The organism is Pseudomonas sp. Xaverov 83, from assembly GCF_019352905.1.
GTDB classification, from domain to species: domain Bacteria; phylum Pseudomonadota; class Gammaproteobacteria; order Pseudomonadales; family Pseudomonadaceae; genus Aquipseudomonas; species Aquipseudomonas yamanorum.
On the sequence record NZ_JAAAFU010000049.1, the window covers coordinates 1 to 55,485 of the forward strand.

The 55,485-nt window shown below is 58.5% G+C and carries 56 protein-coding genes, 1 tRNA gene and 1 pseudogene (1 of these 58 only partly in view); 25 read left to right on the top strand and 33 right to left on the bottom strand.

Features of this window, described 5'->3' with window-relative positions:
• Positions 1–181: 181 nt before the first annotated feature.
• The 9 genes from aceA to K0H47_RS15530 form a co-directional block, all read right to left on the bottom strand.
• Positions 182–1,507 carry an isocitrate lyase gene (gene aceA, locus K0H47_RS15490; protein ID WP_003219577.1) on the bottom strand — a complete coding sequence of 442 codons (1,326 nt, stop codon included), beginning with the start codon at positions 1,505–1,507 and terminating at the stop codon, positions 182–184.
• Positions 1,508–2,001: 494 nt separating this feature from the next.
• Positions 2,002–2,739: a secretin N-terminal domain-containing protein gene (locus tag K0H47_RS15495; RefSeq protein ID WP_219273149.1), complete on the bottom strand. Its 738-nt coding sequence runs from the start codon at positions 2,737–2,739 to the stop codon at positions 2,002–2,004.
• Between the two features lie 221 nt (positions 2,740–2,960).
• Positions 2,961–3,383, bottom strand: coding sequence for a GNAT family N-acetyltransferase (locus tag K0H47_RS15500; protein ID WP_219273151.1), 423 nt, complete (start codon positions 3,381–3,383; stop codon positions 2,961–2,963).
• Complete coding sequence (locus K0H47_RS15505) at positions 3,376–4,542, bottom strand: cupin domain-containing protein (protein ID WP_093198701.1); 1,167 nt, start codon at positions 4,540–4,542, stop codon at positions 3,376–3,378. The genes K0H47_RS15500 and K0H47_RS15505 overlap by 8 nt, the downstream gene beginning before the upstream one ends.
• 84 nt (positions 4,543–4,626) lie before the next feature.
• Entirely contained in the window at positions 4,627–5,997 is a 1,371-nt protein-coding gene (purB, locus tag K0H47_RS15510; protein WP_017479511.1) for an adenylosuccinate lyase, read from the bottom strand.
• A 124-nt stretch (positions 5,998–6,121) separates the two neighbouring features.
• Positions 6,122–6,745, bottom strand: coding sequence for a high frequency lysogenization protein HflD (hflD, locus tag K0H47_RS15515; protein ID WP_010172715.1), 624 nt, complete (start codon positions 6,743–6,745; stop codon positions 6,122–6,124).
• Positions 6,742–7,866, bottom strand: a complete 1,125-nt coding sequence (gene mnmA / locus K0H47_RS15520) for a tRNA 2-thiouridine(34) synthase MnmA (protein ID WP_003219588.1) — start codon at positions 7,864–7,866, stop codon at positions 6,742–6,744. The genes hflD and mnmA overlap by 4 nt, the downstream gene beginning before the upstream one ends.
• 59 nt (positions 7,867–7,925) lie before the next feature.
• Positions 7,926–8,372, bottom strand: coding sequence for an NUDIX hydrolase (locus K0H47_RS15525; RefSeq protein WP_177026322.1), 447 nt, complete (start codon positions 8,370–8,372; stop codon positions 7,926–7,928).
• Positions 8,373–8,600: 228 nt separating this feature from the next.
• Positions 8,601–10,826, bottom strand: a complete 2,226-nt coding sequence (locus K0H47_RS15530) for an NADP-dependent isocitrate dehydrogenase (protein WP_219273153.1) — start codon at positions 10,824–10,826, stop codon at positions 8,601–8,603.
• Between the two features lie 494 nt (positions 10,827–11,320).
• On the opposite strand from K0H47_RS15530, the gene icd reads away from it, so the two are divergent.
• Positions 11,321–12,577, top strand: coding sequence for an NADP-dependent isocitrate dehydrogenase (gene icd, locus K0H47_RS15535; RefSeq protein ID WP_003219599.1), 1,257 nt, complete (start codon positions 11,321–11,323; stop codon positions 12,575–12,577).
• Positions 12,578–12,648: 71 nt separating this feature from the next.
• Here icd and cspD read toward each other — a convergent pair whose 3' ends face one another.
• The gene (gene cspD / locus K0H47_RS15540; protein ID WP_063031411.1) at positions 12,649–12,915 is read right to left on the bottom strand and encodes a cold shock domain-containing protein CspD; all 267 of its coding nucleotides are present in this window, start codon (positions 12,913–12,915) and stop codon (positions 12,649–12,651) included.
• 218 nt (positions 12,916–13,133) lie between these two features.
• On the opposite strand from cspD, the gene clpS reads away from it, so the two are divergent.
• Both clpS and clpA read left to right on the top strand, forming a co-directional pair.
• Complete coding sequence (gene clpS / locus K0H47_RS15545) at positions 13,134–13,502, top strand: ATP-dependent Clp protease adapter ClpS (protein WP_003219604.1); 369 nt, start codon at positions 13,134–13,136, stop codon at positions 13,500–13,502.
• Between the two features lie 29 nt (positions 13,503–13,531).
• Complete coding sequence (gene clpA, locus K0H47_RS15550; RefSeq protein ID WP_010172706.1) at positions 13,532–15,802, top strand: ATP-dependent Clp protease ATP-binding subunit ClpA; 2,271 nt, start codon at positions 13,532–13,534, stop codon at positions 15,800–15,802.
• Positions 15,803–16,038: 236 nt separating this feature from the next.
• Here the strand turns inward: clpA and infA are convergent, their stop codons facing one another.
• From infA to aat, 3 genes are all read right to left on the bottom strand, one after another.
• Positions 16,039–16,257 carry a translation initiation factor IF-1 gene (gene infA / locus K0H47_RS15555; RefSeq protein WP_002553999.1) on the bottom strand — a complete coding sequence of 73 codons (219 nt, stop codon included), beginning with the start codon at positions 16,255–16,257 and terminating at the stop codon, positions 16,039–16,041.
• Positions 16,258–16,357: 100 nt separating this feature from the next.
• The gene (locus K0H47_RS15560; RefSeq protein WP_017479517.1) at positions 16,358–17,065 is read right to left on the bottom strand and encodes an arginyltransferase; all 708 of its coding nucleotides are present in this window, start codon (positions 17,063–17,065) and stop codon (positions 16,358–16,360) included.
• 55 nt (positions 17,066–17,120) lie between these two features.
• On the bottom strand, positions 17,121–17,801 hold the full coding sequence (aat, locus tag K0H47_RS15565) for a leucyl/phenylalanyl-tRNA--protein transferase (RefSeq protein WP_076016782.1): 681 nt from the start codon (positions 17,799–17,801) through the stop codon (positions 17,121–17,123).
• A gap of 487 nt (positions 17,802–18,288) precedes the next feature.
• On the opposite strand from aat, the gene K0H47_RS15570 reads away from it, so the two are divergent.
• Genes K0H47_RS15570 through cysG form a run of 6 tightly spaced genes read left to right on the top strand, consistent with a single transcriptional unit; the run spans position 18,289 to position 25,794 of the window.
• Positions 18,289–20,697 (top strand): DNA translocase FtsK, encoded by a 2,409-nt coding sequence (locus K0H47_RS15570; RefSeq protein ID WP_063031405.1) that lies wholly within the window; start codon positions 18,289–18,291, stop codon positions 20,695–20,697.
• Between the two features lie 57 nt (positions 20,698–20,754).
• Positions 20,755–21,378 (top strand): outer membrane lipoprotein chaperone LolA, encoded by a 624-nt coding sequence (lolA, locus tag K0H47_RS15575; protein WP_026078226.1) that lies wholly within the window; start codon positions 20,755–20,757, stop codon positions 21,376–21,378.
• A gap of 27 nt (positions 21,379–21,405) precedes the next feature.
• On the top strand, positions 21,406–22,728 hold the full coding sequence (locus K0H47_RS15580; protein ID WP_219273155.1) for a replication-associated recombination protein A: 1,323 nt from the start codon (positions 21,406–21,408) through the stop codon (positions 22,726–22,728).
• Positions 22,728–23,102 carry a fluoride efflux transporter CrcB gene (gene crcB, locus K0H47_RS15585; RefSeq protein WP_201139857.1) on the top strand — a complete coding sequence of 125 codons (375 nt, stop codon included), beginning with the start codon at positions 22,728–22,730 and terminating at the stop codon, positions 23,100–23,102. The genes K0H47_RS15580 and crcB overlap by 1 nt, the downstream gene beginning before the upstream one ends.
• Positions 23,103–23,118: 16 nt before the next feature.
• Entirely contained in the window at positions 23,119–24,399 is a 1,281-nt protein-coding gene (serS, locus tag K0H47_RS15590) for a serine--tRNA ligase (protein ID WP_177026318.1), read from the top strand.
• Positions 24,400–25,794: a siroheme synthase CysG gene (cysG, locus tag K0H47_RS15595; RefSeq protein WP_063031399.1), complete on the top strand. Its 1,395-nt coding sequence runs from the start codon at positions 24,400–24,402 to the stop codon at positions 25,792–25,794.
• Between the two features lie 129 nt (positions 25,795–25,923).
• Here cysG and K0H47_RS15600 read toward each other — a convergent pair whose 3' ends face one another.
• The 7 genes from K0H47_RS15600 to K0H47_RS15630 form a co-directional block, all read right to left on the bottom strand.
• Positions 25,924–26,919, bottom strand: coding sequence for a glutathione S-transferase family protein (locus K0H47_RS15600; RefSeq protein WP_219273157.1), 996 nt, complete (start codon positions 26,917–26,919; stop codon positions 25,924–25,926).
• Positions 26,920–27,007: 88 nt separating this feature from the next.
• Complete coding sequence (locus K0H47_RS15605) at positions 27,008–28,009, bottom strand: glycosyl transferase family protein (protein ID WP_063031395.1); 1,002 nt, start codon at positions 28,007–28,009, stop codon at positions 27,008–27,010.
• A complete protein-coding gene (locus K0H47_RS15610) occupies positions 28,006–28,341 on the bottom strand; it encodes a TusE/DsrC/DsvC family sulfur relay protein (protein WP_063031393.1) in 336 nt (111 codons plus the stop codon). Before K0H47_RS15610 ends, K0H47_RS15605 begins: the two co-directional genes overlap by 4 nt.
• On the bottom strand, positions 28,338–28,631 hold the full coding sequence (tusB, locus tag K0H47_RS15615; RefSeq protein ID WP_063031391.1) for a sulfurtransferase complex subunit TusB: 294 nt from the start codon (positions 28,629–28,631) through the stop codon (positions 28,338–28,340). Before tusB ends, K0H47_RS15610 begins: the two co-directional genes overlap by 4 nt.
• Positions 28,631–28,981, bottom strand: coding sequence for a sulfurtransferase complex subunit TusC (gene tusC / locus K0H47_RS15620; protein WP_177026315.1), 351 nt, complete (start codon positions 28,979–28,981; stop codon positions 28,631–28,633). Before tusC ends, tusB begins: the two co-directional genes overlap by 1 nt.
• Position 28,982: 1 nt before the next feature.
• Positions 28,983–29,375, bottom strand: coding sequence for a sulfurtransferase complex subunit TusD (tusD, locus tag K0H47_RS15625; RefSeq protein ID WP_017479530.1), 393 nt, complete (start codon positions 29,373–29,375; stop codon positions 28,983–28,985).
• 89 nt (positions 29,376–29,464) lie between these two features.
• Complete coding sequence (locus K0H47_RS15630) at positions 29,465–30,136, bottom strand: Bax inhibitor-1/YccA family protein (protein WP_003219636.1); 672 nt, start codon at positions 30,134–30,136, stop codon at positions 29,465–29,467.
• A 152-nt stretch (positions 30,137–30,288) separates the two neighbouring features.
• Between K0H47_RS15630 and K0H47_RS15635 the strand changes: the two genes are divergently transcribed.
• The 4 genes and pseudogenes from K0H47_RS15635 to K0H47_RS15650 all read left to right on the top strand — a co-directional run bounded on the left by K0H47_RS15635 (position 30,289) and on the right by K0H47_RS15650 (position 32,199).
• Positions 30,289–30,379 (top strand) — tRNA-Ser (locus tag K0H47_RS15635).
• A 496-nt stretch (positions 30,380–30,875) separates the two neighbouring features.
• Positions 30,876–31,385: pseudogene (locus K0H47_RS15640) on the top strand (helix-turn-helix transcriptional regulator); the annotation flags it as partial.
• Positions 31,386–31,683: 298 nt separating this feature from the next.
• Positions 31,684–31,872, top strand: coding sequence for a Com family DNA-binding transcriptional regulator (locus K0H47_RS15645; protein WP_081253178.1), 189 nt, complete (start codon positions 31,684–31,686; stop codon positions 31,870–31,872).
• A 6-nt stretch (positions 31,873–31,878) separates the two neighbouring features.
• Complete coding sequence (locus K0H47_RS15650; RefSeq protein ID WP_063031389.1) at positions 31,879–32,199, top strand: hypothetical protein; 321 nt, start codon at positions 31,879–31,881, stop codon at positions 32,197–32,199.
• A 465-nt stretch (positions 32,200–32,664) separates the two neighbouring features.
• Here K0H47_RS15650 and K0H47_RS15655 read toward each other — a convergent pair whose 3' ends face one another.
• Complete coding sequence (locus tag K0H47_RS15655) at positions 32,665–33,576, bottom strand: bifunctional GNAT family N-acetyltransferase/nucleoside diphosphate kinase regulator (RefSeq protein ID WP_063034005.1); 912 nt, start codon at positions 33,574–33,576, stop codon at positions 32,665–32,667.
• A gap of 439 nt (positions 33,577–34,015) precedes the next feature.
• On the opposite strand from K0H47_RS15655, the gene K0H47_RS15660 reads away from it, so the two are divergent.
• The 3 genes from K0H47_RS15660 to K0H47_RS15670 all read left to right on the top strand — a co-directional run bounded on the left by K0H47_RS15660 (position 34,016) and on the right by K0H47_RS15670 (position 35,583).
• A complete protein-coding gene (locus K0H47_RS15660; protein WP_063031387.1) occupies positions 34,016–34,444 on the top strand; it encodes an N-acetyltransferase in 429 nt (142 codons plus the stop codon).
• Positions 34,445–34,642: 198 nt separating this feature from the next.
• The gene (locus K0H47_RS15665; protein ID WP_003219642.1) at positions 34,643–35,101 is read left to right on the top strand and encodes an Hsp20 family protein; all 459 of its coding nucleotides are present in this window, start codon (positions 34,643–34,645) and stop codon (positions 35,099–35,101) included.
• 146 nt (positions 35,102–35,247) lie between these two features.
• On the top strand, positions 35,248–35,583 hold the full coding sequence (locus K0H47_RS15670; RefSeq protein ID WP_063031385.1) for a hypothetical protein: 336 nt from the start codon (positions 35,248–35,250) through the stop codon (positions 35,581–35,583).
• Between the two features lie 39 nt (positions 35,584–35,622).
• Here the strand turns inward: K0H47_RS15670 and K0H47_RS15675 are convergent, their stop codons facing one another.
• The gene (locus tag K0H47_RS15675) at positions 35,623–36,036 is read right to left on the bottom strand and encodes a hypothetical protein (RefSeq protein WP_063031383.1); all 414 of its coding nucleotides are present in this window, start codon (positions 36,034–36,036) and stop codon (positions 35,623–35,625) included.
• A gap of 203 nt (positions 36,037–36,239) precedes the next feature.
• On the opposite strand from K0H47_RS15675, the gene K0H47_RS15680 reads away from it, so the two are divergent.
• Positions 36,240–36,695, top strand: coding sequence for a hypothetical protein (locus K0H47_RS15680; protein ID WP_093198641.1), 456 nt, complete (start codon positions 36,240–36,242; stop codon positions 36,693–36,695).
• Positions 36,696–37,007: 312 nt separating this feature from the next.
• Here K0H47_RS15680 and K0H47_RS15685 read toward each other — a convergent pair whose 3' ends face one another.
• The 5 genes from K0H47_RS15685 to K0H47_RS15705 all read right to left on the bottom strand — a co-directional run bounded on the left by K0H47_RS15685 (position 37,008) and on the right by K0H47_RS15705 (position 40,642).
• Positions 37,008–38,336, bottom strand: coding sequence for an OprD family porin (locus K0H47_RS15685; protein ID WP_063031379.1), 1,329 nt, complete (start codon positions 38,334–38,336; stop codon positions 37,008–37,010).
• Positions 38,337–38,570: 234 nt separating this feature from the next.
• Positions 38,571–38,825, bottom strand: a complete 255-nt coding sequence (locus K0H47_RS15690) for a hypothetical protein (protein WP_017477095.1) — start codon at positions 38,823–38,825, stop codon at positions 38,571–38,573.
• Between the two features lie 39 nt (positions 38,826–38,864).
• Positions 38,865–39,857: a zinc-dependent alcohol dehydrogenase family protein gene (locus K0H47_RS15695; RefSeq protein WP_201139849.1), complete on the bottom strand. Its 993-nt coding sequence runs from the start codon at positions 39,855–39,857 to the stop codon at positions 38,865–38,867.
• 61 nt (positions 39,858–39,918) lie between these two features.
• Positions 39,919–40,221, bottom strand: coding sequence for a helix-turn-helix transcriptional regulator (locus K0H47_RS15700; RefSeq protein WP_017477097.1), 303 nt, complete (start codon positions 40,219–40,221; stop codon positions 39,919–39,921).
• A 52-nt stretch (positions 40,222–40,273) separates the two neighbouring features.
• Positions 40,274–40,642 (bottom strand): hypothetical protein, encoded by a 369-nt coding sequence (locus K0H47_RS15705; RefSeq protein ID WP_177026313.1) that lies wholly within the window; start codon positions 40,640–40,642, stop codon positions 40,274–40,276.
• 203 nt (positions 40,643–40,845) lie between these two features.
• Between K0H47_RS15705 and K0H47_RS31135 the strand changes: the two genes are divergently transcribed.
• Entirely contained in the window at positions 40,846–41,043 is a 198-nt protein-coding gene (locus tag K0H47_RS31135; protein ID WP_063031373.1) for a hypothetical protein, read from the top strand.
• A 56-nt stretch (positions 41,044–41,099) separates the two neighbouring features.
• On the opposite strand, the gene K0H47_RS15710 is transcribed toward K0H47_RS31135, so the two are convergent.
• Entirely contained in the window at positions 41,100–41,660 is a 561-nt protein-coding gene (locus tag K0H47_RS15710; protein ID WP_177070077.1) for a fasciclin domain-containing protein, read from the bottom strand.
• A 190-nt stretch (positions 41,661–41,850) separates the two neighbouring features.
• Here K0H47_RS15710 and K0H47_RS15715 point away from each other — a divergent pair, with 190 nt between their 5' ends.
• Positions 41,851–42,600 (top strand): hypothetical protein, encoded by a 750-nt coding sequence (locus tag K0H47_RS15715; protein WP_218264349.1) that lies wholly within the window; start codon positions 41,851–41,853, stop codon positions 42,598–42,600.
• Positions 42,601–42,613: 13 nt separating this feature from the next.
• Here K0H47_RS15715 and K0H47_RS15720 read toward each other — a convergent pair whose 3' ends face one another.
• The 4 genes from K0H47_RS15720 to xylA all read right to left on the bottom strand — a co-directional run bounded on the left by K0H47_RS15720 (position 42,614) and on the right by xylA (position 47,754).
• A complete protein-coding gene (locus tag K0H47_RS15720; RefSeq protein WP_063031366.1) occupies positions 42,614–43,750 on the bottom strand; it encodes a sugar ABC transporter permease in 1,137 nt (378 codons plus the stop codon).
• On the bottom strand, positions 43,751–45,310 hold the full coding sequence (gene xylG, locus K0H47_RS15725; protein ID WP_063031364.1) for a D-xylose ABC transporter ATP-binding protein: 1,560 nt from the start codon (positions 45,308–45,310) through the stop codon (positions 43,751–43,753). It abuts the gene before it with no gap.
• A gap of 68 nt (positions 45,311–45,378) precedes the next feature.
• Entirely contained in the window at positions 45,379–46,380 is a 1,002-nt protein-coding gene (gene xylF / locus K0H47_RS15730; protein WP_063031363.1) for a D-xylose ABC transporter substrate-binding protein, read from the bottom strand.
• A gap of 57 nt (positions 46,381–46,437) precedes the next feature.
• Positions 46,438–47,754 (bottom strand): xylose isomerase, encoded by a 1,317-nt coding sequence (xylA, locus tag K0H47_RS15735; protein WP_017477105.1) that lies wholly within the window; start codon positions 47,752–47,754, stop codon positions 46,438–46,440.
• Between the two features lie 153 nt (positions 47,755–47,907).
• On the opposite strand from xylA, the gene K0H47_RS15740 reads away from it, so the two are divergent.
• From K0H47_RS15740 to K0H47_RS15765, 6 genes are all read left to right on the top strand, one after another.
• Positions 47,908–49,119, top strand: coding sequence for a DNA-binding transcriptional regulator (locus tag K0H47_RS15740; RefSeq protein WP_063031361.1), 1,212 nt, complete (start codon positions 47,908–47,910; stop codon positions 49,117–49,119).
• 54 nt (positions 49,120–49,173) lie between these two features.
• The gene (locus K0H47_RS15745; protein WP_219273159.1) at positions 49,174–51,324 is read left to right on the top strand and encodes a phosphocholine-specific phospholipase C; all 2,151 of its coding nucleotides are present in this window, start codon (positions 49,174–49,176) and stop codon (positions 51,322–51,324) included.
• Between the two features lie 120 nt (positions 51,325–51,444).
• Complete coding sequence (locus K0H47_RS15750) at positions 51,445–51,813, top strand: hypothetical protein (protein WP_177070085.1); 369 nt, start codon at positions 51,445–51,447, stop codon at positions 51,811–51,813.
• 84 nt (positions 51,814–51,897) lie between these two features.
• Positions 51,898–52,464, top strand: a complete 567-nt coding sequence (locus tag K0H47_RS15755; protein ID WP_177070087.1) for a hypothetical protein — start codon at positions 51,898–51,900, stop codon at positions 52,462–52,464.
• Positions 52,464–53,024 (top strand): hypothetical protein, encoded by a 561-nt coding sequence (locus K0H47_RS15760; protein ID WP_177070089.1) that lies wholly within the window; start codon positions 52,464–52,466, stop codon positions 53,022–53,024. The genes K0H47_RS15755 and K0H47_RS15760 overlap by 1 nt, the downstream gene beginning before the upstream one ends.
• Before the next feature lie 76 nt (positions 53,025–53,100).
• Positions 53,101–53,646, top strand: a complete 546-nt coding sequence (locus tag K0H47_RS15765; protein WP_219273161.1) for a hypothetical protein — start codon at positions 53,101–53,103, stop codon at positions 53,644–53,646.
• 103 nt (positions 53,647–53,749) lie between these two features.
• On the opposite strand, the gene K0H47_RS15770 is transcribed toward K0H47_RS15765, so the two are convergent.
• Positions 53,750–55,485, bottom strand: the 3' portion of a protein-coding gene (locus K0H47_RS15770; protein WP_219273162.1) for an avidin/streptavidin family protein. 223 nt of this gene lie beyond the right edge of the window; 1,736 of the gene's 1,959 nt are visible here — the last part of the coding sequence; its start codon lies off the right edge, out of view; its stop codon occupies positions 53,750–53,752.

The following is a 55,485-nucleotide window of genomic DNA, read 5'->3' on the forward strand; positions in this document are numbered from 1 at the left end:
TTTGCGCTTTTCAAAAGTGAGCCGCTGTAAGAGCGGAACCAATAGAGGCCATCACCCAAATAACGGATATACACCCCATTTCAGAGACGCAAAAAAAACGCCCCGAACCAGTCGGGGCGTCAGATCATGCGGCACTGCGGTTAGGTCTTCCTTGGGGCCGCAGTGGCCGTGTACTCAGTACTTAGTGGAACTGCTCTTCTTCGGTCGAACCGGTCAGCGCAGTCACGGACGAGGTGCCGCCCTGGATCACGGTGGTCATGTCGTCGAAATAGCCAGTGCCCACTTCCTGCTGGTGCGCCACAAAGGTGTAACCCTTGGCAGCATCAGCGAACTCCTGCTCCTGCAGCTTCACGTAGGCAGTCATGTCATTGCGGGCGTAGTCATGCGCCAGGTTGAACATGCTGTGCCACATGTTGTGAATGCCGGCCAGGGTGATGAATTGGTGCTTGTAGCCCATGGCAGACAGCTCACGCTGGAACTTGGCGATGGTCGCGTCGTCCAGGTTCTTCTTCCAGTTGAAAGAAGGCGAGCAGTTGTAGGACAGCAGTTGGTCCGGGTATTCCTTCTTGATGGCTTCGGCAAAGCGACGAGCTTCGTCCAGGTCCGGCTTGGCAGTTTCGCACCAGATCAGGTCGGCGTACGGCGCGTAGGCCAGACCGCGAGCGATCGCCTGGTCGAGACCGGCGCGCACTTTATAGAAGCCTTCCTGGGTACGCTCGCCAGTCACGAACGGCTGGTCGTACGGGTCGCAATCCGAGGTCAGCAAGTCTGCCGCGTTGGCATCGGTACGGGCCAGGATAATGGTCGGAGTGCCAGCAACGTCAGCAGCCAGACGAGCAGCCGTCAGCTTTTGAACAGCTTCCTGGGTTGGAACCAGTACCTTGCCGCCCATGTGGCCGCATTTCTTCACTGATGCAAGCTGGTCTTCGAAGTGAACGCCGGCAGCACCCGCCTCGATCATGCTCTTCATCAGCTCGTAAGCGTTCAGTACGCCGCCGAAACCGGCTTCAGCGTCTGCAACAATCGGTGCGAAGTAGTCGATGTAGCCTTCGTCGCCCGGGCCTTTACCGGCTTTCCACTGGATCTGGTCGGCGCGGCGGAACGAGTTGTTGATGCGCTTGACCACGGTTGGCACGGAGTCCACCGGGTACAGCGATTGGTCGGGGTACATGGATTCAGCGGAGTTGTTGTCCGCTGCCACTTGCCAGCCGGACAGGTAGATCGCCTGGATACCGGCTTTTACCTGTTGAACTGCTTGGCCGCCAGTAAGGGCGCCCATGCAGTTGACGAAATCTTTTTCGGGACGGAAGGACGGCTTTGCACCTTGGGTGACCAGCTTCCACAGCTTCTCGGCGCCGAGTTTTGCAAAGGTGTGCTCAGGTTGAACCGAGCCACGCAGGCGGACGACGTCAGCAGCGGAATAAGCGCGGGTCACGCCTTTCCAGCGTGGGTTTTCAGCCCAGTCTTTTTCAAGGGCTGCAATTTGCTGTTCGCGTGTCAGTGCCATGGGGGAAAACCTCGTCGCATAGGTCTAGGTGGAAAATTCCATTTGCCAGCCACGTAATCACTGCGTGGTTATGGCTGCTCGCTGACCAGAAGCTTAGGCGGTCAAGTCAGGCTTGGCGGGGAAGGCGACGGGATGAACGAGTGGCGAGAGGGGGAGTTGAGCAGGTAAGGGCGAACTGCGAACAGTCTTCGGGCGTCGTGGGCCTTTGTACGATCCATCAGTGTGTTGCCGGGTTACCTGGTTAGCTTCCGTCCCTCGGGACAACTTCGTTCCAGTCGCAACCTCGTCAAACACACCTTGTGGGCGGTACAGACACGAATCGGCTCAGGTGGGTAGCTTAGAGCGACGATCCGAAGGCCCTTGCCAGGGCCCCTGATTAGCGGGAGCGAGGCCATCATGCCCATGCTTTTTTGGATCGTCAAATGTTTTGTAGTGCTTTTTTTAAAGCACTACATTTTTAGTCTAATACGACTCGCCAGTCAGTTTTTGGTGCTTCAGTTCAGGGTCTCGACTTTGACCCGCAATGTCAGGTCATCGCGCCCTTGAGTAGAGTAGCTGCGGGTTATAGTGCTTTTTTCGGCCTGGGTCTGGCGGTTGATCCCGGCCAGAGTGATCCACTCGCCCAAGCGTCCGCTGACGGTTGTGTCGGTACTTTGCACGTTCACTACATCGGGACGTTCTTGGCTCATGCGGTCACGATTGGTACTGATGCTCAGGTGAACGGTCTCTCCGGTGACGCTGGCGGTGACGTAGAAGCCCTGGGTCACGTTGCGATACTGCGTCTGGTTCTGCGGGCGGCCGTAGGCATCAGGCTGGGTGGTGGTGAGCGGCACGCTCTGGCCGACCTGGATCAACGCGGGCACGCCTTCGCTGGCCTGGATCTGCTGGATCCCGCCGTCACGGCTCTCGGTGCTGTAGGTGATGACCTGAGTTTGATTGTTGCCGTTGCTTTGCTGGTTGTTCTCGTTGGTGTCGACGGTGATCAGCAGGCGCTTGGAAGGTGTATCCAGTTGCGCAAGCAAGGCGCGCAGGCCCTGGATCTTGTCGGGTTCTGCATTCACGATCAGTTGGTTGCCGTAGGCGCTGACGGTGCCGTCCTTGCCGATAAAGTTCTGCGCGACGGGCAACAGGTCAGCGCTGGTGCGGTTGCTCAGGGGCACGACTTCGGTGGCGGCCATCACCGAGAAGCTGGTGGCCAGGAGCAAAGTAGTGAGCAGGGTGCGTAGGGACATGTCCGTTATCTCTGCGAGTCATTAGGCTTGATAGTGCCAGTTTGTCGGCCTGGCGGGGTGCAAGTTGAATCCTAGACGGCAAAAGGCCCTGGCATCGGTGGATGGCAGGGCCTTTTGAGGTGTTGCTGATACCGCTATCGCAGGCAAGCCAGCTCCCACAGCAGAACGCATTCCAAGTGTGGGAGCGGGCTTGCTCGCGAAGGGTGCGACTCGGTCTCGGATCAGCCCTCGCGCACCATATCAACGTGAGGAATCCCGACTTCCAGGAATTCATCGCTGACAATCTTGAAGCCCAGGCGCTCATAAAACGGCGCTGCGTGGACCTGTGCACTGAGGATCTGCCGGGTCTGGCCGCGTTTCTCGGCCTCGCCGATCACGGCTTCCATCAGCTTGTCGCCGACCTTCAGGCCGCGCCAGTCCTTGAGGACCGACACACGCCCGATCTCACCGGTAGGCAGCAGGCGGGCGGTGCCGATGGGGAAGTCGCCTTCGAACGCCAGGAAATGCACGGCACCCGCGTCGTCAGCATCCCATTCCAGCTCCGGTGGAACCGATTGTTCAGCGATAAATACCGCTTCACGAATGCGCCGTATCTCGGCGATATCCTTTTGCCAGTCCGCGACACTTACGTGAATTCTATTCATCGGCAAACCCCAGGCTCCCTTGCTTGACCAGTTCCCACAGCAGGGCGCAGGCATCTTCGTCCGCCAGCCATGGGCCGAGATTGTCGATGTGCAATGCGTCGGCGGCGCACACCAGCTTCAGCAGTTCCCGCAGCTTGCCCGGCAACAGGCGGCTCTGGCCGCTGGCGAACAGCAGCAGGTCGTCGTCCACTTCGGACCAGGCCAGGCGTGCGCTTGGGTTGCGGATCAGCACGGCGCCGTCTTGCAGGCTGCCCAGCAGGTCTTCTTCTTCCACTTCCGGGCCGGCGACCAGCTCCGGGTAGCGCGGCTCGGTCATGAACTGGCCGAACCAGGTCAGCAGCATGCGCTCGTCGCTCATGTGCTCGGCCAGCAGGCTCTTCAGGCGATCAAGCGCGTCGGCCTGGATCTGGTGCGGATCGCTGACCGGCTGGGCGTCGGCGTCGGTGTAGCGCTCTTCGTCAGTCAGGTACTGGCTGAGGAAGTCGGTGAAGTGGGTCAGCACTTCAGCCGCGCTCGGGGCGCGGAAGCCTACGGAGTAGGTCATGCAATCATCCACGGCAACACCGCAGTGGGCCAGGCGTGGCGGCAGGTAGAGCATGTCGCCCGGTTCCAGCACCCATTCGGCGGTTTCTTCGAATTCGGCGAGGATGCGCAGGTCGGCGTGCTGCAGCAGCGGGCTTTCGGAGTTGCACATCTGGCCGATCTTCCAGTTGCGCTTGCCGGAACCTTGCAGCAGGAACACGTCGTAGTTGTCGAAGTGCGGGCCCACGCTGCCACCCGGGGCGGCGTAACTGATCATCACATCGTCGATGCGCCAGCTTGGCAGAAAACGGAAGTTCTCCAGCAACTCGGCTACTTCCGGCACAAACTGGTCGACGGCCTGCACCAGCAAGGTCCATTCACGCTCGGGCAAGGTGCTGAAGGCATCTTCGGCGAACGGGCCGCGACGCAGCTCCCACGGACGTTCGCCGTGTTCGATGATCAGGCGCGACTCGACTTCTTCTTCCAGCGCCAGGCCGGCCAGTTCGTCGGCGTCGATCGGGCTTTCGAAGTCAGGAATGGCCTGGCGGATCAGCAGCGGTTTTTTCTGCCAGTAGTCGCGCAGGAATTCCCGTGCCGTGATGCCGCCCAGAAGTTGAAGAGGAATATCAGGATTCATGTGTAACCTATTGAAAAAAAGCACTTTTCAGACGGGAATAAAAACGCCCGGCGCTGCCGGGCGTCTCAAAGGGTCAAGCTTCTATCAGATGCGTTTGGCTTGGGCCACAGCGTTGCCGATGTAGTTAGCCGGGGTGAGCAGTTTCAGCTCAGCCTTGGCGGCGGCTGGCATGTCCAGGCCGTCGATGAAAGTTTGCAGCGCTTCAGAGGTGATGCCCTTGCCGCGGGTCAGCTCTTTGAGCTTCTCGTACGGGTTTTCGATGTTGTAGCGGCGCATCACGGTCTGGATCGGCTCGGCCAGGACTTCCCAGCAAGCGTCCAGGTCAGCGGCGATCTTCTGCGCGTTGAGCTCCAGTTTGCTGATGCCTTTGAGGCTGGCTTCGTACGCGATCACGCTGTGGGCAAAGCCCACACCGAGGTTGCGCAGTACGGTGGAGTCGGTCAGGTCGCGCTGCCAGCGGGAGATCGGCAACTTGCTGGCCAGGTGCTGGAACAGGGCGTTAGCGATCCCAAGGTTGCCTTCGGAGTTTTCGAAGTCGATCGGGTTGACCTTGTGCGGCATGGTCGACGAACCGATTTCACCGGCAATGGTGCGCTGCTTGAAGTAGCCCAGGGAGATGTAACCCCAGATATCGCGATCAAAGTCGATCAGGATGGTGTTGAAGCGCGCAATCGCGTCGAACAGCTCGGCGATATAGTCGTGGGGTTCGATTTGCGTGGTGTACGGGTTGAAACCCAGGCCGAGCTCGTCTTCGATGAAGGCGCGGGCGTTTTCTTCCCAGTCGATCTCAGGGTAGGCCGACAGGTGGGCGTTGTAGTTGCCTACGGCGCCGTTGATCTTGCCCAGCAGTGGCACGGCGGCCACTTGAGCGATCTGGCGCTCCAGGCGGTACACCACGTTTGCCAGTTCTTTGCCCAAAGTGGTCGGCGAAGCCGGCTGGCCGTGGGTGCGCGACAGCATCGGTACGTCGGCGAAACGGATGGCCAGCTCGCGGATAGCGTCGGCAGTCTGGCGCATCAGTGGCAGCATGACGTCATCACGGCCTTCGCGCAGCATCAGAGCGTGGGACAGGTTGTTGATGTCCTCGCTGGTGCAGGCAAAGTGGATGAACTCGCTGACCTTGGCCAGTTCCGGCAGCTTGGCCGCTTGTTCTTTGAGCAGGTACTCGATGGCTTTAACGTCGTGGTTGGTGGTGCGCTCGATCTCTTTGACACGCTCGGCGTGCTCCAGAGCGAAGTTTTCCGCCAGGGCGTTCAGCACAGCGTTGGCTTCGGCGGAGAACGCCGGCACTTCGCTGATGCCAGGGTGAGCGGCCAGGCGCTGGAGCCAGCGCACTTCAACCAGAACACGAGCACGGATCAAGCCGTATTCGCTGAAAATAGGGCGCAGGGCCTGGGTTTTGCCGGCGTAGCGGCCGTCAACAGGGGAAACCGCAGTGAGCGAAGAAAGCTGCATGGGGTGTTCTCGGACAGTCGGGCAACGAAATGGGGCGCGTATCATACATGAAAAAATCCGCCGGTCCGTTGCCAACTGACCGGCGTATTACGCGTGGAGCTATAAAAAAATCGGTTGCTGCGACTTATTCGTTGCGCATCAACGGGTAAAGCTCTTTCAGCAATTTGCGACGGCTGATGACCAACTGCCAGCGATGACCGCCCAACTGGCGCCACAACCGCGCCGAACGAATACCGGCCAGCAGCAGGGCACGGATTTTCGAGGCGTTGTTCGGTTGTTGCAGGTTGCGCATGTCGCCGTGCACCTGGATCCGCTGGCGCAAGGTGCTCAGGGTGTCCTGATACAGTGCGCCACAGGCGGCGATCACGTTTTCGTGGGCCGGGCCGAAGTGTTCGACTTGGGACTGAATCTGCGGCAGGCGCTTGCCGATGGTTTCCAGCAAATCATCACGCTTGGCCAATTGGCGCTCCAGTCCGAGCATCGACAGGGCGTAGCGCAGTGGCTCGCGCTGCAAGGTGCTCGGGTCGCGCTCGAGGGCGCCGACCAGTGCGCGATAACCTTCACGCAGGGCCAGGTCGTCGCCGCCGTACACTTCCAGGGTGTCCTTGGGGTCGCGGATCAGCAGGCTGCCGAGCATGCAGGTCAGGCCTGCCTCAGTGACCTGGCCGGTCTTGGCGATCTTGTCCACCAGCACCGCGGCGAGAAACACGCCGCCCAGTGCCGTCAATTGCTCCTGGGTCGGGCTCATGCCTGGCTGCTCCAGGGTTCGGCAACTTCGATCACGCCGCCCCCCAGGCAAATCTCTCCGTCGTAGAACACTACCGATTGGCCCGGCGTTACGGCGCGCTGCGGGTCGTCGAAGGTGGCGCGATAGCCGGTGGCGGTTTTTTCCAGAGTGCAGGGCTGGTCGCTCTGGCGATAGCGCACTTTGGCGGTCAGGCGGCGCGGGCTGCTGAGGTCCACCGGGTTGACCCAATAGATGTCCGAAGCGAGCAGGGCGCGGGAGAACAGCCATGGGTGGTCATTGCCCTGGCCCACGATCAGTTCGTTGTGCTCCAGGTCCTTGACCAGCACGTACCACGGCTCTTCGCCGGCGTCTTTCAAACCGCCGATGCCCAGGCCCTGGCGCTGGCCGATGGTGTGGTACATCAGGCCGTGGTGACGGCCGATGATCTCGCCTTCGGTGGTCTTGATCTCGCCCGGTTGCGCTGGCAGGTATTGCTTGAGGAAGTCGCTGAAACGGCGCTCGCCGATAAAGCAGATCCCGGTGGAATCCTTCTTCTTGGCGGTGGCCAGGCCGTGTTTCTCGGCAATGGCGCGCACTTCGGGCTTTTCCAGCTCGCCCACCGGGAACAGGGTCTTGGCGATCTGTTCGCCGCCGACGGCGTGCAGGAAGTAGCTCTGGTCCTTGTTGGCGTCCAGGCCCTTGAGCAGTTCGGTGCGGCCATCGATGTCACGACGGCGCACGTAGTGGCCAGTAGCGATCAGGTCGGCGCCAAGGATCATCGCGTAGTCGAGGAACGCTTTGAACTTGATCTCGCGGTTACACAGGATGTCCGGGTTCGGCGTGCGACCGGCCTTGTATTCGGCCAGGAAGTGCTCGAACACGTTGTCCCAGTACTCGGCGGCGAAGTTGGCGGTGTGCAGCTTGATACCGATTTTGTCACAGACGGCCTGGGCATCCGCCAGGTCGTCCATGGCGGTGCAATATTCCGTTCCATCGTCTTCTTCCCAGTTCTTCATGAACAGGCCTTCCACCTCATAACCCTGCTCCATGAGCAGAACGGCGGAAACGGAAGAATCCACGCCGCCGGACATACCGACGATGACGCGCTTCTTTTGTGTGTCAGAAGGGGCTGGATCACGCATAGGATTTCAACGGGTGTCTTTAAAAAGGACGCGATTCTAGCAGGCTCGCGTCTGCAAGGCTAAAGAGAAGGGCGGATCAATTCGAGGCTGTGGCGTTGGCCGGCCAGATAATCGTCGATACAGCGGATAATCAGCTCGCTGCGCCAGTCTTCGCGCAGAGTTATCAATTCATCGCGAGTCAGCCAGCGAGCGCGCACGATACCGTCGTCCAGTGGGTAGTCCGGGTGATGTTTCAGGGCCTTGGCGGTGAAGCACACGCGCTGATAGGTCACGCCATTGCTGGGAGCGGTGTACAGGTAAATCCCGACAATCCCGGTGGCTTCGACGTCCCAGCCGGTTTCTTCGAGGGTTTCGCGCACGGCGGCCTCGGTCAGGGTTTCATTCGGGTCGAGGTGGCCGGCGGGCTGGTTCAGCACGGCGCGGCCGCCCTTGAGCTCTTCGACCATCAGGAAGCGGCCGTTGTCTTCGACGATGGTGGCGACGGTGATGTGAGGTAGCCAGGTCATAAAGTGCCTCGATTCAAGGTGTAACGCTGTGTTCAGGTGCGATTGCATTCAGTGTGGGAGCGGGCTTGCTCGCGAATTGGGCGTGTCAGTTAAAGAGATATTGACTGACCCACCGCTTTCGCGAGCAAGCCCGCTCCCACTTTTTGATTGGGTTTCTTCAATAAAAGCGCCATGTCCATAAACAGAAACCCCGGCACAGGGCCGGGGCTTCTTTGCATCCTTACAACCTTACACCAGCGCAGCGATTGCCGCGTTGAGGGTGGCGCTTGGGCGCATGGCCTTGCTGGTCAGCTCGGCGTTCGGTGCGTAGTAGCCACCGATGTCCACTGGCTTGCCCTGAACGGCGTTGAGCTCGGCAACAATGGTTGCTTCGTTCGCGGTCAGGGTCTTGGCCAGTTCGCCAAACTGCGCTTGCAGTGCAGTGTCTTCGGTCTGGGCGGCCAGGGCTTGAGCCCAGTACAGCGCCAGGTAGAAGTGGCTGCCGCGGTTGTCGATGTTGCCGACTTTACGCGATGGCGACTTGTTGTTGTCGAGGAACTGGCCGGTGGCCTGGTCCAGGGTCTTGGACAGCACCAGGGCTTTCGGGTTGTTGTAGTTCACACCCAAATGCTCGAGGGACGCGGCCAGGGCCAGGAACTCGCCCAGGGAATCCCAGCGCAGGAAGTTTTCTTCAACCAGTTGCTGTACGTGCTTCGGAGCCGAACCGCCGGCGCCGGTTTCGAACAGGCCGCCACCGTTCATCAGTGGCACGATCGACAGCATCTTGGCGCTGGTGCCCAGTTCCATGATCGGGAACAGGTCAGTCAGGTAGTCGCGCAATACGTTGCCGGTCACCGAGATGGTGTCCAGGCCCTTGCGGGTGCGCTCCAGGGTGAACTTCATCGCGTCGACCGGCGACATGATGCGGATGTCCAGGCCTTCGGTGTTGTGGTCTTTCAGGTAAGCCTGAACTTTCTCGACCACGACGCCGTCGTGCGCGCGCTGTGGGTCCAGCCAGAAAATGGCCGGGGTGTTGCTGGCGCGGGCACGGTTGACGGCCAGTTTGACCCAATCCTGGATCGGCGCGTCTTTGGTTTGGCACATGCGGAAGATATCGCCGGCTTCAACAGCCTGTTCCATCAGCAGGTTGCCCTTGCTGTCGGTGACGCGGACTACGCCGTCAGCCTTGATCTGGAAGGTCTTGTCGTGGGAGCCGTACTCTTCGGCTTTCTTCGCCATCAGACCAACGTTTGGCACGCTGCCCATGGTGGTTGGGTCGAAGGCGCCGTTCGCCTTGCAGTCTTCGATCACCGCCTGGTAGATAGTGGCGTAGCAGCGATCCGGGATCACAGCCTTGGTGTCGTGCAGCTGGCCGTCGGTGCCCCACATCTTGCCGGAGTCACGGATCATGGCAGGCATCGAGGCGTCGACGATGACGTCGCTCGGCACGTGCAGGTTGGTGATGCCTTTGTCGGAGTTGACCATCGCCAGGGAAGGGCGAGCGGCGTACACCGCCTGGATGTCAGCTTCGATCTGCGCTTGCTGATCGGCCGGCAGGGCCTTGATGCGAGCGTACAGGTCGCCGATGCCGTTGTTCAGGTTGAAGCCGATCTGCTCCAGCACCACAGCGTGCTTGGCCAGTGCGTCTTTATAGAACTCGGCCACGATCTGGCCGAACATGATCGGGTCGGAGACCTTCATCATGGTGGCTTTCAGGTGAACCGACAGCAGTACGCCTTGTTTCTTGGCGTCTTCGATTTCAGCGGCGATGAAGCTGCGCAGGGCTTTCTTGCTCAGCACGGCGCTGTCGATGATCTCGCCAGCTTGTACGCTGGTTTTTTCTTTCAGGACGGTAGCGGTACCGTCTTTGGCGATCAGTTCGATCTTGACGGCATCAGCGCCTTCGATCTGTACGGCTTTCTCGCTGCCGTAGAAGTCGCCGTTGCTCATGTGGGCAACGTGGGACTTGGAGTCGGCAGCCCAGGCGCCCATTTTGTGCGGGTGCTTGCGTGCGTAGTTCTTGACCGACAGCGGTGCGCGGCGGTCGGAGTTGCCTTCGCGCAGTACCGGGTTCACGGCGCTGCCCTTGACCTTGTCGTAACGTGCACGGGTTTCTTTTTCCGCGTCGGTGGTTACGGTTTCCGGGTAGTCCGGCAGGTCGAAGCCCTGGGCTTGCAGTTCCTTGATGGCAGCCTGCAGCTGAGGGGTCGAGGCGCTGATGTTCGGCAGCTTGATGATGTTGGCTTCAGGGGTTACGGCCAGGTCGCCCAATTCGGCGAGGTGGTCCGGCACGGCCTTGGCGCCCAGTTGCTCGGGGAAGCTTGCGAGGATGCGCGCGGCCAGGGAAATGTCGCGGGTTTCCACGGCAATATCAGCGGAAGCGGTGAAGGCCTCTACGATAGGCAGCAGTGAATAGGTGGCGAGGGCTGGTGCTTCGTCGGTGAAGGTGTAGATGATCTTCGAGCGGGTGGGCATATTCGGATTAACTCTCTTCTTTGCTGAAAGCATGCGCAGAAACTCGAGATGCGCCGGGTAAAGCGCGTTCGTTCAAAGTCATCCATGAGCGAAATGTCGAAGTTTCTTCGCGGTGATGTTGGGTTGCATCAGTCGAGCGTCAAGCGGGTGAGCTACTGTAGTAGCTCGGCTTTTCTGGCGGAGGGCGTCTGTCTAGAGCGGTCGGCCGTCGTGACTCTTTGGTCAGCGGCGGCATTATACATAGGTCGCTATGCTTACGCCGAGCCTTCATACAAAAGGTGTGTCGTCCATTGGTCTAAAGGTCGCAGGCAGCGGGCTGCGCCTAAAGTCGCATGACGTGCTCAAGATTGGCGCTTTTCCCTTTGCTTTCAAGCTTGTAGGCCACTAAATGTGCTGTTTTCGACGCAAATGTGCAGGGCCTGAGGTTTCAGTCCTCATTTATCTGGAGTAGGCTCGAACGCAGCCAGATGTTCAATCCATAGATGGAGTTCAGCATGGGATACAAGAAGATTCAGGTTCCGGCAGTCGGCGACAAAATCACCGTCAATGCAGACCATTCTCTCAATGTTCCTGACAACCCGATCATTCCTTTTATTGAGGGTGACGGTATTGGCGTCGACATCAGCCCGGTGATGATCAAGGTTGTCGATGCAGCTGTTAACAAGGCTTATGGCGGCAAGCGCAAGATCTCCTGGATGGAGGTTTATGCCGGCGAAAAGGCCACTCAGGTTTACGACCAGGACACCTGGCTGCCCCAGGAAACCCTGGATGCGGTCAAGGACTACGTGGTTTCCATCAAGGGCCCGCTGACCACCCCGGTCGGTGGCGGCATCCGTTCGCTGAACGTGGCCCTGCGCCAACAGCTCGACCTTTATGTGTGTCTGCGCCCGGTGCGCTGGTTCGAAGGCGTGCCAAGCCCGGTCAAGAAGCCCGGCGATGTGGACATGACCATCTTCCGCGAGAACTCCGAGGACATTTACGCCGGTATCGAGTGGAAGGCCGGCTCCCCGGAAGCGATCAAGGTCATCAAGTTCCTGAAAGAAGAGATGGGCGTTACCAAGATCCGTTTCGACCAGAACTGCGGGATCGGCATCAAGCCGGTGTCCCTGGAAGGCACCAAGCGCCTGGCGCGCAAGGCCTTGCAGTATGTCGTGGATAACGATCGCGACTCGCTGACCATCGTGCACAAAGGCAACATCATGAAGTTCACCGAAGGTGCCTTCAAGGAATGGGCCTACGAAGTGGCGGCTGAAGAATTCGGCGCGACCCTGCTGGATGGCGGGCCGTGGATGCAATTCAAGAACCCGCGCACCGGCAAGAATGTGGTGGTCAAGGACGCCATTGCCGACGCCATGCTCCAGCAGATCCTGCTGCGCCCGGCGGAATATGATGTGATCGCTACGCTTAACCTTAACGGTGACTACCTGTCCGACGCCCTGGCGGCGGAAGTGGGCGGTATCGGTATTGCGCCGGGCGCCAACCTGTCCGATACCGTGGCCATGTTCGAAGCCACCCACGGTACCGCGCCGAAGTATGCCGGCAAGGACCAGGTCAACCCGGGTTCGCTGATCCTGTCGGCGGAAATGATGCTGCGTCACATGGGTTGGACCGAAGCGGCCGACCTGATCATCAAGGGCACCAATGGCGCAATTTCGGCCAAGACGGTGACCTATGACTTCCATCGCTTGATGGACGGCGCCAAGTTGCTGTCGTCGTCAGCGTTCGGGGATGCGCTGATTTCGCATATGTAGGCTTATAAGCAGGCATAAAAAAACCGGCCTGTTGATGGCCGGTTTTTTTTGAGCGGTTGCTCAGCGGCTGATCAGGCCGGCTGTTTTTGTGATTTTTGAGCGACGTCTTCTATAGTTGTGCTGGCGCTGACTGGAGCGCCGATATTCACCGCATGCAAGCCTTTGGGTCCCTGAATGATATCGAAGGAAACCGATTGCCCTGCCTTCAGTGTCTTGTAGCCATCCATTTGGATAGCGGAGTAATGCGCAAATAGGTCGTCAGTCTTGCCGTCTTCGTTGATGAAGCCGTAACCCTTGGCATTGTTGAACCACTTGACCTTACCGCTCGCCATGCCCATATCCCTCTGCACCAGACTCCATCACTGGAGTATCATCCAGTTTATCCGTCCTAACCCGAATAAATAAGGTTGACTGCGCGGACCTTTTTTACCCACTGTGGGTTCTATTGGTTGTAACACTGATTTGCCGATAGTCAAGGCGACCAGTCGGTCAGAGTTGAAAATCTGACAGGTCGCCCCCACCACTGTATTTGAACCACTGACGAACCTTTCTTTCCATGCATGCAATCAGCCAGATTCGACTAACATTCAATCAGGATCGCCCGGATCATCAAGAAGACGACGACGGTTCTGCAGGCATTGCTGTTCAGGAGGCCAAGCCTGCTTTACAGGCGCCGCCGATGTACAAGGTGGTTTTGTTTAATGATGACTACACACCGATGGATTTCGTCGTCGAAGTGCTCGAGGTGTTTTTTAACCTGAACCGCGAGTTGGCGACCAAGGTAATGCTGGCCGTTCACACAGAAGGACGGGCAGTATGTGGAGTGTTTACCCGCGACATCGCCGAGACAAAGGCCATGCAGGTCAACCAGTACGCCAGGGAAAGCCAGCATCCGCTACTCTGTGAAATCGAGAAGGACGGTTAACTCCGACCACTTGGGTATGAGGTGAAGCTATGTTAAACCGCGAGCTCGAAGTCACCCTCAATCTTGCCTTCAAGGAGGCCCGTTCGAAGCGTCATGAGTTCATGACCGTCGAGCACCTGCTGCTGGCACTTTTGGATAACGAAGCTGCCGCCACCGTACTGCGTGCGTGTGGTGCCAATCTCGACAAACTCAAGCATGACCTGCAGGAGTTTATCGACTCCACCACGCCGTTGATCCCCGTTCATGACGAGGACCGCGAGACCCAGCCAACCCTGGGCTTCCAGCGGGTACTGCAGCGTGCCGTTTTCCACGTACAGAGCTCCGGCAAGCGCGAAGTCACAGGGGCCAACGTGCTCGTGGCGATCTTCAGCGAGCAGGAAAGCCAGGCCGTATTCCTGCTCAAGCAGCAAAGCGTTGCCCGTATTGATGTCGTCAACTACATCGCCCATGGCATTTCCAAAGTGCCAGGGCATGGCGATCACTCAGAAGGTGAGCAGGATATGCAGGATGACGAGGGCGGTGAGTCTTCTTCTTCGAGCAACCCGCTGGATGCTTATGCCAGCAACCTCAACGAACTGGCGCGCCAAGGGCGGATCGATCCGCTGGTAGGGCGTGAGCTGGAAGTTGAGCGCGTGGCGCAGATCCTGGCGCGTCGTCGCAAAAACAACCCGCTGTTGGTGGGTGAGGCGGGCGTGGGTAAAACCGCGATTGCCGAAGGCCTGGCCAAGCGCATTGTTGATAACCAGGTGCCAGACCTGCTGGCCAACAGCGTCGTCTACTCCCTTGACCTGGGCGCGTTACTCGCCGGGACCAAGTACCGTGGCGACTTCGAGAAGCGCTTCAAGGCGTTGCTCGGCGAGCTGAAAAAACGCCCGCAGGCGATCCTGTTCATTGACGAAATCCATACCATCATCGGTGCCGGTGCAGCTTCCGGTGGCGTGATGGACGCTTCGAACCTGCTCAAGCCGCTGCTGTCTTCGGGCGATATCCGTTGCATCGGCTCGACCACGTTCCAGGAATTCCGCGGGATCTTCGAGAAAGATCGCGCCCTGGCGCGCCGCTTCCAGAAAGTCGACGTGTCCGAGCCTTCGGTTGAAGACACCATCGGCATCCTGCGCGGGCTCAAGGGGCGTTTCGAAGCACACCACGGTATCGAGTACACCGATGAAGCGCTGCGTGCAGCCGCCGAGTTGGCGTCGCGTTACATCAATGACCGGCACATGCCGGACAAAGCCATCGACGTGATCGACGAGGCGGGTGCCTACCAGCGCCTGCAGCCGGTGGAGAAGCGTGTGAAGCGCATCGACGTGCCTCAGGTCGAGGACATCGTGGCGAAGATCGCGCGGATTCCGCCAAAACACGTCAACACGTCCGACCGGGAGCTGCTGCGTAACCTGGAGCGCGACCTCAAGCTGACGGTGTTTGGTCAGGATGCGGCCATCGACTCGCTGTCCACCGCGATCAAGCTGTCCCGTGCGGGCCTCAAGTCGCCGGACAAACCGGTCGGTTCGTTCCTGTTCGCCGGGCCTACCGGTGTCGGCAAGACCGAAGCGGCGCGGCAGTTGGCCAAGGCCATGGGTATTGAGCTGGTGCGTTTCGACATGTCCGAGTACATGGAGCGTCACACTGTGTCGCGCCTGATCGGTGCGCCTCCGGGCTATGTCGGCTTCGACCAGGGCGGCCTGTTGACCGAGGCGATCACCAAGCAGCCGCATTGCGTTCTGCTGCTCGATGAAATCGAGAAGGCGCACCCGGAAGTCTTCAACCTGCTGTTGCAGGTGATGGACCACGGCACCCTGACCGACAACAACGGGCGCAAGGCGGACTTCCGCAACGTGATCGTGATCATGACCACCAACGCCGGTGCCGAAACGGCCGCGCGGGCTTCCATTGGCTTTACTCATCAGGATCACTCTTCCGACGCCATGGAAGTGATCAAGAAGAGCTTCACGCCGGAATTCCGCAACCGCCTGGACACCATTATCCAGTTTGGTCGCCTCAGTCATGAGGTCATCAAAAGTGTGGTGGACAAGTTCCTCACCGAGCTTCAGGCGCAGTTGGAAGACAAGCGCGTGCAGTTGGAGGTTACGGACGCGGCGCGCAACTGGCTGGCGGAAGGTGGCTACGACGCGGCAATGGGCGCTCGGCCAATGGCTCGCCTGATCCAGGACAAGATCAAGCGCCCACTGGCGGAAGAGATCCTGTTCGGCGAACTGGCAGACCACGGTGGCGTGGTGCATATCGACCTGAAGGACGGCGAGCTGACCTTCGACTTCGAGACCACGGCTGAAATGGCCTGATAGCTGACGCAACAAAACAAAAAGGCGCCGAGAGGCGCCTTTTTGCTGTCTTGAAACCGATGGAGATCAAATGTGGGAGCGGGCTTGCTCGCGAATGCGGTGTGCCAGTCGACACAATCAGTCACTGACACGCCGCATTCGCGAGCAAGCCCGCTCCCACAAGGGATTTCTGGTTTCAGGTAAATCGCGCGCGCACAAAAACGCCCGGCATAACCGGGCGTCTTGTATTGACTTGATTAACGGGCGCGGTAAGTGATGCGCCCTTTGCTCAGGTCATAGGGCGTCAGTTCGACGCGCACTTTGTCACCGGTAAGAATACGGATGTAATTCTTGCGCATCTTGCCGGAGATATGCGCGGTTACGACGTGCCCATTTTCCAACTCCACACGAAACATGGTGTTGGGCAGGGTGTCGACGACAGTGCCTTCCATTTCGAAGCTGTCTTCTTTCGACATGCAGTAAAGCCCTCGGTATCCAGTGAATGGCCCGGTGCAACTGCGCCAGGCAAAAGCGGCGTGCATTGTGCCCGAAAAAGGGTGTTTAAGCCAAGAGGTTCTAGTTCAAGGTGACCCATCTTTGGTTAATTAACAGCTCAATGGGCCGATATTGGGTCTTGTAGTTCATCTTTTTGCAGTTTTTTATCCAGTATCCGAGGTACACCGCCTCCAATTCCATGCGCAAGGCTTCGCCGATTTGCCACAGGATCGCAAAGCGTCCCAGGCTGCGACGCTCTTCGGCGGGCTCATAAAAGGTGTAGACCGCCGACAGGCCATTGGGCAGCAGGTCGGTGACGGCTACGGCGACCAGGCGCCCTTCAAGGCGAAACTCGTAGAAACGCGAGAAGGGCAGGTCGCGCACCAGGAAGGTGGAAAACTGGTCGCGACTGGGTGGGAACATGTCGCCGTCGGCATGGCGCTGTTCGATGTAGCGTTGGTAGAGGTCGAAATATTCTTCACTGAAGCCCGGTTTGGCAGCGGTGACGGTCAGGTCGGCATTGCGCTTGAGGATGCGTTTCTGATTACGGTCCGGCAGGAACTGCGCCACCGGGATACGCGCCGGTACGCAGGCGTTGCAGTTCTGGCAGTGTGGCCGGTAGAGGTGGTCGCCGCTGCGCCGGAAGCCCATTTCCGACAAATCGGCATACACATGCACGTCCATCGGCTGGCTGGGGTCGAGGAACAGCGTGGTGGCCTGCTCATCGGGCAGATAGCTGCAAGAGTGGGGTTGAGTGGCATAAAACTTCAAACGCGCCAGCTCGGTCATGATCAACCCTCGGATAAGCTTTGAAATAAGTGTAAGCCAGGTGCGGGAAAGTCGCCTAGGAAACCCATGGCGCAGAGCTGGTTTGGTCCAAATGGTCGCGCAGGTAGTTGGCAAAGTCGCTGCGGGGAATGGCGCGGGCGCCGAGGCTGTGCAGGTGGTCGGTGGGCATCTGGCAGTCGATCAGCACAAAGCCCCATGCCTGCAATTGCCTGACCAGGGTCGCAAAGCCGAATTTCGAGGCGTTGTCGGCGCGACTGAACATGGACTCGCCGAAAAACAACTGGCCCATCGCCAGGCCGTACAGGCCGCCAACCAGTTCGCCTTCGTCCCAGACCTCCACCGAGTGCGCATAGCCGCGCTGGTGCAATTGCAGGTAGGCGCTCTGCATGGCTTCGGTGATCCAGGTGCCATCGGCATAGCTGCGTGGCGCTGCGCAAGCCTGGATGACGGCGGCGAAATCCTGATCGAAGGTCACCGTGTAACGCTGCTGGCGCAACAGTTTGCCGAGGCTGCGGGAAACATGCAGCTCGTCGGGGAACAGCACGGTGCGCGGGTCGGGCGACCACCACAGGATGGGCTGGCCCTCCGAGAACCACGGAAAGCAGCCGTGGCGATAGGCCTGGATCAAGCGGTCGGCCGACAGGTCGCCACCGGCGGCGAGCAGGCCATTGGGTTCGCGCATGGCCTTGGCCAGCGGTGGAAACGTCAGGGTGTTGCGTTGTAACCAGGTCAGCATGGCATCCAGGCTTACGGAAGGGGAGGGCGGTAACGGCGATGTTGCCCGTTGCAAGAGCTGTGATTATTGTCGACGAAACGCTCTGGGGCTACCCCGAACATGGGATCGGTGCAGATAAGCATGAACGGGTGTTTCTGCAACTCTATGCCGGGGGCGTGGTCGTAATCGCGTACGTCGGTCGGCAAGCTAGCCTGGATTGGCAAAAACAGCTCATAAGCCTTTGTCAGCAAAGACAATGCATGCTCAAATTGAACGTTATGAAACCGAAGATTGGCTATGCTGTGTAACGTAGGTCCAAGTGCGTGGCATAGCGCACACAAACCCGTACAATGCGGCCATTCAGGCGTTATCGCCGTTTCATGAATCAGTTGCAGAGTGTTAAAAGTAGCTTCACTGGCACTCGTTCATTTTTTACCTGCTCGGATTGAGCAGTATTTTGCAGTCATTCAACAGATGGACGCGCTAAAGGCGCAGGAATAGACCCGTTTTGAAGAAATCCGCCGCAACACCTAAAGCCGCAGTCGTGCCCGCCTGGCGCCAGCACCTGCACTATCGACTCAAGGAAGGTGCACTGATCGCCATCGGCGCCCTGTGCCTGTTCCTGATGATGGCCTTGCTCACCTATGGCAAGGACGATCCAGGCTGGAGCCACAACAGCAAGATCGAAGACGTGCAGAACTTCGGTGGTCCTGCCGGCTCCTACAGCGCCGATATCCTGTTCATGGTGCTGGGTTATTTCGCCTATATCTTTCCGTTGTTGCTGGCCATCAAGACCTGGCAGATCTTCCGCCAACGTCATGAACCTTGGCAGTGGAGCGGCTGGCTGTTCTCCTGGCGTCTGATCGGCCTGGTGTTCCTGGTGCTGTCGGGCGCGGCCCTGGCCCATATCCATTTCCACGCACCTACCGGCTTGCCGGCCGGTGCTGGCGGCGCACTGGGCGAAAGCCTCGGCGACCTGGCCCGCAGGACCCTGAACATCCAGGGCAGCACCCTGATGTTTATCGCGTTGTTCCTGTTCGGCCTCACCGTGTTTACCGACCTGTCGTGGTTCAAGGTCATGGACGTGACCGGCAAGATCACCCTCGACCTGCTCGAACTGTTCCAGGGCGCCGCCAATCGCTGGTGGTCGGCCCGGGTCGACCGCAAGCGCATGGTTGCGCAACTGCGTGAGGTCGATACCCGCGTCAATGAGGTGGTGGCCCCGAGCACGCCGGACCGGCGTGAGCAAGCCAAGGTCAAGGAGCGCCTGATCGAACGCGAGCAGGCGCTGACCAAACACATGTCGGACCGCGAGAAGCAGGTACCGCCGGTGATCGCGCCTGCGCCGCCGAAGGCGCCCGAGCCAAGCCATCGCGTGCAGAAAGAGAAACAGGCGCCGTTGTTTGTCGACAGCGCCGTGGAAGGCACCTTGCCGCCGATCTCGATTCTCGACCCGGCGGAAAAGAAGCAGCTCAACTATTCCCCTGAATCTCTGGCGGCCGTCGGCCATCTGCTGGAAATCAAGCTCAAGGAATTCGGCGTCGAAGTCTCGGTGGATTCGATCCACCCGGGCCCTGTGATTACCCGCTACGAAATCCAGCCGGCTGCCGGCGTGAAGGTCAGCCGCATTTCCAACCTGGCCAAGGATCTGGCGCGTTCGCTGGCCGTGACCAGCGTGCGGGTGGTGGAAGTGATTCCGGGCAAGACCACCGTCGGTATTGAGATTCCCAACGAAGACCGGCAGATCGTGCGCTTCTCTGAAGTGCTGTCGACCCCGGAATACGACAACTTCAAATCGCCGGTGACATTGGCCCTGGGCCACGACATCGGCGGGAAGCCGGTGATCACCGACCTGGCTAAAATGCCGCACTTGCTGGTCGCCGGTACCACCGGTTCCGGTAAGTCGGTGGGTGTGAACGCGATGATCCTGTCGATCCTGTTCAAGTCTGGCCCGGAAGACGCCAAGCTGATCATGATCGACCCGAAAATGCTCGAGCTGTCGATCTACGAAGGCATTCCGCACCTGCTGTGCCCGGTAGTGACCGACATGAAGGACGCCGCCAACGCCCTGCGCTGGAGCGTCGCCGAGATGGAGCGCCGCTACAAGCTGATGGCGAAGATGGGCGTACGTAACCTGTCGGGCTTCAACGCCAAGGTCAAGGAAGCCCAGGACGCCGGCACGCCGCTGACCGACCCGCTGTACAAGCGCGAAAGCATTCACGACGAAGCGCCGCTGTTGACCAAGCTGCCGACCATCGTGGTGGTAGTCGACGAATTTGCCGACATGATGATGATCGTCGGCAAGAAGGTCGAAGAGCTGATCGCCCGTATCGCCCAGAAGGCGCGGGCCGCCGGTATCCACTTGATCCTGGCGACCCAGCGTCCGTCGGTGGACGTGATCACCGGCCTGATCAAGGCCAACATCCCGACCCGCATGGCGTTCCAGGTATCGAGCAAGATCGACTCCCGTACCATCATCGACCAGGGCGGCGCCGAGCAACTGCTGGGCCACGGTGACATGCTCTACATGCCACCGGGCACCAGTCTGCCGATCCGCGTTCACGGCGCCTTCGTCTCCGACGATGAAGTGCACCGTGTGGTGGAGGCCTGGAAGCTGCGCGGCGCCCCGGAATACAACGACGACATCCTTGCGGGCGTCGAAGAGGCCGGCAGCGGCTTCGACGGTGGCAGCAGCGGTGGCGACGATGATGCCGAGACCGATGCGCTCTACGACGAAGCGGTGCAGTTCGTCCTTGAAAGCCGCCGCGCCTCGATCTCCGCCGTACAGCGCAAGCTGAAGATTGGCTACAACCGCGCTGCCCGCATGATCGAAGCCATGGAAATGGCCGGCGTGGTCACCTCGATGAACACCAACGGCTCGCGCGAAGTGATTGCGCCAGCGCAGATGCGTGACTGATTACGTGCCGCGTGGCAACACGCGGCACGCCTTGCAAACGAATCTAAGAGGACTCCCATGCGTCTTATCCGCATGCTGTTGTTGCCTGCATTGGCCCTGACTGCTGTTTCGGCTCACGCTGATCCGGCTTCCGTTGCGAGCCTGACCAACCTGCTGGACAAATCCAAGACCCTGAGCGCGCGCTTCTCCCAGTTGACCCTGGACGGTGGCGGAACTCAATTGCAGGAAACCGCCGGCGAAATGGCCGTGCAGCGTCCTGGACTGTTCTACTGGAAAACCGACGCGCCAAACGAGCAGACCATCGTTTCCGACGGCCAGAAAGTCACTCTGTGGGACCCGGACCTGGAACAGGCGACCATCAAGAAGCTCGATCCGCGCCTGAGCCAGACCCCGGCGTTGCTGCTGTCGGGCGATGTGTCGCAGATCAGCCAGAGTTTTGATATCACCTCCAAGCAGGCCAGCAACGTCATCGACTTCACGCTGAAGCCGAAATCCAAGGACACGCTGTTCGACAGCCTGCGCCTGTCGTTCCGCAACGGTGTGATCAACGACATGCAACTGGTGGACAGCGTTGGCCAACGCACCAACATCCTGTTCACCGGGGTCAAGGCCAACGAGCCGGTGGCCGCGTCCAAGTTCAAGTTCGACATCCCGAAGGGTGCCGACGTGATCCAGGAATAAACTGCCTAGAGGTTTCAAACGCTGCCCATGGACCTGTTTCGAAGTGACCCGATTGCTCAGCCTCTGGCGGCGCGCCTGCGCTCGACCAACCTGGACGAGTACGTCGGGCAGGAACACCTGCTCGCTCGCGGCAAGCCTTTGCGCGAAGCCCTGGAGCAGGGTGCGCTGCACTCGATGATTTTCTGGGGGCCGCCGGGCGTGGGTAAGACCACCCTGGCGCGGCTCCTGGCGAAAGTCTCGGATGCCCACTTCGAGACGGTTTCGGCGGTGCTCGCCGGGGTCAAGGAAATCCGCCAGGCGGTGGAAGTCGCCAAGCAGCAGGCCGGGCAATACGGCAAGCGCACCATCCTGTTTGTCGACGAAGTGCATCGCTTCAACAAGTCGCAGCAGGATGCGTTCCTGCCGTATGTCGAAGACGGCACGCTGATCTTTATTGGCGCCACCACTGAAAACCCGTCATTTGAACTGAACAACGCCTTGCTGTCCCGGGCGCGTGTCTATGTGCTCAAGAGCCTCGATGAAGCCGCGATGCAGAAGCTGTTGCGGCGCGCGCTGAATGAAGACAAGGGCCTGGGCAAGCGCCAACTGAGTGTCAGCGAGGAAGGCTTCAAGATTCTGCTGACCGCGGCTGACGGCGATGGTCGACGTTTTCTCAATCTGCTGGAGAACGCGTCCGACCTGGCCGAGGATGGCAGCGAAATCGGTGTCGACTTGCTGCAAAGCCTGCTGGGCGACACCCGCCGGCGTTTCGACAAGGGTGGGGAGGCGTTCTACGACCAGATTTCCGCGTTGCATAAATCGGTGCGCGGCTCCAATCCCGACGGCGCGCTGTACTGGTTTGCGCGCATGATCGACGGTGGTTGCGACCCGCTGTACCTGGCCCGGCGCGTGGTGCGCATGGCCAGTGAAGACATCGGCAATGCCGACCCGCGCGCGCTGAGTCTGTGCCTGGCCGCCTGGGAAGTGCAGGAGCGCCTGGGCAGCCCGGAAGGCGAGTTGGCGGTGGCCCAGGCCATCACTTATCTTGCCTGCGCGCCGAAAAGCAACGCGGTGTATATGGGCTTCAAGTCCGCCCTGCGTGCCGCCGCTGAGCATGGTTCCCTGGAAGTGCCGCTGCACCTGCGCAATGCGCCGACCAAGCTGATGAAGCAGCTCGGTTATGGCGATGAATACCGTTACGCCCACGATGAGCCGGACGCCTATGCGGCTGGCGAAGATTACTTCCCGGATGACCTTGAGCCGCAGCCGTTCTACCAGCCAGTGCCTCGCGGCCTGGAGCTGAAGATCGGCGAAAAGCTCAATCACCTCGCCCAACTTGACCGGCTCAGCCCGAAACAGCGGAGAAAGTAGTGCTCAGAACGATTCTTGCCGTGTCCGTGGCCGGCATCGCTGGTACATTATTGCGTTTCGCCACCAGCACATGGGTCAGCGCCAATTGGCCGAAGCATTTTTATGCGGCGACCCTGGCGGTCAATCTGGTGGGCTGTTTGATCATCGGTTTGTTGTACGGGTGGTTTCTGATTCGCCCGGAAGTGCCGATTGAGATTCGGGCCGGCTTGATTGTCGGCTTTGTAGGCGGTCTGACGACCTTTTCATCCTTTTCACTGGACACGCTACGCCTGCTGGAAAGCGGGCAGGCATTGGTCGCCTTCGGGTACCTGGCCATCAGCGTGTTCGGCGGGCTGCTCGCCACGTGGGCTGGCCTGTCCTTGACCAAACTTTGATAAACGAGAGACCGACATGCTCGATTCCAAACTGTTACGTAGCAACCTTCAGGACGTAGCGGACCGCCTGGCATCCCGTGGCTTCAGCCTGGATGTTGCGCGCATCGAAGCGCTGGAAGAACAGCGCAAGACCGTCCAGACCCGCACCGAAGCACTGCAGGCTGAGCGTAATGCGCGTTCCAAATCCATCGGTCAGGCCAAGCAGCGCGGCGAAGACATCGCGCCGTTGATGGCGGACGTCGAGCGCATGGCTGGCGAGTTGGCTTCCGGCAAAGTCGAGCTGGACGCGATCCAGACCGAGCTGGACTCGATCCTGCTGGGTATCCCGAACCTGCCACACGAGTCCGTGCCGATTGGCGAAGACGAAGACGGCAACGTCGAAGTCCGTCGCTGGGGCACGCCAAAAGCTTTCGATTTCGAGATCAAGGACCACGTTGCCCTGGGCGAATTGACCGGTGGTCTGGACTTCGAGACAGCGGCCAAAATGTCCGGCGCGCGCTTTGCCTTGCTGCGCGGCCCGATCGCGCGCATGCACCGTGCCCTGGCGCAGTTCATGATCAACCTGCACACCGGCGAACACGGCTACGAAGAGGCTTACACCCCGTACCTGGTTCAGGCGCCGGCGTTGATGGGGACCAGTCAGTTGCCGAAGTTCGAGGAAGACCTGTTCAAGATCAGCCGCGATGGCGAAGCCGATCTGTACCTGATCCCGACCGCCGAAGTGTCGCTGACCAACATCGTGGCCGGGGAAATCCTCGACGCCAAGCAACTGCCGATCAAGTTTGTCGCCCACTCGCCGTGCTTTCGCAGTGAAGCCGGTGCATCGGGTCGCGACACCCGCGGCATGATCCGCCAGCACCAGTTCGACAAGGTCGAGATGGTGCAGGTTGTCGAGCCGTCGACCTCCATGGAAGCGCTGGAAGGCCTGACCGCCAACGCCGAACGCGTCCTGCAGCTGCTGGAGCTGCCGTACCGCGTTCTGGCCTTGTGCACCGGCGACATGGGTTTCAGTGCCGTGAAGACTTACGATCTGGAAGTGTGGGTGCCGAGCCAGGACAAATACCGCGAGATTTCGTCGTGCTCCAACTGCGGTGATTTCCAGGCCCGTCGCATGCAGGCGCGTTTCCGTAACCCGGAAACCGGCAAGCCTGAGCTGGTCCACACCCTCAACGGCTCGGGCCTGGCGGTAGGCCGTACCCTGGTGGCGGTGCTGGAAAACTACCAGCAGGCTGACGGTTCGATCCGCGTACCCGACGTGCTCAAGCCTTACATGGCGGGCGTTGAGGTCATCGGCTAAATGGAATTTCTGCCGCTGTTTCATAACCTGCGCGGCAGTCGTGTGTTGGTCGTCGGTGGCGGGGAGATTGCCTTGCGCAAATCCCGGCTGCTGGCCGACGCCGGCGCGTTGTTGCGGGTGGTTGCTCCCCAGATTGAAGACCAGTTGCGTGAACTGGTCCAGGGCAGTGGCGGTGAACTGATTTTGCGCGGTTATCAGGAGGCCGACCTCGACGGTTGCACCCTGATTATCGCCGCGACCGATGACGAGCCGCTGAACGCGCAAGTGTCCAGCGATGCGCGGCGCCGTTGCGTACCGGTCAATGTGGTGGATGCGCCGGCCTTGTGCAGCGTGATCTTCCCGGCGATTGTCGACCGTTCACCTTTGGTGATCGCAGTGTCCAGCGGCGGCGATGCGCCGGTGCTGGCACGCTTGATCCGCGCCAAGCTGGAAACCTGGATTCCGTCGACTTACGGTCAATTGGCCGGGTTGGCGGCGCGGTTTCGTAGCCAGGTCAAAGGTTTGTTTCCGGATGTGCAGCAGCGTCGCGCGTTCTGGGAAGACGTGTTTCAAGGTCCGATTGCTGACCGGCAACTGGCCGGGCAGGGCGATGAAGCCGAGCGTTTGCTGGTGGAGAAAATCAACGGCGCGCCGCCTCACGCACCGGGCGAAGTCTACCTCGTGGGGGCAGGCCCGGGTGATCCGGACCTGCTGACCTTCCGCGCGTTGCGCTTGATGCAGCAGGCCGATGTGGTGCTGTACGACCGCTTGGTGGCGCCGGCGATTCTTGAGCTGTGCCGCCGAGATGCTGAGCGGGTGTACGTCGGCAAGCGACGCGCTGACCATGCGGTGCCGCAAGACCAGATTAACCAGCAGCTGGTGGACCTGGCCAAGCAAGGCAAACGCGTGCTGCGGCTCAAGGGTGGCGACCCGTTCATCTTTGGTCGTGGCGGTGAAGAGATCGAAGAGCTGGCGGCCCATGGCATCCCGTTCCAGGTGGTGCCGGGCATTACGGCAGCCAGTGGTTGCGCGGCGTATGCCGGTATTCCGCTGACCCATCGCGACTATGCGCAATCGGTTCGCTTCATTACCGGGCACTTGAAGGACGGGACTTCGGACCTGCCATGGAGTGACCTGGTAGGGCCGTCGCAAACCCTGGTCTTCTACATGGGGTTGATCGGGTTGCCGATCATCTGCGAACAACTGATCCAGCATGGCCGTTCAGCGGATACGCCGGCGGCGTTGATCCAGCAGGGCACCACGTCCAACCAGCGGGTGTTTACCGGCACACTGGCTGACCTGCCACGCATGGTGGCGGAGCATGAAGTTCATGCACCGACACTGGTGATTGTGGGAGAAGTGGTGCTGTTGCGTGAGAAGCTGAAGTGGTTTGAAGGCGCTCAGTCGCAAGTTTGACAAGCGCGACGCATTCCAACTGTAGGAGCGAGCTTGCTCGCGAAAAACTCAAGGTCACCGCGCTCATTCAGCATGAGCGCGTTATCGTTGACGACCTTCGCGAGCAAGCTTGCTCCTACAGGGCTTGGATCAACTCCAAATCCCTTTCCCGCTCAACCGCTCCCGATCATGCTCCGCCTCAAACGTCTGCAATGGCCCCTTCGGCACAATCCCCGTCGGATTAATCGTGCGATGACTGGCGTAGTAGTGCCCCTTGATGTGAGCAAAATCCACCGTCTCGGCAATCCCCGGCCACTGATACAGCTCCCTTAGCCAATTCGATAAATTCGGATAATCCGCAATCCGCCGCAGGTTGCATTTGAAGTGGCTGTAGTACACCGCATCAAACCGAATCGCCGTGGTGAAAAGCCTTACATCGGCTTCAGTCAGGTATTCCCCCGCCAGGTAACGATGCTTACCCAAATGCTGTTCAAGGTGATCCAGTTCGGCAAACACATCATCAAATGCCGCTTCATACGCTTTTTGCGACGTGGCAAAACCTGCGCGGTATACACCGTTGTTCACGGCGGGATAGATCCTGTCGTTCAGTGCATCGATGGTTGAGCGCTGGGCCTCGGGATAGAAGTCCAGTTGATTGCCGGTCAGTTCATTAAACGCACTGTTGAACATGCGAATAATCTCCGCCGATTCATTGCTGACAATCCGCTTGAGCTTCTTGTCCCACAACACCGGGACGGTGACCCGCCCGGTGTGGTTGGCGGAGTCGGCGGTGTAGCGTTGGTGCATGTAGGTGAAGTCGTCGAGTCTGTCGCCGCTGGAGCCGTGGGCCTTGTCGAAGGTCCAGCCGTTCTCGAGCATTAGCCAGCTGACCACGGACACATCGATCAGGCTTTCCAGGCCTTTTAGCTTGCGCAGGATCAATGTGCGGTGTGCCCAGGGGCAGGCCAGGGAGACGTACAGATGATAGCGACCGGCTTCAGCCGCGAAACCGCCTTCACCGGTCGGGCCGGGCTCGCCATCGGCGGTCACCCAGTTACGGCGTTGCGCCTGCTCCCGTTGGAAGGCGCCGTCTGCGCTACTTTCGTACCACTGGTCATGCCAGCGTCCTTCGATCAGCAAACCCATGACTGACTCCTTGGCTAATAAGCGTAGGAGTGCAGTCTAAAGGTCTGAGTTCGAACAAAAAGCGCAAAGGCTGGGGGTTAATGATCGACTAAATCGATTTGTCCCGGGCGTTCCAGTATTGCTGGGCCAGTTCAAACGCTTGCTCCCGCGGGTGACCGAGGCCGCGCAAGGCCAGGGCCATGGTGGCGATCAATGCCAGTTGCGGGTAGCTGTCCTGCACGTCGCCGCGCCATAACGCCTTGAGGTGCTCGGGCTCCAGGGCGGCAGGTTTGACGTGGCGCTGAGCGGAGAGGGCAGGCCACTCTTCATCCCAGCTTTCGCCGCCGGTGGTGCCGTATAGGTGGCTGATGGTGTCCGGGTTGATCTCGATTTCGCCGCCGTCACCCTTGACCACGATGGTGTTGTCACCGAGCAAGCCACTGGCATCGCGGTGCACGCCCTGGTAGCCCGGGTGGAAGATGCTTTGCAGGCCGCAGCGGGCGCTCAACGGGTTGAGGATGCGCGCCAGGGAGTGGATCGGCGAACGCAGGCCCAATGTGTTGCGCAGGTCGATCATGCGCTGCAGCTGTGGCGCCCAGTCTCCCAGCGGAATAAACGCCAGGTTGCCCTGTTCCAGGGCCGCTTCCACCTGTTGCCAATTCCGGCACAGCGGAATCTGCAAGCCGTCCAGCAATTGCTCGGTGTAGAGCCGACCTGCGGTATGTGCGCCGCCGCCGTGCATCAAGATGCGCACGCCGTTCTGTGCCAGGCACTTGGCTGCCAGCAGGTACCACGGCAGGTGGCGTTTTTTACCGGCGTAGGTAGGCCAGTCGACATCCACATTGAGTGACGGTGCATTCAAGCGTTCGCGCACGGCTTCGGTGAAACCGGCGAGTTCTTCCGGGCTTTCTTCCTTGTGCCGCAACAGCATCAGGAAGGCGCCGAGTTGGGTGTCTTCGACCTTCTCGTCCAGCAGCATGCCCATGGCTTCCCGGGCTTCCTCGCGGGTGAGGTTGCGGGCGCCGCGCTTGCCTTTGCCGAGGATGCGCACGAACGGCGCGAACGGGTGCTCGGCAGGGGTTTCAGTGATCAACGGGGCAAAATCAGTCATAAGCAATTCGTCGGCCTGGGCAGGCCCGCCAGCTTGGCGGCGAGTTTGGCGGGAGTGCCTTTGAACAGTCGGTTGAGGTGCAGGCTGTTGCCCTTTTCCGGGCCCAGCTTCAAGGCCGTGTACTTGATCAGCGGGCGAGTGGCGGGCGATAGCTGGAATTCGCTGTAGAAACCCCGCAGCAGTTCGAGGATTTCCCAGTGTTCCGGGGTCAGCGCCAGGTCTTCTGCGGTGGCGAGGGCGTTGGCCACGTCGCTGGACCACTCGTTCAAGTCGACGAGGTAGCCGTCCTTGTCCAGTTCGAGGGTGCGTTCGCCTACGGTCAGGGTGTTCATAGCCAGGTGTTGACCTTGTCGTAATCGATCGACAGCTGGACGAAGGCCGGGTAATCGACGCTGGCGACCCAGGCAGGCACGGCGAGACTGCGCGCCTGACTGTCTTCGGCCAGTACAAACACCTTCAAACCCTTGGCTTGCAGAGCCTGGCAGGGTGCGCTGGCGGGTTGCAAGGCGTAGGCACCGTCGCCACACAGCAGGATCGCATCCTGTGCGCCACAGAGGCGCAGGCAGCTGTCCAGCCGGCTATCGGTAAACGGGGAGTGGGAGACCACATGCAAAGTCGACATCAGAGGGTAATCACCTGGTCGTAACGGTCAATCATCTGAGAGATCTGTTCGCTGCTCAGCGGCTGCGCGTTGTCGGAGGCGGTCAGGCCACGCTCGGTGAGGCTATGGCTGCAGGCAAACACATCCTCAACCCCAAACAACTCCAGGGCCTGGAGGTTGGCGCTGAGGTCTTTCTGTTGCACGGCCTTGGCGTCCTGGCTTGCGGCCAGTTGAAACACGCCGTCATCCAAAAACAACAGGCCAATCGGCAAATCAAACGCGCCGCCAGCCAACACAATATCCAACGCTTCGCGGGCACTGGGGCCGGACCACGGCGCCTGTCGGCTGATCACCAGCAATGATTTCGACATGTCACGGCCCTCCGAAGCAGATCAAACGGTCAGCGGCCTGGGCGGCGTCATGCAGTTGCCCAAGCCCGGACAGCGCCCAAGGCGCCTCCAGATTCACCGCGCTGCGCTGATAGCGGGTGGCCTCTTCGGCATTCAGCACCCCACGACGCAGGGCCGCCGCGATGCACACCACGCCATCAAGCTGATGCTCGCTGACAAACTCGCGCCACTGACGGGCGATATCCTGCTCATCCTGCGGCGCAACAATGTTGGTGGATGCGCTGTAGACGCCATCCTGATAAAAAAACAGCCGTACAATTTCATGCCCGCCCGCCAGCGCCGCCTGGGCGAACAGCAAGGCACGGCGCGAGGAGGGCGCATGGGCGGCGGAAAAAAGCGCAATCGCGAACTTCATGGAACACTCTGAAGGCAAAACCTGTGGCAATGATAAAGCCGCAGACAACAAAAAGCCCGCCGAAGCGGGCTTTTTGCATGTGGCTGCGATCAGTCGTCGCGGCCCATGATGCCGAAGATCTGCAACAGGCTGATAAACAGGTTGTAGATCGATACATACAGGCTGATGGTGGCCATGATGTAGTTACGCTCGCCACCCTGGATGATCGCGCTGGTCTGGAACAGGATGCACGCCGAGGAGAACAGCACGAAACCGGCGCTGATCGCCAATTGCAGGCCGCTGATCTGGAAGAACATGCCTGCCAGCACGGCAGCCAGCAACACGAAGAAACCGGCGGTGATGAAACCACCCAGGAAGCTCATGTCCTTGCGGGAGATCAGCACGTAAGCCGACAGGCCGCCAAATACCAGGGCAGTCATGGCAAATGCCGAGCTGACCACTTCCGCGCCGCCGGCCATGCCGAGGTAACGGTTAAGGATTGGGCCGAGGATAAAGCCCATGAAACCGGTCAAGGCAAACGCCGACACCAGGCCCCAGGCCGAGTCGCGCAGCTTGTTGGTCAGGAAGAACAGACCATAGAAGCCGATCAACACGACGAAGATATTCGGGTAGCCGACGCGCATTTGCTGGGCTACGAAGGCCATCACGCCGCTGAAAGCGAGGGTGAGAGCGAGCAAGCCGTATGTATTGCGCAGGACGCGGCTAACTTCTAGCTGCTCAGCCTGCGCGTTTCCATTCACTGCGTAATTTTGTTCGCGCATGGCGACACTCCTTCAGTTTTGAAACATTCAGTCGCAAGGATCATAACAGACGCTCTGTAACAAGCTATGGCGAGAGTTTGACAGTGTGTTTCATTCGGGTATTATGGCGCCCGCTGAGACAGGATGGGGTACGCTAATCCTGTGTTGCACAAGGGAAATTGGCAGAGTGGTTGAATGCACCGGTCTTGAAAACCGGCGAACGTTAATAGCGTTCCCAGGGTTCGAATCCCTGGTTTCCCGCCAAGATTTACTCGAGAGCCCCGCTATTGCGGGGCTTTTGCGTTTCTGGGGTACGGGGATTTCGTAACTGATTTTCGCAAGTGTTCCATTACTATTGTGGGAGTGTTCTATAACTTTCCTACTTTGACGGCTTCGCGGTCGCTCCGATCCTCCTGTAAAACCTGCTTTGTTTTTTCATATTTTGCAGTGCCCGGGCGATAGACTTGCATCACAGGGAAGAATTTTAGCTGTTAGCATATTTAGCAATTCGCTAAATAATGGCAATCTTTTGTGCATGGATATCTACGAAATCAGAAAACGAAATCTGCGGACCCTTATCGGAAAGCAGAAGAAATCGTCGTGTGCGGCGCGATGGGAAATGAGCCCTGCTCACTTGAGCCAAGTTCTTTCAGATAAAACGCTCAAGAACCTCGGTGATGAGGTTGCACGACGTATAGAGCGTCTCGAAGGTCTGGATCCCGATTGGTTCGACTCGCTACAAGGCTACGCGCCCGGGCAAGCAACTACTGAAGAACCTGGTCACTTCGGATTGAGTGAGATGCGTCTATGGGACGAACGCACGCCCTTGGACACAGATGAAATATCTGTGCCGTACTTGCGTGAGGTGGAGCTTGCAGCCGGTTCAGGTCGATTTGTAATTGAAGAAGGCGAAAAATCAAGTCTTAGATTTGACAAGCGCAGCCTGCGCCAGAATAGGGTGCAGTTCGACAAGGCGAGATGTGTCACGGTCCGTGGCAACAGCATGCTCCCAGTGCTGAGGGATGGCGCAATTGTGGGTGTGAACATTGCGGGCACTGGTCTCGCCGATGTCATTGACGGCGATCTATATGCAATAAATCACAATGGCCAGCTGCGGGTGAAACAACTTTACCGGCTACCCACCGGGATGCGAATGCGCAGCTTCAATAGAGATGAACATCCTGACGAAGATTACAGCTATCAGCGATTGCATGATGAGCAGATAAGCATCCTCGGCCATGTCTTTTGGTGGGGGATGTACGCCAGATAAGTTGCTCAATTAAACAATCAAGCCCGCCGTGTGCGGGCTTTTTGCAAAAAAGCCAAAATTATTTAGCTTTTGGCTATTGAGTTGTTTTTAGCGTTGAGCTAAATTATCCGCATCGCCAAATAATAACCGACAAGATGGAAGGCAGTGATGAACCGCCTAATTGGTTCAGAGGGTTGGCGACTGGCCCGGGCGTGCAGCGTAAAGCGCCAAAAAGAGCTCTCGTCTATTTCAATGCCCGGATTACGCGGGGCTTTTATTGCTCATGGAATGGGCGTGACAATGCAAAAGGAATTTGCAGATGTTGAAAGAATTCAGATGCGGTAGCTGCAAAAGACTTCTCGCCCGCACGGGTGGGTTTACGGAGTTCCAGATCAAGTGTTCCCGATGCGGGACGTTGAATCATGTGAAGGCCACGAGCCTCGAGCAATCGCCTTTGAGCGACATGAAAGCGGAATCCTCCGCGACAAATCATTCGACTCAAAGGTAAATAGACATGGATCAAGTAACAGCAGGCGCAAAATTCAGCAACCTCATCGGCTTCGTCGAAGCAGTTCGCCCCATTATTACGCCGGCCGAAAACACCACCGGCATCGTGGTGCGGACCTGTACCGCCTCCAATGGGAAACTGGTTACCGGAGCTGTAACTCCTGTTCCAACTAATGGCGAGGTTACGGAGTTCCCAGTTGTGTTTCTTGGCTTGGGCAGCCCGTCGTTCGAAATCGTCGTTCCGGCAGGTCAAGGTCTTTGGTGGGCGCCGACTGATGGCGGTTTCATTAGCGCTTACATTTACATGACCTACGACGTTCTTGCTTGATTGAAAGGGTCTAAAGGACGGCCTCGCCCTCCTTGGACAACCATAAGGCCCAGCTTAGTGCTGGGCCTTACTTATTCGGGGTCTCTGCAAAACTGAATATGAAACCGTGTTCGCAACTGAATATCGGCTTCAACCCTATTTACCTCGGGCCGTTGAATCCTCCTGGCGCAGCCTGAGTCAGCATGAAATGTTCGAATGAAAAGCCTTTGGCGGCCTGGTTTCCCGCCAAGATTGACTCATGAGCCCCGCTATTGCGTTTCTGGGGTTCAGGAATATTGGCAGTGAAGCATCTAATCGTTTCCGCATCATTTCAGACAGTTTCCGCAACTCTGCAAAAAGTGGGAGTCAACGGGTAGGTTTCACGATCGCACCCCCGCGCCGATAACCGTCTCGGTTATCAGTTCACGCTGGATAAGTCAGGCGCCCAAGCCGGCTGGCGTGATTCGTTACTGAGAAAAGGCGCAATTACAGGTGGAAGTCGCCCGCAGCCTCCGGCTGGTAAAGCACTTTCTTGATCTCAATCCGGCGGGTCCGATCAGCAATTCGCCAGTCGATGGCGTCTCCCTCCTGATAGCCAAGGATGGCGGCGCCTATGTCGGAATACACGGAATGCTTTCCTGCGTTGCTGTCCGCGTCTTCAGGGTAGACCAAGGCCACTTCGAACTCGTCGTCGTCCAGTTGCAGCAACGCCCTGGAGTTCATCGTGATGACATTGCGCGCCACCTGCTGCGGCTTGACGACAATGGCTCGCTCGAGCTCATGTTCGAGTTCAACAACCGCCGGGCCTTGCTCGAACGCGATTAGTTCCTCGAGCCTGGCCTTGTCGATTTCAGTGATGTAGATCCTGGTGGAGTCGCCACCGGCGCCTTCGCGCAAGAACTGGAAATAGCGCGCCGCCGTCATGGAAAATGACTTCAATGTCGGCGTTTCGCTCTCAAGCATAAAGCCGCTGCGCAGAAAAGCTTTCAGCGAGCGCGAGTTGTCCGGGTGGATCTTGGCGATGAGCTTCTCGGCCCGCATGTCGAGGAAGGCCAGTTTCATGCCTTCGCGGATCGTGCGGGCGCCTAGGTTTCGGCCCCATTTGTCGCTGTCTCCGATGACCAGGACTATCTCGCAATTTGAACCTGTCTTAATGAGACGGACAAAGCCCACCGGGGCGTCATGCCGGTCATAGGCCATAAAGAATCTGCCGCCCCGGTTGAATAGATGAGTCAGGATCGGCAACTGAGTCCGATCAATGACTTGCTCAATGGAGCGGGAGACATGACGCGAATCGCTCAGATAGCAGGTGATGCGTTCATCCTCTAACCAATCCACCAACGTTAGCGCGTGCGCCCGAGTAATTTCAGGGCACAGCGAAATGAAAGGCTTGTTCATCTTAACCACACTTATTTGTAAAGGATTGAAGCCCTTCATGGATATGTCATGGCGGTTCTTCAGCAACCGGATATTTTAAGACATACCGCGAGTAATGGCGAACATGCCAGAGAGTTCCAAGAGACCACCGCTTGCTGAACCCGAACCAGTCAAGCACTCAAGTCTCGATGAAGCCGACTCGTTTTCGTCAGCCATAGAGTCTTTAAATGTGGTCGCGATTTGACGCCCCATAAAACGTGTCTTTATGGATAATTCACGACTGCATCTTCACGACAAAGGACGGTGATCATGAATTTCAAATGCCTGTTCCCCTTCTCCTATTTGCCTGATGTGCGTACTTCCGGCCAGAGCCCTTCAGCCAGCGGTGCCTGAACCAGAAGCGCCGAAAATGTGTACCTTTACATTCATAGATTCAAAAATCCTCGAACAGGAAGTCAGTATGATCCGCCGCTATCATCCCAGCGACATTGACCACGTCCTCGATCTTTGGCTGGTCGCTTCGATCAAGGCGCACGATTTTGTCCCTGAAGCGTTCTGGCGCGAGCAATTAGGTGTCATGCGCGATCATTACCTGCCACAAGCCGAAACCCTAATACTTGAAGACGAAAGTCGGGTGCTTGGTTTTTTGTCGTTGCATGAGCATCGTCTAGCTGCTTTGTTTGTCAGTCCCGACGCCCAAGGACGTGGTTTAGGTCGACAGTTACTGGACGAAGCCAAGCGCTTGCGCTCATCCCTTGAACTGAATGTCTACAGTGCCAACGACCGAGCGATAGCTTTTTATCAGGCTGGCGGCTTTTCAACGGTTGCTGAGTCGCTTGATCCAGTGACAGGCCAGCAAGAGTTCACGATGCGCTGGGGCTGCAGTTGAACAAAGTCGTCACGCAGGGCGCTCGACATACGCCGGCGGCCTGTTTATCCAACCGAGCCAGCCGCTCCCGGCTGGCTCAAATGTAAAATTTTTTATCTGCCCTCTTGAAAATTATTTCGGCGAACATAAGTTTTCATCACGCGACGCCGAATGCGGGTCGCGCACTTAATCACTTGGATTTAATCAGGAGATTTTGAGATGGCTACTACCCTTTCGTTGGCCCCTTTGTTCCGTCAATCCGTGGGCTTCGATCGCTTCAATGACCTGTTTGAGTCGGCGCTTCGCAGCGAGGCTCCGAATACTTATCCGCCTCACAATGTGGAAAAGCACGGTGATGACGAATATCGCATTGTCATTGCAGTCGCTGGGCTTACTGAAGCGGATCTGGATATTCAGGTCGAGAAGGGCGTTTTGACAGTCGTGGGCGACAAGCGCGAAACCGAGAAAGCAGTCACTTATCTGCACCAGGGCATCGCGCAACGAGCATTTCGGTTGTCGTTCCGGCTGGCAGATCACATCGAGGTGCGCGGTGCTTCGATGAACAACGGGCTGTTAAGCATCGACTTGCTGCGCGTGGTTCCTGAAGAGGCCAAACCCAAGCGCATCACGATTGGTAGCGGGAAAGAACCCGAACTGCGTCAGGTTAGTTTGCAATAAGTCAGCGGTAGCAAAAAAGGCGCTCTTGGTAGCGCCTTTTTTGTATTTGTGGAATCAGAACGAAGACTTGGCCCCATTCCGGGCATTTCGGCGTTCTGGAGTGGTTTCATAATGCTACAGTCCCGCCAAACCAAAGAGGGAACGACATGCGGATTTTGATGGCAGGGATGACATTTGCTGTGCTGACACTGTCCACCAATGTGGCGTTGGCGGCGAAGCCATCCGATGAGACTCTCAGCTACTGTAAAACTCTTTCTGACATGGCCGGATCAATCATGAAGAGTCGTCAGGACGAAATGCCTATGGCCGAGATGATGAAGGTCATCTCAGGAGGAGAACCCGATCTTGCTTCGCTAGGGGCAGTGATTGTCAAGGATGCGTACAGCACATCGGCATTCCGTACTGAAGAAGACCGAAAAAGAGCTGTAAGCGAATTTAAAGAAAAGTGGTTTTCGTTATGCGTGAAGACGAGAAATAAATGACAACTCAGCTCCGCACCGGACGTTTGTAGACGACCTGGTTCAGCCACCTACATTGAAGCCTACTTTCTCGCACTTTAGCCGAGCAAATGCTTTTGGGTTGCCACCCACACGAGCGCTATTGGTCTCCATTACTTGGTCGCCGCGCAGCATGAAAAACCACAGCTCCTGCCCTGAATAGCCACCGTAAATATTCTTTGCATTCATGATGAGACATATCCCATACCCGAATCGAAGCCCAAAGATTCCGTTCCACATCGGAATAGGGTCACCCAGAAACTGATACTTTGTTGAGTCGGGATCCGGCTGAGTCCGCGCCATATACGCCTTGATCGTGCGTTCATATTCGAAGGGATACGGGCCGTAGTCCGGGTTTTCAAGCTGCTCTGGAGTGGGTTTGACGCACCCGGTGAGAAGAAGCGAGGCGGCGCAGGCCACAAGCAGTTTCTTAAGCATGAGGTTCCCTCTCTGGCTGATGCCGCACTTTACCATTCGTGGCGTACCGCCACCATTGGGGGGCAGAGCGGCTCGGTAGGTCGCACAAAAAACCAGATTCCGTAAAGCTCTTCTTGCTGAAGATGTCCAAATGCCATCATTTCGCTACAATGCGCGCCGGCTGAGCGTCAGCCATGCCAATGAAGGCGCAACGGAGTGATGGTATGAAGATGGGGAAGGTGGCGGGCGCCACGCTGCTTACAGCAATAACAGTCTTGGGCGGCTGCGCAAGCATCGTGAGCGATAGCAAGCCAAAGGTTGGGCTGTACAGCCTGCCGACAAATGCCAACTATGTCATCAAGGACAGCAAGGGAAGCGTACTGCTGAAGGGCGTCACTCCAGGCACGGCGCTTTTGGAGACGAGCAGAGGCTACTTTAAAAGCCAGAGCTATACAGTGACCTTCCAGAAGGACGGATACACAGAGACGACTGTTCCTCTGAAATCTACCGTTAGCGGCTGGTACTGGGGAAATTTGTTGATTGGCGGTTTGATCGGCATGCTGATCGTAGATCCGCTGACAGGTGCCATGTATACGCTGCCTGAAGACGCTACAGGAAATCTGTCGGCTGTTGCATTACCTCAAGCCTCGTTAGAACCATCACCAAGCGCACCCCAGTAGTTAAGATGTCACAAAGAAGCCCGCGCTTGGCGGGCTCTACGATTGAAGAGGCCCGAGTTTCACCCAGGGGAGGTGGCCAGGTTTGGGTTGACCCCTGGCAAGCATATCCTTGGCGTTTCGAAATACACGATCTCTGGTACGTCAAGAATCATCGAGTCAGAAATTGATGTGAAACCGGGTAATCTGGTTCGCCGTAGAATTTCTCAACATGGCAGCAGCTTTTCTTTCATCCCGACGGCCTACTAAGGGCGTTCGGGACGCAGGCCGCGTACGGAGTGCCCGGTTGATTCATTCACCGGGCACGCCTGCCCGTTAGAAGATATTCAACGGATACTCGGTAATCAGCCGCGTCTGCACCAGATGCCCCCCGGTGGACGCATCACCATCGTGCCAAGCTTCCCGCAGGCGGAAGGACAGCTTCTTGGCCGGGCCACTCTGCACCACGTATTTCACTTCGGCGTCGGTTTCGTGTTCCTGGTCGTTGGCACCATAGAAACCGGTGTAGGCCGAATTGCCGGGGGTATGCGTACCGTCGATGCCAGCACCGCGAATATGACGGGCCATGAAGCTCAGGCCGGGGGCGCCAAAGGTGCTCATGTCCAGGTCATAGCGCATCTGCCAGGACCGCTCGCCCGGTCCGTTGAAGTCGGAGTATTGCACCGAGTCAGCCAGGTTGATCGAGTTGCCGTAGCGGCCGGCACCGACACCGGCATTGGTCTCCCCAAAGCCGACATAGTCGAACGGCTCGTCACCATGAACTTTCTGTCCGGCCAGGGTGAACGTCTGCGCGCCCAGGGTGTAGGCAGCCGCCAGCGAGGCGGCGGTGGTGTCGATGGTCCCGGCCTTGGCGCTGCCGTCGTCCAGTGTGCGATAGAGGTTGAAGTCCAGCGCGACGGATTGGTCATCGGTCAGTGGATGAACAAGGTTCAAGTTGACGTAGTACTGATTCCACACGTCTTCCAGGTGCGCCCCGTACAGCGACGCGGTGAATTCCTTGCTGAACTGGTATTTGCCCCCCGCGAAGCTGGCCGACGACGCAGCCACGCCTGCATAGCTGGCGAGAATGTCGCCGCTGCGCGAGGTGGTGGTGGTCCCGGTGCCGGAGGTGTAATGGCCGGCCTCCAGGTTCAGGCCGGAGATTTCATGACTGTCGATCTGGAAGCCTGTTGCGGTCTGTGGCATCAGGTAGTTATCGGCGGTGGCGAACACCGGCGATGTAGGCTGCAAGTCGCCGACCTTGAGCGTGGTATTGGAAATGCGGAACTTGACGTCACCACCAGCCTTCGCGAAGCCGTGATCCGGATTGCCATTGGCGTCGGACGGAATGTTCGGGCCACCGGCACGATCGGTGTCCCCGTCGATGCGCAACGCCAAGTCGGCAAACGCATCAATGCCGATGCCAACGGTGCCTTGAGTGAAGCCCGAGCTGTAGGTCGCCATCAGCGCCTGGCTCCAGTCACGGGTGTGGGCGCCGTTGCCGTTCTGGTTCCAGAACAGGTTGCGGTTGAGGATATTCAAGCTGCTGTCGGCGACAAAGCCCTTGGAGTCGGACTGGTCGCTGGCATAGCTCATGGCCGGCAAGGCAAATGCCAGCGCCACGGCCAAGGTATTAAGCTGAAGTAACGGTTGACGTTTTTTCATTATTTTTTGCTCCTGTGCACGCGTTCGTGTTGGAGCATTAAGGCGACAGCCCAGGCCATCAACAAATGAAACTGGATGAAGGTTTTGATATCCCCTTTTACTGAATTCCAGGCAAAGAAAAGCCCGCGATGGGGAGTGCGGGCTTAAAGGTGTTCACTTAGGAGCTGGGGTAACCATAAGCGCTCAACTGTGAAAGGGATGTGAAAGAATGTTGGGGGCGGAGCGTATTGACCGCTATTGATCCTCCCCCCGCACAATCCTTCCCGCCTTCACCTCATCCGCGTACCCGCTGAGCTTTTCCTGCTGAGCAGCGAGCAGGGCGCCCATCTTCATCAGAGCGACAGCTTCGTCGGGTGATTTGGCGACCCCGGCGATACTGGCCAGCTCATTGACCGACCAGGCGATAACAGCCATCGCATCTTCGAGGTCGTAGAACAGTTCCTGTTGTGCGGTCCTTGGGCCGTCGAGCATTTCCATCAGTTCTGCCATCTACTCGTGCTCCCCAAAGAATGGTTCAGTGCCATCAGCTCAAACGCCGTTGCGCCAATCCTCCTGTAACTCGGAAGACACGGCAATCGCGATTTTTCCTTGGATGCCATTGTTAGGGCTCTCCAGCCGGGAATGGGCGAGTGGGATGTCGGCAAGCGAATAGACCGCGCCAAGATGTGGGCGCAGTTTACCGTTGGCTATCAGTGCGCTCATTTCATCCAGTTTGCCGCGGTTCTGTCGTGTGAAAACGAAGTGATAACTCGCGTTCTTGCCCCAGGCCTGAACCAGGTTTTGCGGGTGTGAAATGTCCACAATCGAGACCACGCGCCCCAGCTGCGCAAGCGCGTCCGGGCTGCGCGACAACGTGTTGCCGCCGATGGTATCGAACACGACATCGACTCCACGACCAGCCGTTTCTCGCTGGATGACGTCGACATAATCCTCCTTTTCGTAGTCGATGATCACATCGGCGCCCATGCTTCGTGCGAACTCAGCGTTCGCTTCGCGCACGGTTGTGAACACCTTGGCGCCCATGGCTTTTGCCAGCTGGATCGCCACATGGCCGACGCCTCCTGCGCCGCCATGCACCAGAATGCTTTCTCCCACTTTGAGCGCCCCACGCACCACCAGCGCTTCCCAGGCTGTGCCGCCGACCAGGCTCAGGCTTGCTGCTTCAAGATGACTCAGCGAAGAGGGCTTCTTCCCGATAATGCTTTCGTGCGCCACGTGGTACTCGGCATAACTGCCCGGGCCTTCGAAAATTTGCGGGGTATACCAGACTTCGTCGCCTGGCGCGAAGGTCGTAACCCCCGGCCCGACTTCTTCAACAACACCCGATACGTCATGCCCGGTAATGGCTGGTAACGGCACCAAGCCGGAATAGTCGCCACGCCGGACCTGATAATCCAGAGGGTTGATGGAGGTTGCGTGTACGCGCACCAGGACTTGTCCTGCGTGTGGCACTGGCTTGGGCACGTCGCACAGTTCGAACGATTCCGGGCCGCCAAATGAATTGAGTATCAACGCTTTCACTGTATTTCCTCATTTCGATAAAAAGGGATATCGCGAAATCTCGATATTATAGGGCAAAAATTTACAGCTCTTTCCCCATAACCTCGGCGAGCATCCTGATGGTTGCTTCATTGCGCTTGTAGTAGGTCCACTGGCCGATACGCCGGACTTCCACCAGGCCCACTCGCTGCAGGGTTGCAAGGTAACCGGACACCGTCGATTGCGAGAGTCCGATACCTTCTTGGATGCTGCTGACACACACACCCACCGTGTGAACGTCACCTTCATCTTGAGGCGGGAAGTTCTTTTCGGGATCTTTCAAACCTTTCAGGATTTCGAGGCGTGTCTGGTTTGAGAGTGCTTTGAATATTTCGAGTAAGTCCATGGCGCGATCATATCGAGAATTACCGATATGTCAATGTGCGTCTCTGCCATTGCTACCATTTCGCCGTAAACCAATACCTGGCGAGCTTTACCTGGTTTCTGAGACTTGACTGACCTTTGAGACACAAATCCTCCGTTTCCTCGGCGGACCTTGGAGGGTCTTTCTTCACGCTAGGCTTCAGGCCATCTTGATAGGTTGGGCCAAACTCCGCAGAGGACTCTGAAAGGAGTCGAATCGCTTTGGCGTAGTCGTCTTCAAGATCCTGGGGCAGGGTGCCGCAAGCTGTTTTAGTGCGCTGATAAACCTGTCCCCACATGAAGCCCGATTTGTCAGGGGTGTTGAGATCCGAATAGGTATCGGCGGCTACGGGAGCGCAGATAAAAATCAGCGCCATTGCAGCCATTGACGTTTGCGTGAGCATCGCGAGTCAGCCCTTCCTTGCTTGCTTGAGGCGCACATAAATACCGGCAACCCGTCACCCTTTCAAGTCCTGTACGAGCGAGCATTCGTCCCCTCTCAAGCAGAAATTACCCCCACCGTTCGTCTATCCCCCGGCACTCGCGACCATGCTCCGTTTCTCATGTTCAAGCACGGACATCCCGCGCGCCAGAACGGAGAGCCAGCATGGAAATTGACGAGAAGGCCCCTGGAAACGTATCCCAACAGGGCGTAACCCGTGGTACAGACAATGAAACCGGGCATGACCCTCGGCGCGATCAACCTGAAGTGCCTCTACCACCGGACGATGACGCCCCTCTGGAGGAGGATATGTCGGACGTAGACGCCGCTGATTCTGTCGCGAGTGAACACCCCGACAACTGACGCATCCGAACAAGCCCGACGCGCAATGCGCCGGGCTTTTCGGTATCGAGCGGCGATTACGGCATCAGCACCGAATCAACCACATGAATCACGCCGTTGGACTGCATCACATCCGCAATGCTGATGCTGGCCTTGCCACCCTTGGCATCCACCACCCACAGCTTGCCGTCGTGCAGCTTGATCGTCAGCGACTCACCCTGCACGGTTTTCAACATCACCATGCCGCCGTTCTTCTTGGCGTCGGCCATCAGTTGCGCAGAGGTATGGGTGCCAGGCACCACGTGATAGGTCAGGATTTTCGTCAGGTCGGCTTTGTGCTCAGGTTTCACCAGCGTATCCACGGTGCCTGCGGGGAGCTTGGCGAAGGCTTCGTTGGTCGGTGCGAATACGGTGAACGGGCCTTTGCTGTTAAGGGTATCAACCAGTCCGGCTGCCTTGACCGCCGCTACCAGAGTGGTGTGATCCTTTGAGTTGACGGCATTTTCGACGATGGTTTTCGTCGGATACATCGCCGCACCGCCCACCATCACGGTGTCGGCGGCAACGCTGAGGGTGGTTGTGATGGAGAGGATCGTGAAGCAGGCGACGGCAGCAATTTTTTTGTAGATGGCGTGCATGATGTATCTCCTTGGTTCTTGTTCCCCCGGTTGAGGGTATTGAATCTACGTACCAAGGACCAAAGTGGATGCATGCCTCGAAAAATTATTCGTTTGCGGCCCGTGCCGCACTTTTTCCCATTCTTCCGATCTATCTCTGTCCCGACCACACTAATTTCCGGCGTGGACAGAAGACCCAGACCTGGTGCCGATGGATCGCACGTTACCTGTTTTTATCACCCGATGGATGCGTCAGCCGCTGTGGCTGGCTGCGGTTTTGATGCTTTGCGCCAGCGGTTGCAGCCAGCAGCAGGGGCGCGATATTGCCCAGCAGTTCAGCAACGGCAAGCCCGACGAGTTCTTCCAGACCAGCGTCGATCGCATGGCCACCCTGAGCATGCGCGACAACCTGCAAAGCCTGTATTTGCTGATGAGCAAGCTCTACCTGCGCAACCCTAACCAGTGGCGTCAATCGGGTTACACAGACGCTGTAACCGCCGCCCGGCAAATCCGCCAGGCCATCGAACTTCGCCAACCGCTGCCCGCCCTGGGGGATCGCCGCGACCTGGCCGCATTGAGCTACTCCCTGAGCCCGGAGTTCCGCGGCGACCGGGTGGGCGCCTTCATCTACGCGATCGGCAGCATGCTGGTGACGGCACACGGCGGGCGCACCGAGTTTTATATAACGGACTCGATCAACCCCCAGTTCGTCAGCAATGCCGCGCGCAATATCGAGAAGGCCACCTGGCTGCTCAGTCAGCGTCAGGATGCCAATGGCTCGCTGTTGCTGTTCTCCAATGAGATCTCGGAGGCGGGTAGCAACCTCAGTTTCGCCGTCGAATTCGGCAAGATCGTCGCGCGCCTCGACCTGTTGACCCAGATGCTCGACGAACGCTACCGACGCATCGGTCTCAACTATGCGCAAAGCCTGCTGCTGATGAATTTCCTGCCGGTGCAGTAACCGGCTGGCGCCCTCAGCGCCGTCCCGTCCGCGTACTCACGTCCACCCACACCGCCAGCACCAGGATGCTGCCCTTGACGATCATCTGCCAGTAGCTGTCCACATCCAGCATCGACATGCCGTTGTCCAGGCTGCTGATCACCAGCGCGCCGAGCAGGGCGCCGTACACCGTGCCCGAACCGCCGCGCATCGACGTACCGCCGATAAAGCACGCCGCGATGGCATCCAGTTCGCCCATGTTGCCCGCCGAGGGTGAACCCGCCGCCAGGCGCGCGGTGTTGACCAGCCCGGCGAGGGCGCACATCACGCCCATGATCCCGAAGATCCACAGCTTGACCGCCTGCACGTTGATCCCCGACAGGCGCGTGGCTTCCATGTTGCTGCCCACCGAGTAGATGCGCCGGCCAAAAACGGTCTGGCTGGTGACGTAACTGAACACCCCCAGCAGCACCAGCAGAAGCAGCACCGGCACGGGAATGCCGTCGTAGCTGTTGAGGGTGTAAACGAAGCCGGCCAGTACGAAACCGATCAACACCACGCGCACGCTGTCGCGCAGCATCGACGGCAGTGCCAAGCCGTGCAGGGCGCGGTTGTGGCGTTGGCGCCAGGTCAGGAATACCGTCAGCCCGAACAGCAACACGCCGAGGATCACACCCACCACCGTCGGCAGGTAGCCCTGCCCAATGTACACCAGCTCCGCCGACACCGGCGCAATCGTGGTACCGCCGGTAATGCCCAGCAGCACCCCGCGAAACGCGAGCATGCCGCCCAGCCCGACGATGAACGAGGGGATGCGCAGGTACGCGGTCATGTAGCCGTTGCCCAGGCCAATCAACAAGCCGCAGAGGGCGACGATGGCCAGGTTTAGCGGCAGGGGAATGTGATAAACCACATCCAGAATCGCCGCGACGCCGCCGAGCAAACCGAGCATCGAGCCCACCGACAGGTCGATCTCGCCGCTGATGATCACCAGCACCATGCCGCACGCCAGAATGCCGGTGATGGACATCTGCCGCAGCAGGTTCGACAGGTTGCGCGGGGTCAGGAAACCGCCTTCGGTCTGCCAGCTGAAAAACACCCAGATCAGCACCACGGCGATCAAAAGGGCGAGCATTTTGTAGCGGGTGAAGAGCTGTTTGACCTGATTCATTTACGCGGACTTCCGATCATTATTATTGTCATGCCCGTTCGGTTGGCTGAGGGCGGCGGCGAGTACCTGTTCCTGGGTCAGGCCCTGGTTGATGAAGTCCCCGCGCAGTTGGCCTTCGCCGATCACCAACACCCGGTCGGACACCCCCAGCACCTCGGCCAGCTCCGACGACACCATGATGATCGACACGCCTTCGGCCGCCAGTGCGCCCATCAATTTATAGATCTCATATTTGGCGCCCACGTCCACGCCACGGGTGGGTTCGTCGAGGATCAGCACCCGGGGTTTGGTCAGGAGCATCTTGGCCAGGACGGCTTTCTGCTGGTTGCCGCCGGAAAGGCTGGTGATCGGCAGGAACGGGTTCGCTGTCTTCAGGTGCATGCGTTTGATTTCCTGCTCGACACTGCCCAGTTCTGCCTCGGCATCGATGCGCGTCAGGTGCGAAAAACTGTCGAGCACCGCCAGGGTGATGTTTTGCCCAACGCCCAGGTCCGGCACGATGCCTTGGCGTTTGCGGTCTTCCGGAACCATGCACAGCCCGGCGCGAATCGACTTCAGCGGCGTGCGCGTATCGATGGGTTTGCCGTCCAGCCACACCTCGCCTTCGTAGCGCCCGGGGTAACTGCCGAACAGCGCCGACACCAGCTCCGTACGGCCCGCGCCCACCAGCCCGGCGATGCCGAGGATTTCGCCACGGCGCAGGCTGAACGAGACATCGTCCACGCGTTTGCGGCTCGGGTTGTCGACGTCGTAGCAGGTGATGTGGCGCGCCTCGAACAGCACCTCGCCGACGGCGTGGGGTTCGGTGGGGTAGAGGTTGCTCATCTCACGGCCCACCATCTGCGTGATGATGCGCGACACGTCCATGTCGGCCATGGCCGTGGTCGCGATGTGCTTGCCGTCGCGGATCACCGCGATGGTGTCGCAGATGGCCGAGACCTCATCGAGCTTGTGGGAGATGTACACGCAGGCGACACCCTTGGCCTTGAGCCCACGGATGATGTCCAGCAGCACCTCGATTTCCGAGCGGGTCAGCGCCGAGGAGGGTTCGTCGAGGATCAGCAGGCGCGCCTGCTTGTTCAGGGCTTTGGCGATTTCCACCAGTTGCTGGTAGCCGCCGCCGTATTGCGAAACGGGCAGGGCGACGTTGATGTCCGGCACTTTCAGCTCGTGCATCAGGGCTTCGGCACGGTGCATCATGGCGGGGTAGTTCATGCGCCCGCCGGGCAGTGTCAGCTCGTGGCCCATGAAGATGTTTTCGGCCACGGAGAGGTCGGGTACCAGGGTCAGTTCCTGGTGGATGATCACGATGCCGCAGGCTTCGGTTTCGGCGATGGAATGGGCGCGCAGCGGCTGGCCGTCCCAGATGATTTCACCGTCCCAGGTGCCATGGGGATACACCGCCGACAACACCTTCATCAGGGTCGATTTGCCGGCGCCGTTCTCGCCGCACAACCCCACGCACTCCCCGGGTTTTACCTTGATGTCGATGCCGTTCAGGGCTTTGACGCCACCGAAGGTTTTGACGATGTTGTTCATTTCCAGCAAGTAGTCGGACATGGCGGGCACTCATTCCACAGCGAAAAGGCAGGAGCGGCCTCAAGCCACCCCTGCAGTGAGCCGTACGCTTACTGCCCGGCGATTTGCGCTTTGGTGTAGAACCCGTCTTCTTCCAGCACGTTGACGTTGTCTTTGGTCAATGCGGTCGGCTTGAGCAGGATGCTCGACACCTGTTTGCTGCCGTTGTCGTACTGCGAGTTGTAAGCCGGTTTCTCGTCACGCACCAGTTGCACTGACAGCTTGGCCGCCTCTGTCGCCAGCAGCTTCAGGGGCTTGTAGACGGTCATGGTCTGGGTGCCGGCGATCACGCGCTTAATCGCGGCGAGGTCGGCGTCTTGCCCCGAGACCGGCACCTTGCCCGCGAGTTTTTGTGCCGCCAGGGCCTGGATCGCGCCGCCGGCGGTGGCGTCGTTGGAGGCGACGATGCCGTCGATTTTATTGTTGTTGGCGGTCAGGGCGTTTTCGACAATGCTCAGGGCTTCGGTGGGGTTCCATTCCTTGACCCATTGCTGGCCGACAATCTTGATGTCGCCCTTGTCGATCGAAGGCTGCAGCACCTTCATCTGGCCCTGGCGCAGGATCTTCGCGTTGTTGTCGGTAGGCGCACCGCCCAGCAGGAAGTAATTGCCTTTAGGCTGCGCGTTCAACACGCCCTGGGCCTGCATCTCGCCGACCTTTTCGTTATCGAAGGAGATGTAGGCGTCGATATCGGCATTTAAAATCAGCCGGTCATAGGACAGCACTTTCACCCCGGCTTTCTTGGCTTCGGCCACCACGTTATTCAGCACCGTGGCGTTGAACGGCACGATCACAATCACGTCGACGCCTCGGGAGATCAGGTTTTCAATCTGCGAGATCTGCCGCTGTTCGTTGGCGTCCGCCGATTGCACATAGACCTTGGCGCCCAGTTGCTCGGCGGCGGCGGTGAAGTAATCGCGGTCCCGCGCCCAGCGCTCAAGGCGCAGGTCATCGATGGAAAAGCCGATTTTCGGATGGGCCGCGTCGGCCATGACCGAATTGGAAAGCAGTGCCAGAACGCTGGTGATCAAGACGGTTTTCAGGTGTTTCATGATGGTGAGTCCCTTTTATTGTTGTTTAGACGCACTTCTGGACTTGGAGCGTAGCGGTCATGGATAGATAAAGCGATTCACCACGCCTTCGAGCATCTCCTGGCGGCCGCTTACCGCTTGAGGGTTGAGTTGGTGGCTGAAGGCATGCTCGGCCAGCGATTCCAGGCTGAAGTCACCGCCGAGTACGGCGCGTCCGAAGGATTGATCCCAGCCGGCATAACGCTGGGCCTTGAACTGCTCGAGGGCATCGTTCTGCACCATGGCGGCTGCACGTTCCAGGGACAGCGCCAGCACGTCCATCGCGGCCACGTGGCCATGGAACAGGTCCACTTCATCGAGGCTTTGGCGACGCACCTTGGAGTCGAAGTTGTAGCCGCCACCTTTGAAACCACCGGCCTTGAGTACCTCGTAGGTGACCAGGGTCAGTTCCTCGACGCTGTTGGGGAACTGGTCGGTGTCCCAGCCGTTCTGGGGGTCGCCGCGGTTGGCGTCGATGCTGCCGAAAATTCCCAGGGATGCGGCGGTGGCGATTTCATGGTGGAAGCTGTGGCCGGCGAGGGTGGCGTGGTTGGCCTCGATGTTGACCTTGATCTCTTTCTCCAGGCCGAACTGATGCAGGAAGCCAAACACGGTGGCGCTGTCGTAGTCGTATTGGTGCTTGGTGGGCTCCTGTGGCTTGGGCTCGATAAACAGCTCGCCGGTGAAGCCGATCTTGTATTTGTGCTCGACCACCATGCGCATAAAGCGCCCGAGTTGCTCGCGCTCGCGCTTGAGGTCGGTATTGAGCAGGGTCTCGTAGCCTTCGCGGCCGCCCCACAACACATAGCTGGAGCCCTTGAGACGGTGGGTGGCATTCATCGCGCTGAACACCTGGGCCGCCGCATAGGCAAACACCTCGGGGTTGGGATTGCTCGCGGCACCGGCGGCAAAGCGCGGGTTGCTGAAGCAGTTGGCCGTGCCCCACAGCAGCTGGATGCCGGTCTCTTCCTGATGGCGTTCGAGTTCGTCGACCATTTGCGCGAAGTGGTTGCGGTACTCCGCCAAGCTTGCGCCTTCGGGGGCGACATCGGTGTCGTGGAAGCTGTAGTAGTCGATGCCCAGCTTGGAGAAAAACTCGAACGCTGCGTCGGCTTTGCCGCGTGCCACTTGCATGGCTTCTCCCGGTTGCTGCCAGGGCCGCTGGAAGGTGCCGGAACCGAACATGTCACTGCCCGGCCAGACGAAATTGTGCCAATAACACGCGGCCATCCGCAGGTGCTCACGCATCGGTTTGCCGAGGATCAGCTTGTTTGCATCGTAGTGCCGGAAGGCCAGGGGAGAGTCGCTTTGCGGGCCTTCGTAAAGGATTTTATCGACAGCGGGAAAGTAGGGCATCGCCAGATCCTTGTTGTTATGAGTGCACGTTAACCTTGCCTCGATACTAGCAACGGCCCTCGGCCAACCGATTATGAAAATCACCAGAGCCGGGTTCGATTTTGAGTAGTTTTGGGTGCATAGTTGATCGACACCTCCCATGGAGCCGCCCCTGTGAAAACCGTCCCGCCTGTGCACCGGATTGCCCTGCTGTTCAACGGCAACAAGATCTACGATCGCGGCATCATCACCGGGATCGGCAACTACTTGAGCAGCACGCGGGTGTCGTGGGATTTGTTTCTGGAGGAGGACTTCGTCTGCCGGCTCAAGGGCATCGAGCGCTGGCATGGCGACGGGATCATTGCCGACTTCGACGACCCGGCGATGGGCCCCGCGTTGGCGGGTGTGCATGTGCCGGTGGTGGCGGTGGGCGGCTCCTACGATGATGAGCGGGCTTACCCACGGCATATTCCGTACGTGGCCACCGACAATTTCGCCTTGATCAAGTTGGCGTATGAACACCTGATCGAAGCCGGGTTGACGCGTTTTGCCTGTTTCAGCCTGCCGCAAGCTGATATCAACCGCTGGGCCCAGGAGCGCGAAAAAGCCTTCCGCCGGTTGCTGGAGCGCGATGGCTTGCCCGTGGAGGTGTATCGCGGGCTGGGCACCAGCGCACCGCTGTGGGACTCGGCGGTGGAACAGCAGATCGCCTGGTTGCACAGCCTGCCCAAGCCCATCGGCATCATTGCAGTCAGCGACGCCCGTGCCCGGCAGTTGCTGCAAGCCTGCCTCACCGCCGGCATCCCGGTGCCGGAGCAAGTGGCACTGATCGGCATCGACAATGACCCGCTGACCCGCACCCTGACCCGCGTACCACTGAGCTCGGTGATCCAGGGCACCGAAAAAATGGGCCGCACTGCCGCGCGCTTGCTGCACCAGATGTTGCACGGCATGCCCTCGGCCGGCAGCCAGATCCTGGTGCCGCCGGAGGCAGTCAACGTGCAGACCTCAAGCCTGCATCAACCCCTCGGCCATCCCTACGTGATGCAGGCGCTGCACTTCATTCGCCAGTACGCCTGCCAGGGCATCAAGACCGCCCAGGTCGCCAACTACGTCGGTGTGTCGCGGTCGTCCCTGGAAGCGCATTTTCGCAGCGAACTGAACCGCAGCGTCCACGACGAAATCCTGCGCTTCAAACTCGCGGCGGCGGTGGCGAGCCTGGAAAATACCGGGGCGGGGATTGCTGATATTGCCTACGACTGCGGGTTCAAATCGGCGCAGTACCTGCACACGGTATTCAAGCGCGAGTTCGGGTGTACGCCGAGGGAGTATCAGGTGGGGCAGCTCGAACGCGATTCGAACGATGTCATTTCTTTGTCGCCTTGAGTCCCTATTTTGTCCTGAGCCTCGCTCCAGAACCTCAAGGGATTGAATCGTCTTATGCCGACTCTTACACGCAGAAAGCTGCTGCAGGCAGCTGCCATCGGATCCGCCTACACCCTGTTGCCCGACTCCATTCGCCAGGCCCTGGCGATCCCCGCCAACAACCGCACCGGCACCCTCATGGACGTCGAACATGTGGTGATCCTGATGCAGGAAAACCGCTCATTCGATCACTACTTCGGCACCTTGCCCGGCGTGCGCGGGTTCAGCGACCGCTTCACCATTCCGCTGCCGGGCGGGCACCGGGTGTGGGAGCAGCAGGGCGTTGGGCGGCGGATTTTGCCCTATCACCTGGACAGTTCCCGTGGCAACGCACAGCGGGTCAGCGGCACGCCCCATTCCTGGATCGATGAGCACGCCGCGTGGGCCAGTGGCCGGATGAATGCCTGGCCGACGTACAAGACGCCCACCTCGATGGGCTACTACCGCGAGCAGGAAGTGCCGTTCCAGTTTGCCCTGGCCAACACCTTTACCGTGTGCGATGCCTACCATTGTTCGGTGCACGCCGGCACCAATCCCAATCGGCTGTTCCACTGGACCGGCACCAACGGCCCCACCGGCGCGAATGTGGCGGCGGTGGTCAACGAATGGGACGGCCCCGGTGCCGTGAGCGTGGGCTACACCTGGAAAACCTATCCTGAGCGCCTGGAAGAAGCGGGCGTGAGCTGGAAGGTTTACCAGTACTTGCCGGATAACTTTGGCGACAACCCCTTGGCCGGGTTTCGTCAGTTTCGTGCGGCCAGCGTCGCGGCCGGCAACCCTGCAGTGCCACCGAAAGACTTTAAAGACTTCGTGCCCTACAGCGACCAACTGAATGCCCGGGTGCCGTTGTACAAAGGCAATGGCAACACCCTGCCGGCGGTCAGCGGCAGCGACCTTGAGGCGATCATCCAGGGCTTTCGTAAGGACGTGAACGACGGGCGTCTGCCCCAGGTCAGCTGGCTGGTGGCCCCGGCCGATTACTCCGAACACCCAGGGCCTTCCAGCCCGGTGCAGGGTGGCTGGTTCACCCAGGAAATCCTCAAGGCGTTGACCGCCAATCCGGACGTTTGGAGCAAGACGGTACTGCTGGTCAACTACGATGAAAACGATGGTTTCTTCGACCACGTGCCGTCGCCATCAGCCCCATCCAAGCGCCTGGACGGCAGCTTTGCCGGCAAGTCCACGGTAAAGTTCGACAGCGAGATCTTTACCCACCCGGCGCCCCCCGGTTCTAGCCAGCAACCCGCGCCCGACGGCGGCGTGTACGGGCCCGGCCCGCGGGTACCGATGCTGGTGCTGTCGCCGTGGAGCCGTGGTGGTTGGGTCAACTCCCAGGCGTTTGATCACACCTCCGTGCTGCAATTTCTGGAAAAGCGCTTCCACGTACGCGAACCCAATATCAGCGCCTGGCGCCGCGCCGTCTGCGGTGACCTCACCTCAGCCTTCAACTTCGTCAACCCCAACACCGAGACCCTGCCGCCGCTGCACACCATCAGTCGCCAGGCCGCAGACTCCCTGCGCCAACGCCAAGAGCAACTGCCCCAAGTCGCCCTGCCAACCGTGGGCCAGCAACAGGCACCGTTCCAGGCGCGAATGGCGCGGCCATCCCGGGCGCTGCCGTACCAGTTGAACGTCGAAAGCTCGGTTGATCGTCGCGCCAGCTCAGTGAGCCTGGACTTCTTCAACAATGGCGAACAAGGCGCGGTCTTCCACGTCTACGATCGCTTGCACCTGGACGAGGTACCGCGCCGCTACACGGTAGAAGCGGGCAAACACCTCAGTGACACCTGGCAAGTCGCGGGGGCCTACAAGCTCTGGCTGTTGGGGCCGAATGGGTTCCACCGGTCGTTCAAAGGGCACCTGCAGCGTCGCGAGCCGGAGTTATCCCTGGCGTATCATGGCGACACCTTGCTGCTGACTCTGGCCAACCCTGGCAAGCGTGCTGCCTCGGTGACCATCGAGCGCTGCCCTTACACCAAACAGGGGCCTTGGCTGCTGGAGATTGCGGGCGGCAGTACCGTGCAACGGACGTTTTCCTGCCAGCCGAATGGGGGCTGGTATGACTTCAAACTACGTGATGAGCATGGTTGGGTACGGCGCGTGGCGGGGCGCATCGAGACGGGGGCGCACAGTATCAGTGATCCGTTGATGGGTAAGCGCGGTTGAGACGTCGCTTCAGGCGTCAGGAGTTTGAAGGGACGCACGGTTGAATAAGGAACCAAGTGAGGAACTCTGTTCGCCAGAGTGATATCATTTGGCCACTCAGTTGATCGTAAAAGGGAATTTATGCACGCGTTTCTTTCCAAAACCTTCGGTGGCCTCACGGCTCGGTATTATATCCGGCAATTTCTGTTTGGCTTGATGTTCAGCGTCGCCATCGTCTGGAGCCTTGCCCATTCCAAAAATGGGCTTTCGGGCAAATGGGGCGTGGTGGTGTTTTCGATCGTGTGCAGTTTGTTGTACCCGTATGCACGCTTCGTCTATGAAAGCGTGGTGGGTTACATCATGGGGGAGAACGTGTTTTACGTGCCTGCCATACCCATGCTACTGGTCAAGCTGTTCACCATGGTGATGTGTTGGAGCATGGCGCTGTTTATCGCGCCGGTGGGTTTGATTTACCTGTATTTCCATCACAGTCGTGCTGCCAGTGTCTGAGTGATTTCACTGCGCCGTCGCCTTCAATTAGCGCCTGGCCTATGCCTGGCGCTAGCCACCCAGCAGCTTGAAAAGAGTCTTACCGTGAGCGAAGTCATCACCAGCGTGTTACAGCAGGCGGCCAAGAATTTTGCTGTCAGCCTAGACGAGTTTTACCCGTCTTATGGCAGCAACGGCCTTAACGAGCGCAACCTGACATACCAAATGTCCAAAGCGTTTGCGGCGCGAAGCAATGCACATGCCTTTATGGAAGTGCCCTTTCTCAACCCAGTAACCGAGCGCTACGAGTTTCGTATCGACTGCATGTTATTCGACCCAACTACTGTTGCTTTTGTGGAGTGCAAGAGGCTCTACAGCCCGGAAAAAGCGGAACAACTGCGCCTCGATTTTCATCGGATGAGCGCAATCAACCTAGCGCCGGTTCTGGAGAAATTCACCCGTGCTGAAACCAGCGAGCGAAGCGTATATCGCGTCATGCTGGCGGAGACTTGGCAAAAAGCTACCGTGGACTGGTGGACAGCCAAGGACAGCAGTCGCAGTTGGGACAATGAATGGCTGCCGGATGAGCGGGGCGTCTTTGAGGTCAAGACATTCGAGAACGGCAATACATTGTATTGGTTGTTTGCTTTTGAACTGCTGGAGCTTAGTTGATGGTGATTGGAGCCCTGAAGGCGACATACGATATTGTCGAACACAAACACCGTTTTGCCGCCTGGGCTGGAAGCCGCGCGGCTAGCACCAAGACTTGTCGTTTCGACGTAAGTACCGGGCGTGCCATCATTGAGGCCGTTGGGCTACACGATTTGCTGGCGGCCCCAGTGCTGTTACCCACTCCGGAAAAAATTGACGAAATGCATAGTGTCTGGCGGGAAACGGCCATTTTCGAGGCAGAAGCAAAAGGCCTCCGCTGTTTCGGCCACGGTGTGGCGGCGAAGTTGATCAATGTTTACCTGAAGGGTGCATTCGTGTGTGCTGGTCACGAGTGGCACCCCAATGTGAAAGCCCTGCATCCACCCATCGACAGCCTGCTGCTGAATGAACTCTATAGGCTGGATGTGGGGGGGCTGCGTGCGACATGGAAGACGGCACGTAAACAGAGATGGTCAATGTTTGACTCACCGCAATATCAGCGTGTAATCGAGGCGATTCGCGCCGTTTCGGATGGGCGCCCCATGTGGATGGTGGAAACTCATTGGCGTGGGTTTCAATAGGAAAGAGAAGTGTAGTTTTCTGCTGATATAAGGTTGCGGGTTAAAGTTTGATTAATCAAAAAGTAAAGAGGGCAGAGTGGAAGCGATCAGTCCAACAATATGGTTTCCAGTAGTTACGCTGGTAGTAGGCGTTTTTTTGAAGGCTATCTTCGATGCATGGACGGAGAATAGAAAAGTTGCTTTTGATAGGGAATCCAGACTCGAGAAGCGTAAGGAGATCATACTGTTACAGCGTATTGATCTCCAACGAAAGGTTCTTTGTGACTTGCAGCTTGCTCTTTCAGATCTGATGCGCACGACAAATCAGATGCAAAAGCACGCGATTCAGCAACATCACGAGACTGGCTTATGGTGGAAAACTGAACCACCTGAAGATTTGGCTGAAAGGTCTAGAAATAACTTCCGCTCTGTCACCCTGATGAAAGTCAGGGTAAGTGATGAAGAGGTTAGGGAGCTTACAAGTCAATTATCTTTGTCGTGCGCGAGTATTAAGTACACGGATACAAAAGAAGAGGCTGTCAAAACCTTTGACTCTTCGACGGTCCTTTATTCTGAAATCAACGAAAAAACAGGTCGGGCCCTTAGGTCTCTGGAGCATGATGAGCAAGCATTGCTCACCTAACCATCAAAGGTCTTAGTTGAAATTTCCTGTTTTTGGTCATGAATACCTCCGCCATGAGGCAGGGGGCTTATCGACTTGAACACGATGCTCCAGCGTTTAGTTCTTAAGAGATTGCCGCACCTTTACGCTTGAAGCGCATAACTATTAGCTGTGTCGCCAAATAGGAACGCTGGGGTGTCGTTGCTGAACTTGTCACCGAGAACAAGTTCAGTACGTCACTCTGTAATTCCAATGAACCACAAAGGCTGCTTACGCTCGATTCCTGCGTTTGTGCGGCGGTGAGGCTCACCGATTGCAGCGCCAGCTTGCTCGCAAGCGCGTTGATATCGGTGAAGCCGGACACCTCGACATGACCAAACGGTGTGGATAGCTGCCCACGGACGTGACCCAACTGCCGCTGGCTGAAAGCATGCACACTCAGTTCAAGTGTCGTCCCATTGTCAGCCAGCCATGTGCCGTTCAACGCGTTCTCAATCGGTAGTGTTTCCAAGGGCGGCGCACCCGGGTCATCAAGCGATGCCGTATCCACCCGCCGATAAGTAAGCTTGTCAACGTAAGTCCCCTGTCCCGCAAGCCCGGGAAAGTCGCTGCTTGTTACCAACACGTGCGATAGCTGCAACTTGTCTCCTGCGGGTGTAACACTCATCTGCCCGCTTAGTCCTGAACACCAATTCCAGCTCGGATCCGCCGGATCATCGCCGATGGAGTGCCACTCGATAGCCAGTGTCACCGGCTGACTTACAGCGGGGGTAGCAGGCTCGTTCAGTTGAAAACCTGTCACTTCGTACTTGCCTGTTGAGCCGGTCGAAGACTGATAGGTGCCGCGAATCCGATTGCCCGTCACCGCCAGGGTCATGACTGATCCGTATTCATTTTTCCAGGTGCCTGCCACCGATTTATGCTCGGCGGAGGGGACTTCAACCGTCGGGCCAGGAAGTATGACCTTTGTGTTCGCCACCGGGCGGGGGCCTGGGTTGAACGGACGTGACGACGACCGGGTAATGATCTGCGGCCCACCTGGGCGATTGAACAACCAGATTCCGGTGGGGGCGAGTGAGTAAACCTCATGCCCGCATTGCACCACCTGATAGTCATAAACGGTGTAGCAGTGCTCCATGACCAGTGATCCCACCAGCACAAGGTCAGGCAGGCCCAGCGGCGAAAACTGCGGGACGGTCTGCCCCTTTTGTGGGCCTTCTTCAACCAGCAGGCTATACAGGTCAGCACCCAAGGTGATTTCACCCTCGGCAAATCCCAACACGACATCAGGTCGTGCGCCGCGAGCGATAAGCGCCAGGGTTTGTCCCATGATCTTGTCATCGCCCTTGAATTGCGAAGATCCAGAGTCCAGGGCAAAGCTCAAGTTGTTCGCCAGCGTTTCACCGCCCACCGAGTAGGACTTCAGTTCGGTAGACCATATGTATTCCACACCCGGCAATCTGCTATAGACGGACCAGGGGAGAAACAACCCGGGGCCCCGGGTTTTAGAGGCATCGATAGCTCCCATCTGGCACGTGCCGCTGCGATCTGTGGAGTTCCAGTCGAACGCTACGTAGGGATGCGTCGGGTCGAGTCGACCACTGCTGATCAGATCCTGGAACAGAAATGAGCTTCGTCCTTCAATGTAGGCGCTGCTGCACGGCAGGCCGATACCGCCATCCCAATCCAGCTGCTTGAACGAGTCACCGTCATAGTAGGTTGCCAGAAACAGCTTGATCGGCTGTGCGCTTCCTGAAGGGGCGGTTAGTACGTCCGAAGCGCTTTCAACCTGCATCGTGCCCCAGGGGCCAAAGCTATAGGGGCGTTGCAGGCAGTCGGTAAATGCGAAGGTGCTGGAAG

Bases quoted from the DNA above. Each gene is read 5' to 3' on its own strand.
- aceA (WP_003219577.1), bottom strand. From the start codon at position 1,507: ATGGCACTGACACGCGAACAGCAAATTGCAGCCCTTGAAAAAGACTGG.
- K0H47_RS15495 (WP_219273149.1), bottom strand. From the start codon at position 2,739: ATGTCCCTACGCACCCTGCTCACTACTTTGCTCCTGGCCACCAGCTTC.
- K0H47_RS15500 (WP_219273151.1), bottom strand. From the start codon at position 3,383: ATGAATAGAATTCACGTAAGTGTCGCGGACTGGCAAAAGGATATCGCC.
- K0H47_RS15505 (WP_093198701.1), bottom strand. From the start codon at position 4,542: ATGAATCCTGATATTCCTCTTCAACTTCTGGGCGGCATCACGGCACGG.
- purB (WP_017479511.1), bottom strand. From the start codon at position 5,997: ATGCAGCTTTCTTCGCTCACTGCGGTTTCCCCTGTTGACGGCCGCTAC.
- hflD (WP_010172715.1), bottom strand. From the start codon at position 6,745: ATGAGCCCGACCCAGGAGCAATTGACGGCACTGGGCGGCGTGTTTCTC.
- mnmA (WP_003219588.1), bottom strand. From the start codon at position 7,866: ATGCGTGATCCAGCCCCTTCTGACACACAAAAGAAGCGCGTCATCGTC.
- K0H47_RS15525 (WP_177026322.1), bottom strand. From the start codon at position 8,372: ATGACCTGGCTACCTCACATCACCGTCGCCACCATCGTCGAAGACAAC.
- K0H47_RS15530 (WP_219273153.1), bottom strand. From the start codon at position 10,826: ATGCCCACCCGCTCGAAGATCATCTACACCTTCACCGACGAAGCACCA.
- icd (WP_003219599.1), top strand. From the start codon at position 11,321: ATGGGATACAAGAAGATTCAGGTTCCGGCAGTCGGCGACAAAATCACC.
- cspD (WP_063031411.1), bottom strand. From the start codon at position 12,915: ATGGGCATGGCGAGCGGTAAGGTCAAGTGGTTCAACAATGCCAAGGGT.
- clpS (WP_003219604.1), top strand. From the start codon at position 13,134: ATGCATGCAATCAGCCAGATTCGACTAACATTCAATCAGGATCGCCCG.
- clpA (WP_010172706.1), top strand. From the start codon at position 13,532: ATGTTAAACCGCGAGCTCGAAGTCACCCTCAATCTTGCCTTCAAGGAG.
- infA (WP_002553999.1), bottom strand. From the start codon at position 16,257: ATGTCGAAAGAAGACAGCTTCGAAATGGAAGGCACTGTCGTCGACACC.
- K0H47_RS15560 (WP_017479517.1), bottom strand. From the start codon at position 17,065: ATGACCGAGCTGGCGCGTTTGAAGTTTTATGCCACTCAACCCCACTCT.
- aat (WP_076016782.1), bottom strand. From the start codon at position 17,801: ATGCTGACCTGGTTACAACGCAACACCCTGACGTTTCCACCGCTGGCC.
- lolA (WP_026078226.1), top strand. From the start codon at position 20,755: ATGCGTCTTATCCGCATGCTGTTGTTGCCTGCATTGGCCCTGACTGCT.
- K0H47_RS15580 (WP_219273155.1), top strand. From the start codon at position 21,406: ATGGACCTGTTTCGAAGTGACCCGATTGCTCAGCCTCTGGCGGCGCGC.
- serS (WP_177026318.1), top strand. From the start codon at position 23,119: ATGCTCGATTCCAAACTGTTACGTAGCAACCTTCAGGACGTAGCGGAC.
- cysG (WP_063031399.1), top strand. From the start codon at position 24,400: ATGGAATTTCTGCCGCTGTTTCATAACCTGCGCGGCAGTCGTGTGTTG.
- K0H47_RS15600 (WP_219273157.1), bottom strand. From the start codon at position 26,919: ATGGGTTTGCTGATCGAAGGACGCTGGCATGACCAGTGGTACGAAAGT.
- K0H47_RS15605 (WP_063031395.1), bottom strand. From the start codon at position 28,009: ATGACTGATTTTGCCCCGTTGATCACTGAAACCCCTGCCGAGCACCCG.
- K0H47_RS15610 (WP_063031393.1), bottom strand. From the start codon at position 28,341: ATGAACACCCTGACCGTAGGCGAACGCACCCTCGAACTGGACAAGGAC.
- tusB (WP_063031391.1), bottom strand. From the start codon at position 28,631: ATGTCGACTTTGCATGTGGTCTCCCACTCCCCGTTTACCGATAGCCGG.
- tusC (WP_177026315.1), bottom strand. From the start codon at position 28,981: ATGTCGAAATCATTGCTGGTGATCAGCCGACAGGCGCCGTGGTCCGGC.
- tusD (WP_017479530.1), bottom strand. From the start codon at position 29,375: ATGAAGTTCGCGATTGCGCTTTTTTCCGCCGCCCATGCGCCCTCCTCG.
- K0H47_RS15630 (WP_003219636.1), bottom strand. From the start codon at position 30,136: ATGCGCGAACAAAATTACGCAGTGAATGGAAACGCGCAGGCTGAGCAG.
- K0H47_RS15645 (WP_081253178.1), top strand. From the start codon at position 31,684: ATGTTGAAAGAATTCAGATGCGGTAGCTGCAAAAGACTTCTCGCCCGC.
- K0H47_RS15650 (WP_063031389.1), top strand. From the start codon at position 31,879: ATGGATCAAGTAACAGCAGGCGCAAAATTCAGCAACCTCATCGGCTTC.
- K0H47_RS15655 (WP_063034005.1), bottom strand. From the start codon at position 33,576: ATGAACAAGCCTTTCATTTCGCTGTGCCCTGAAATTACTCGGGCGCAC.
- K0H47_RS15660 (WP_063031387.1), top strand. From the start codon at position 34,016: ATGATCCGCCGCTATCATCCCAGCGACATTGACCACGTCCTCGATCTT.
- K0H47_RS15665 (WP_003219642.1), top strand. From the start codon at position 34,643: ATGGCTACTACCCTTTCGTTGGCCCCTTTGTTCCGTCAATCCGTGGGC.
- K0H47_RS15670 (WP_063031385.1), top strand. From the start codon at position 35,248: ATGCGGATTTTGATGGCAGGGATGACATTTGCTGTGCTGACACTGTCC.
- K0H47_RS15675 (WP_063031383.1), bottom strand. From the start codon at position 36,036: ATGCTTAAGAAACTGCTTGTGGCCTGCGCCGCCTCGCTTCTTCTCACC.
- K0H47_RS15680 (WP_093198641.1), top strand. From the start codon at position 36,240: ATGAAGATGGGGAAGGTGGCGGGCGCCACGCTGCTTACAGCAATAACA.
- K0H47_RS15685 (WP_063031379.1), bottom strand. From the start codon at position 38,336: ATGAAAAAACGTCAACCGTTACTTCAGCTTAATACCTTGGCCGTGGCG.
- K0H47_RS15690 (WP_017477095.1), bottom strand. From the start codon at position 38,825: ATGGCAGAACTGATGGAAATGCTCGACGGCCCAAGGACCGCACAACAG.
- K0H47_RS15700 (WP_017477097.1), bottom strand. From the start codon at position 40,221: ATGGACTTACTCGAAATATTCAAAGCACTCTCAAACCAGACACGCCTC.
- K0H47_RS15705 (WP_177026313.1), bottom strand. From the start codon at position 40,642: ATGCTCACGCAAACGTCAATGGCTGCAATGGCGCTGATTTTTATCTGC.
- K0H47_RS31135 (WP_063031373.1), top strand. From the start codon at position 40,846: ATGGAAATTGACGAGAAGGCCCCTGGAAACGTATCCCAACAGGGCGTA.
- K0H47_RS15710 (WP_177070077.1), bottom strand. From the start codon at position 41,660: ATGCACGCCATCTACAAAAAAATTGCTGCCGTCGCCTGCTTCACGATC.
- K0H47_RS15715 (WP_218264349.1), top strand. From the start codon at position 41,851: ATGGATCGCACGTTACCTGTTTTTATCACCCGATGGATGCGTCAGCCG.
- K0H47_RS15720 (WP_063031366.1), bottom strand. From the start codon at position 43,750: ATGAATCAGGTCAAACAGCTCTTCACCCGCTACAAAATGCTCGCCCTT.
- xylG (WP_063031364.1), bottom strand. From the start codon at position 45,310: ATGTCCGACTACTTGCTGGAAATGAACAACATCGTCAAAACCTTCGGT.
- xylF (WP_063031363.1), bottom strand. From the start codon at position 46,380: ATGAAACACCTGAAAACCGTCTTGATCACCAGCGTTCTGGCACTGCTT.
- xylA (WP_017477105.1), bottom strand. From the start codon at position 47,754: ATGCCCTACTTTCCCGCTGTCGATAAAATCCTTTACGAAGGCCCGCAA.
- K0H47_RS15745 (WP_219273159.1), top strand. From the start codon at position 49,174: ATGCCGACTCTTACACGCAGAAAGCTGCTGCAGGCAGCTGCCATCGGA.
- K0H47_RS15750 (WP_177070085.1), top strand. From the start codon at position 51,445: ATGCACGCGTTTCTTTCCAAAACCTTCGGTGGCCTCACGGCTCGGTAT.
- K0H47_RS15760 (WP_177070089.1), top strand. From the start codon at position 52,464: ATGGTGATTGGAGCCCTGAAGGCGACATACGATATTGTCGAACACAAA.